We start from the raw sequence: 57,671 nt of genomic DNA on the forward strand, positions 1-57,671 counted from the left end.
TCGCTGGGTAGCTATGTGCGGAAGGGATAAGCGCTGAAAGCATCTAAGTGCGAAGCCCCCCTCAAGATGAGATTTCCTTTGCGAAAGCAGTAAGACACCTCAAAGACGATGAGGTAGATAGGCTGGGAGTGGAAGTCCTGTGAAGGATGGAGCGGACCAGTACTAATCAGTCGAGGACTTGACCAAAGCGAAGCGATCTGGCAGGTTTTTTGCGAGAAGGATTATGTTTAGTTTTGAGCGAATTAGCTCAAAAGAGTACGGTGGCGATAGCAAGAAGGATACACCTGTTCCCATGCCGAACACAGAAGTTAAGCTTCTTCACGCCGAAAGTAGTTGGTGGGCAACTGCCTGCGAGGAAAGGAAGCTGCCGTGCTCTTTTTTAATATTCCGGCTTAGCTCAGTTGGTAGAGCGCTTGACTGTTAATCAAGATGTCGTCAGTTCGAGTCTGACAGCCGGAGTAAGAATGAGAAGGAAGCGGAAGGCTTCCTTTTTTTGTGCGTTATTTTATGAAAACTGAATAATTGAACCAAAGCATATTTTAATAGGAAGCCAAATTTGTGAATTATGTTTAAATTCATGAAAATGGCTTTTTAAATTTTTAGACCAATTTTCTGTTTTCGCTTGCTGGGCGCCACTTTTGAGCTTCCAGTGACAAAATGTCATTTTATGAAATATTTTTCAAATAATACTTTTTAAAAGATTATATTTATCGTATAATAAAAGCGGATTCATTTTTTTGATCTAGAGGAGGAAATTACATGGTAGGAATTGTTTTAGCCAGCCATGGTGGCTTTGCCGATGGTATTGCACAATCTGCACAAATGCTTTTCGGCGAACAAGATAATTTTGCACATGTTATCTTAAAGCCTAATGAAGGTCCAGATGACATTCGTGGCAAGATGGAAAAAGCAATTGCTTCATTTGATAACCAAGATGAAGTTTTGTTCTTGGTCGACTTATGGGGTGGTACTCCATTTAACCAAGCAAATGGTCTTGCTGAAAAGCATGATAAATGGGCAATTGTTGCAGGTATGAATTTACCAATAGTTGTACAAGCATTAACTGAAAGAATGATGGATGCTAATGCTACAGCAAAGCATATCGCTACTGCGGTTGTTCAACCTGGTAGAGATGGTATTAAGACTAAGCCAGCTGATTTGATGCCTAAGACTGCTGCTGCAGCTCCAGCAGCTGCTAAGGATGATTCTGCTGCTAAAGGTGGCAGTAAGAGCATTCCTGAAGGTACTGTGATTGGTGATGGTCACATTAAATACGTTTTAGCAAGAATCGATTCACGTTTACTTCACGGTCAAGTAGCAACTGGTTGGATCCCAGCTATGAAGCCTGATCGAGTAATTGTTGTTTCAGACAGTGTAGCTAAGGATAATTTGCGTAAGAGTATGATTCGTGAAGCTGCACCAGCCGGTGTTAAGGCTCACACTGTTCCACTTAAGAAGATGGAAGAAATTGCTAAGGACCCAAGATTTGGAAATACTCATGCACTTCTTTTGTTCGAAAATCCAGAAGATGTTTTGAGAGCTATCAAGGGTGGCATTGATATTAAAGAAATCAATGTTGGTTCAATGTCTTATAAAGATGGTGATGTTAACGCAAATAACGTATTATCTATGAATCAAAAGGACGTTGATACTTTCCGTGAACTTGAAAAAATGGGCGTTAAGTTTGATGTTAGAAAGGTTCCTGCAGATGCACCAGGTAACATGGATGCTATCTTAAAGAAGGCTCAAACTTTACTTGACGAACAAAAGAAATAAGATTTAGGAGTAAAAAATGGAATTAAACGCTATACAAATGATTTTGGTTGTGTTTGTTGCCTTTCTTGCTGGTATGGAAGGTATCTTGGATGAATGGCAATTTCACCAACCATTAGTCGCATGTACTTTAATCGGTTTAGTAACCGGTCACTTGGACCTCGGCGTTATGCTAGGTGGTTCATTACAAATGATCGCAATGGGTTGGGCAAACATTGGTGCCGCAGTTGCACCAGATGCTGCTTTGGCTTCTGTTGCTTCAGCAATTATTTTGATCGAAGGTGGTCAAGGAACTAAGGGGATCGGTACTGCTACTGGTATTGCTATTCCTTTGGCTGTTGCTGGTTTGTTCTTAACTATGATCGTACGTACTGTTTCTACTGCTATCGTTCACATCATGGACGCTGAAGCTAAGAAAGGGAATTGGCGTATGATTAACATATGGCAATGGATCGCCGTATGTTTGCAAGGTTTGAGAATTGCTATCCCAGCTGCACTCCTTTTAGCTATTCCTGCTGGAACAGTTAGAGGTTGGCTTGCAATGATGCCACAATGGTTAAACGAAGGTATGACTATTGGTGGTGCGATGGTTGTAGCTGTAGGTTATGCTATGGTTATTAACATGATGGCAAGTAAAGAAGTATGGCCATTCTTCGCAATTGGTTTTGCTCTTGCTGCTATCAAGGATTTAACTTTGATCGCCCTTGGTGCTATCGGTCTTTCAATGGCTTTGATGTACTTAGCTCTTGAAGCTAAAGGTGGTAACGGCGGAGGTTCAAACTCTGGCGATGCCGGTACCGGCGATCCACTCGGCGATATCATTGATGATTATTAAAATGAACGCATAGAGGAGGATTTATACAAATGGCTGATAAGAAAATTAAATTAACCAAGCGTGACCGTTTTAACGTTATGTGGCATTCACAATTCCTTCAAGGTTCATGGAACTATGAAAGAATGCAAAACGGTGGTTTTGCTTACTCAATGATTCCAGCATTGAGAAAGTTATACCCTAAGAAGAATGATTTGTCTGCTGCTTTACAAAGACACTTGGTCTTCTTCAACACTCACCCATACTTGGCTTCACCTGTTCTTGGTGTTACCTTGGCTTTGGAAGAAGATAAAGCTAATGGTGCTGAAGTTACTGACGACGCTATTCAAGGTGTTAAGGTTGGTATGATGGGACCTTTAGCAGGTGTTGGTGACCCTGTATTCTGGTACACTGTTCGTCCAATTGTTGGTGCTTTAGGTGCATCAATGGCTATCTCAGGTAACGTAATGGGTCCTATCTTATTCTTCGTTATCTGGAATTTAATCAGACTTGCCTTCTTGTGGTACTCACAAGAATTTGGTTACAAGGCAGGTTCAGCTATCACTAATGATATGTCAGGTGGTATGCTTCAAAAAGTTACTCGTGGTGCTTCCATGATGGGTATGTTCGTTTTGGGTGCCTTGATTGAACGTTGGGTAAATATTACATTTACTCCAGTTGTTTCTAGAACTCCTATCCAAAAGGGTGGTTACATTGAATGGGATAAGCTTCCATCGGGTGCTAAGGGTATCCAATCCGCTCTTGAACAATGGAATATGGGTAACGGTAAGTCTTTAACTAGTACCAAAGTTACTACTTTGCAAGACAACTTGAACCAATTAATTCCTGGTTTAGCTGGTTTACTTTTGACTTTCTTCTGTATGTGGTTATTGAAGAAGAAGGTTTCACCAATTTGGATCATCATTGGTATCTTCGTTGTTGGTGTTCTCTTCCACGTATGGGGCATTCTTTAATAAATGGCTAAGTCAATTAATACAAGAGTCGATCTAACCATTGATGCTACTTGGTTTAGAGGTATTGCATCATATGGAAAAATTATGATTGGCGATCGAGCTTTTGAATTTTATAACGAACGAAACGTTGAAGATTATGTTCAGATTCCCTGGAATGAAGTAACTTATGTGGTTGCAGACATTCGTTTTGGTGGGCGCTATATTCCTCGTTTTGAGATCAGAACTAAGTCCAATGGTAAATTTATTTTTGCATCACGTGATCCTAAAAAGGTATTACGGGCAATGCGGAAGTATGTGCCAGCTGATCATATGCGAAGAGCACTGAGCTTATGGCAACAATTAAAACAACGTTTTAGTCGCAAAAAGAAATAAAGTTAAACAAAATAACCTAGATCGAAATTTGATCTAGGTTATTTTTTATCCATCAGTAACCGAAGCACGTAATCGGTTCAAGAAAAGTTCAGCTACAGGAGATAAATTAGTTTCGTGTTTCCAAATGACGGTAATTGGTTGCTTCATCATGGGAGTGATTGGCCTAAAAGTTAATTCTGATTCATCAGAAATATTAGCAATCTTATCTAAAGTTAACATAATTGCGGCTTTATTTTTAACTAACAGAGTACCATTAAAACTTAAATTATTAGTACCAATAATATTAATTTGATCTTTATAATTACCAAACCATGAATCAAAATAACGCATATTTTCAGCTTGTTGTGAATTTAGAATATCACGACCGACTAAATCTGCAGCAGTAATTATTTCTTTTTTAGCTAAAGGATCATCTTTAGTCATTAGTATACCCCATGTATCTTTTTCAGGGAGCTGAAGCGAAGCATAGTTACCTAATGGTAAATTACCAATAATAACAGCAAAGTCAACTGTACCGGTGTTTAAGCGTTTTTGTGCAAATTCATAATCACCGCTCAAAACATGTATTTTGACTGTTGGATAATCCTGAATAATGTTGCTGACAATATTCATAATACGTTGCATGGCAAAGCTTTCACCAGCCGCAATGGTTAAATCACCACTAATTACCGCACTGGACTGCAAATTGCTTTTAGTTTTAGCAGTTAAAGTTAAAATCTCTTTTGCTTGTTCGTAAAGATATTGTCCTGCAGGAGTTAATGTTAAATGTCGTGGTTGGCGATTAAATAGTTTAACACCTAGTTCATCCTCTAGATCGGCAATTTGTCGTGATAGGGCAGGCTGAGAAACCAGTAATTTTTCAGCTGCTCGGGTCATATTTAATTCTTGGGCAGTTGCCACAAAATAATTTAAAACTCTTAATTCCATTTTTTATTCATAAATAATTGTTATTATACTTCATACCTTATAAGCTTTGTACATTGTTAAGCTTACTTTTTAAACTGAAGTTAAGCAAGAAAAGAGGAAGAGAAATGGAAACAGAGAATCAAGATTTACGTCAAAAACTTATTCAACAGAATCAACGTCTATTACAAAATTTAAATACACAGAGACATTGCAGTTGTGAGATTAGACAATTGATCAGTGAAATAATTGGACAAAAAGTACCAACTAGTACTGAAATTCACTTGCCCTTTTACTCTGACTATGGACGTAACATTAAGTTAGGTGAGCGAGTATTTATTAATGCTAACGTAATGATGGTTGACTTAGGTGGGATTACAATTGAAAATGATGTATTAATTGGTCCAGGTGCGTATCTTATTTCAGTTAATCATCAGCTCTCTCCGCAGCACAGAAAAGAACTGGAATTAAAACCTGTTACTATCAAACAAAATGCTTGGATTGGCGCTAAGGCAATGATTCTATCTGGCGTTACAGTAGGCAAGAACGTAGTTGTAGCGGCTAATGCAGTAGTTGCTAAAGACGTGTCAGTAAATATGATGGTAGCAGGAGTACCTGCTAAAATAATTAAAAAAAATTGCAGAATAAAAGGCCGAGATTTTTCTCGACCTTTTTGCTTAAACAGCTTTTTCATTACTCCAAATCTTGGAAATAATGTATAGCACAATGAACGTTACAATTGCAGCGATCATCGGTATACGGTAACTTGGTAAAATTAACAATAAGATAATCATTAATACAAAGAATAGCAAGATTACGTAGTCAATATAAGGATAACCAGGCATTTGGAAATCGTCAAGTTCATTAAATGGCGTTTTTCTGCGATATGCCATATGGGTCAAAATCATCAAACTCCAGATAATCAAAAACATACTAGTGGAAGTTGATGAAATAAAGTTAAAGGCTTGATCCCCAATGACTAATGTGATTAGAGGTGCGCATCCCATTAATAATGCAGATAAAATTAATGCGTTTTGAGGAAGCTGCCGTTTTGATAAATGGCCAAAAGTTTGATTCCATTTACCTTTACCATCAAAAGTCACCGAGAATAGCAATCGACCAGCACTATATAAAAAGCTATTTGTTGATGAAACAGCTGCTGAAATAACTACAAAGTTAATAATGGAACTAGCATTTTTAATTCCAGTAGCGCCTAAAGCTTCAACAAATGGGCTAGCATTGGTAGCAACTTTGGACCATGGAATTACTAATAAAATGCCTAAAATAGCCATCACATAGAACAAAATGATTCGAACTGGCAATTGGTTAATTGCACGCTTTAAGGTTGTTTCTGGCTTTTGGGCTTCAGCTGCGGTCAAACCAATTAATTCAACGCCGATAAAACTGAAGATGACCATTTGGAATCCTTGCAGGAATCCTTTGCTACCACGGGCAAAAAAGCCGCCGTGATCATCTAAATTAGCAAAAGTTACTGGACCAAAAGTGGTTTTTCCACCAGTTAGCAATAGATACAGAATCAAAATAACAAAGGCAACAATTGTCACAATTTTGATAATAGCAAAACTGAATTCAAGATTTCCGAATACGCGAGCAGAAATCAAATTAATTACTAACAAAAGTGCAATCGTAATAATTCCAGGTATCCACGGCTTCAATGTTGGAAACCAATATTTGAAATAAATTCCTAACGCGGTCGTTTCAGCCATCCCTAAGGTAATCCAGCTTATCCAGTAAAGATAACCTGTGATAAAGCCAATGTTTTTGCCTAAATATTGTTCAATAAAATCAATATAAGTGTGCTTATTTAAGTCGGACATAATTAGTTCTCCCAATGCCCGCATTAGGAGGAAAAGAAAGATGCCGACAATAATATAAATTAGGATAACGCTAGGACCAGCTCGGTGAATACTGTCACCCACACCTAGAAAAAGACCTGTCCCAATTGTTCCGCCTAAAGCAATTAATTGAATATGTGCATTGCTTAGGGTTCGTTTATAACCAGAATTGGTCTTTGTTTTTTTCTCACTCATAAAAGTCCCCCAGTGTTCTCAATCTTTTCACATATACTTAATATTTTATCATTATCAGTTAACAAGACCAGACTCTAAAGCCAGATTTAAAAAAATATAAAAAACTAACCAAATAAAATAAGTTTGTTAATTCACAAACAAATAATTTAGAAACCGCTTTCATTATTATAGGAGTAAAACATACAGCAATATGGATCTTTGTTAATTCGGTGCTTTCACAAATTCAAGCATTTACAAATAAAGTTATTGTGCTATAGTTGACATTGTAAATTAGTTCACAAGAATTAGTAGATCTTAGAGGTAATAATATAATGGCTAAGACACAACAAAAAGAGACTCTCACAGAGGACGAAAAGAAAAAGCAAATCTACGACATGGTTGATAACTTAGTAAAGAAATCACATGTCGCTTTAGATCAAATGGCTAACTTCACACAAGAACAAGTTGATAAGATCTGTGAAGCAGTTGCTACTGCAGGTGAACAAAATGCTTACCCACTAGCTAAAATGGCTGTCGAAGAAACTAAACGTGGTGTAGTCGAAGATAAAACTACCAAGAACATGTATGCTTCAGAAAATATCTGGAACAGTTTGCGTCACGAAAAGACTGTTGGCGTAATTGAAGAAGACAAGGAATTAGGTTTGACCAAGATCGCTGAACCTAAGGGTGTTATTGCAGGTGTTACACCAGTAACTAACCCAACTTCAACTGTTATTTTCAAGGCAATGCTCGCTTTGAAGACGAGAAATACTATTATCTTCGGTTTCCACCCACAAGCTCAAAAGTGTTGTGTAGAAACTGGTAAAATCATTCGTGCAGCAGCTGTTGCCGCAGGTGCTCCGGCAGATGCCGTTCAATGGATTGAAGAACCAAGTCTTGATGCAACTACTGACTTGATGAATAACCCAGGTGTTCAGACCATCTTGGCAACTGGTGGTCCAGGTATGGTTAAGGCTGCGTACTCATCAGGTAAGCCAGCTATTGGCGTTGGTCCTGGTAACGGGCCTTCTTATATTGAAAAGACTGCTAATATTGATCGTGCAGTTTATGATATTGTTTTATCAAAGAACTTTGATAACGGCATGGTTTGTGCTTCTGAAAACTCAGTTGTCGTTGACACTGAAATTTATGACAAGGTTAAGGAAGAATTTAAGAAGTGGAACTGCTACTTCTTGAATAAAGAAGAAATTAAAAAGTTTGAAGAACACTTTATTGATCCTCGTCGTGGTACGGTTGCTGGCCCAGTAGCTGGTAAATCAGCTTATGAAATTGCTAAGCTTTGCGGGGTGGATGTGCCAAAGACAACTAAAGTAATTATCGCTGAATATAAAGGTGTAGGTAGAAACTTCCCACTTTCAGCAGAAAAACTTTCACCAGTCTTTACTTTGTACCGGGCTAAGAGTCACGATGATGCATTTAAGATTTGTACTGACTTGTTAAATTATGGCGGTCGTGGTCATACTGCTGGGTTGCATTCAAATGATAAAAAGATCATTGATGAGTTTGCAATGAAGATGGATGCTTGTCGTATCCTAGTTAACTCCCCAGCTGCCCTTGGTGGTATCGGTGATCTTTACAACAACATGTTGCCATCGCTTACCTTGGGTACTGGTTCATACGGTGCTAATACCTTCTCACATAATATCGGTGCTAAAGATTTGCTTAACATTAAAACGGTGGCAATGCGCCGGGACAATATGCAATGGGTAAAAGTTCCATCAAAGACCTATTTTGAACATAATGCTGCTAACTACTTACGTCATATGCCAAACGTTAACCGCTTCTTCATTGTTACTGATGAAGGTGTAGCTGACCAAGGCTTTGCTGATGAAATCACTGATATTATTTCTAAGCGTTTAGGACAAAAGGAATATGAAGTCTTCAAAGCTGTAACGCTTGATCCTAATACTGATGTGATCAAAGATGGTGTTCACAGAATGAACATCTTCAAGCCAGATGTAATTATTGCCATCGGTGGTGGTTCAGTAATGGATGCAGCCAAGGCAATGCGCTTATTCTATGAAAACCCAGAAATGAGTTTTGAAGAAGCTTACCAAAAGTTCCTCGACATTAGAAAAAGAGTAGTTCGTTTCCCAAAGATTAATGGTGTCCAACTTGTATGTATTCCAACTACTTCAGGTACCGGTTCAGAAGTTTCTCCAATTGCCATTATTTCTGATGCTAAAACTGGAATTAAACATACCTTATGCGACTATGCCTTGACACCAGATGTTTCAATTGTTGATGATCAATTTGTGCAAACGCTGCCCAAACGTTTAATTGCTTGGTCAGGGTTTGAGGCATTAGGTCATGCAATTGAAAGTTATGTTTCAACGATGGCAACTGACTTCACTCGTGGCTGGTCACTTGAAGCTATTAAAGCAATTTTCGCTAACTTGAAGAAGTCTTACGATGGCGATCTTGATGCTAGAAAGAGAATGCATGATGCAGCTACGATTGCTGGAATGGCTTATTCAAATGCCTTTCTTGGTTTGGAGCACTCAATTGCTCATACTGTGGGCTCAACTTTTGATATTCCAAGTGGGGTTAGCGATGCAATTGCTTTGCCACAAGTCATTCGCTTTAATGCTAAGCGTCCTGAAAAACTTGCAATGTGGCCACATTACTCAGTTTACCGTGCTGAAAGCGACTATGCTGATATTGCTAGAGCAATTGGTTTAACTGGCTCAAGTGATGCTGAATTAGTTGAAAAGTTGGTACAAAAGATTATTAACTTGGCTGAATCAGTTGGCATTAAGTTAGCTTTTAAGGACTATGGTGTCGATAAAGCTGAATTTGATAAGAAGGTGGACCGATTAGCTGTTGAAGCTTATGGTGACCAAAATACTGTTACTAACCCATCGGCTCCATTAATCAGTCAAATTGTTCAATTAATGAAAGACTGCTACGAAGGCAAGGGCATTAACCAAAAATAATTAAATTTACTTGAATAAAAATGGCTGTCAGATTAAATTTTGATAGCTATTTTTTATACTTAAAAATATTATACCAATTTTGGATGTTTGTGCTTGACCGATTTTTAAAAAAAGACTATTATACCTACTGTAACAATAAAAACAAACTAGTCCATTGATTAAAAGTGAACTAGACCGAAGGAGAAAATTATGTGCGGAATTGTTGGAGTTGTAGGTAAGCCTGCAAAAGATATTATTTTAAATGGATTAACTAACTTGGAATATCGTGGTTACGATTCAGCTGGTATTTACTTAAATGACTTAAATGGTAATGAATACTTAACTAAGGCTGTTGGCCGTATTTCTAACTTAAAGGAAAAGTTAACTCCAGATGAACAAGGCTTAGTTGGAATTGGTCATACTCGTTGGGCAACCCACGGTAAGCCAACTGTTGACAACGCTCACCCTCACTTTGACGAAACTAAGCGTTTCTACTTGGTTCACAATGGTGTGATTGAAAACTACACAGAATTAAAGGAAAAGTATTTACAAGGAGTTAAGTTCCACTCAGATACTGATACTGAAGTTGTAGTTCAACTCATTGGGAAGATTGCTCGTGATAAAAACTTGGACGCATTCTCAGCATTTAAGGAAGCTTTGAAGTTAGTTAAGGGTTCATATGCTTTCTTGCTTGTTGATAACACTGAACCAGATCACGTTTTCATCGCCAAGAATAAGTCACCGATGATGCTTGGTATCGGCGATGGTTTTAACATTATTGCTTCTGATGCTATTTCAGTACTTGACCAAACCAAGACCTTCGTTGACTTGCAAGATGGTGATGTTGGTGACATTACTAAGGATTCATACACAATTGAAACTATCGATGGCAAAAAGGTTGACCGTGAACCTCACGTTTTGAACATTGATCCTAATGCAGCTTCAAAGGGTACTTACGAATTCTACATGTTAAAGGAAATCGATGAACAACCAGGCGTTATGCGTCACATGTCACAAAACTACTTGGATGAAAATGGTGAACCAAAGGTAGATCAAGATATTGTTGATGCTATTTCTAAGGCTGACCGTCTTTACATTTTTGCTGCAGGTACTAGTTACCACGCAGGTCTTGTTGGTAAATCTATTTTTGAACACTACACTGGTATTCCTACTGAAGTTGGTTATGCTTCAGAAGCTGGTTACCATTTCCCAATGATGAGCAAGCACCCATTCTTCATTTTCTTGACTCAATCAGGTGAAACTGCTGACTCACGTGTTGTTTTAAAGGAAGCTAATAAACGTGGTATTCCAAGTTTGACAATGACTAACGTTGAAGGCTCAACTTTATCACGTGAAGCTAACTACACCATGTTGCTTGGCGCTGGTCCTGAAATCGCTGTTGCTTCAACTAAGGCTTATACTGCACAAGTTGCTTTGCAAGCTATTTTGGCTAAGGCACTTGGTGAAAAGCTTAATAATCAAGAAGCTGAGGACTGGAATTTAAAGCATGACTTAGCTATTGCTGCTGAAGGTATCCAACAAATTGTGGATGGTAAGGAAAAGTTAGAAGAACTTGCTAAGAAGTACTTAGTACCATCAAGAAATGCCTTCTACATTGGTCGTGGTATTGATCACGCTGTTGCTCTTGAAGGTGCTTTGAAGTTAAAGGAAGTTTCCTATATTCAAACTGAAGGTTTTGCTGCAGCTGAACTTAAGCATGGTACTATTTCATTAATTGAAGATGGTACTCCAGTTATTGCTTTGATCAATGACCCAGTTACTGCTGACCTTACTCGCGGTAATATTCAAGAAGTAGCATCACGTGGTGCTTCAGTGATTACTATTGTTGGTAAAGAATTTGCCAATAGCGATGACACAATTGTTTTGCCAGAAATTAACTACTACATGTCAGCACTTTTGACTGTAGTACCAACTCAACTTTTGGCATACTACGCTTCAAAGAATAAGGGCTTAGATGTTGATAAGCCACGTAACCTTGCTAAGAGTGTTACTGTTGAATAATTAATAATTTACTAATAAGAATAGCGATGGTGAATAAGCCACCGCTATTTTTGTGAAATTTTGTTTCTTACTTGAATGCATTAAATTTTGTGAGGTGATAGAAGTATGAAACTTACTGATAAAGAATTAGATCAACGTTAAAAACTTATTCGTATTTATGTTCAGATGATCCGTTTATTGAAGAAGGACCTGAATATTTCTTAGATCTGTATCATAATGAACAAAAATATCCAGAAGAATATTGAGAAGCGGGAATAAAGTAGACATATTCAAGAAGACGGATTTGAGATCTGTCTTCTTTTTTTGCGTTCAAGTATAATTAATGTACAAAGGGTACGTTATTGAGGAACGATGATATGTTTTTAACACAAAGACAGAAGCAAATTTTACAGCTCATGCTAGATAATCCTAACGGGATAAGTATTAAACAAATTGAAGAGAGCTTAAAAATTAGTCGCCGGACTGTTTATCGAGAATTTGGTGATTTAAAGAAAAATAATTTTGAAATTGAAAATCAAAAAGGAAAATATTTTATATCTGGTGATTCAAAACAACTCCAAGAAATTAAACAAGTTGTGCAGCAATCACATAGCCAAAATGTGATTTCAGTTGCCAAAAGAGAAAAAATAATTGCGGCTAAATTATTATTAAGCACAGAGTCCTGCAAAATTATTCAGTTTGCACTTGATCTAAATGTTAGTGAAGCGACGATTCAAAATGATTTAAATGCAGTTGAAAAGTCGCTAAAGCGATATCAGATTAGTCTTGTTCGCAAAAAAGGAGTTGGTTTATTAATTGAGGCTCCTGAAAAAATTCGGCGTCAAGTATTAGTAGACATCATGCTCAATCAGATTAATGAGTACAACTTTTTTAAATATTTACATAATGAAACAGCAAGCAGCGATTTATTTTTAACGCTGCTTAATAAAAATTTGCTAGTAGATGTTGATACTTGTCTAAAAAAGAGCATTTCTGGCAAGATTAAACTGGATAGTGATCAGAAGATAATCGATTTGATCTTAACTTTTGCCGTAACATTAAAAAGAACGTTGGCGGGATGCAAGTTAGACTTTGTCCAAGCCAATGCAGACTCACTCAGGTATCGAGGTTATGTTTATCGTTTCATGGCTTTATTTATGCAAAAGCATCAGGCTAAAGTAGAGCAAAATGATATTTCGTACTTGGCTAATAAGCTTTTAGCATGTGATTATCACAGTACTTATCTAACTTATAATGAACGTGAGCTGGAAATTTCAGTTAGAGTAAAAGACTTTGTGCAGCACGTTTCTGAAGAAGTACGTTGGGATTTTCAAAAGGATCCTAGTTTTATGACGAAGGTGACTAAGCATATTGTTGGTTTAGTTCGGCATAAAGTTGCACTGTTGCCAGATACACCAATTGAAATTTTAGCTGGTCTGAGTCAAAAGTTTCCCGAGTTATATGCTGCAATTCAAAAATATTGGCAGTTAGAATTCCCGGATAATCATTTGACCGCTTCTGAGTTACAGTTGATCTTACTTTATTTTGCTAATGAATATAGTAGTCGTAATCAGCAGCGTAGCTTATCAGCGTTAGTAATTTGTGAAAACGGGATTGGGACTTCAGCTATTTTAGGTGCCAAGTTAAAAAGAGAATTTTCTGAAATTAAAGAAGTAAAAACTAGTCGGGTTTCTGCTCTAAATCAAATCGATTTAGCAAATTACAATCTAATTTTTTCAACCTTAAAATTAAAAGGATTTTCCCGAGATTATATATTGGTTAGTCCTTTGTTACTAGAGGATGAACTGGTAAAAATTCGCACTTACCTTAAAAATTATGAACAAAAATATCCGCAACCAACTGCCCAAGGGCAACCCACTGAAGAAGTACATCCCCAGTCTGTGGAAAAGCTCTCTAAATTGTCAATTAGTGCCTTGTTTTGTTCAGAACTAGTTAATGGTATTAAAGTCCAGCAACTAGAATATAACTCACAATACTTAATTGCGGTGATTCAAGAATGTTTAGCTCATTCTGATTCAACTTTGATTCATCAACAGATGCCCGTTGCTAAAAATTTGCTTAAGCGAATTAGGATGGCACCGGTGGGAATTCCTAACAGTCACATTGCTTTGCTGCATACGCGAAGCCCCGAAATTACTCGTTGTTCATTTACAATGTTTGATTTGGATAATGAAATTTCATTGCAATCAATGGATCATAACATGATTCAGGTTAAAAGGGTGTTATTAATGTTAGCTCCAGATAACCTTACTGCATCGGAACAACAAGTAATGAGTACCATTTCCAGTATGATTATTATGTCGACTCGCAATTTGGATTTATTTACCAATGGCAGCCAAAAAGAAATTAAAGAAGCAATTGCCGCGCTTTTTTTGCAGGATCTCAAAGAGACAATGTTAAATACTAAATAGCGCTAAGGCTTATCAAATAAGCAATCTCAGACTCTGGCACAGTTTTGTGCCAGAGTTCTATTTTTGTTTCATTGCAAGCGCTTACTAACTGCATTAGGATAAAAATGTAAGTTGATGAGAGAGGAAGAAGAAAATGGCTCAAGCAAAAAGTAAATCTTCTGTTAAAGTGAAGGTTCAAAAATTTGGTACAGCTTTATCCGGAATGATCATGCCGAATATCGGTGCCATTATCGCTTGGGGACTTACCGCTGCGTTCTTTATGTATCCACATGGTTGGTTCCCTAGCAAAGAAATTAATAATTTAGTTCAACCAATGCTTCGCTACCTGTTGCCATTGTTGATAGGTTATACAGGTGGGCGCATGGTTTATGAAGAACGTGGTGCCGTTGCTGGTGCGATCGGTACATTAGGTGTAATTGTTGGTACTGATCAACCCATGTTCTTGGGTGCCATGATCATGGGTCCACTTAGTGCTTGGTTATTGAAGAAACTAGATCAAGTATTCCAGGACAAGATTAAATCTGGTTTTGAAATGATCTACAATAACTTTTCACTTGGGATTTTAGGAATGATTATGGCGATTTTCGCTTTCTTTATCATTGGACCAATTATGGAAGTCGGAAGTCAATGGGCTAGTGCAGGTGTAAATGCGATTATTAAGGTTCATTTATTACCATTAGCCAACATCATTATTGAACCAGCCAAAGTTTTGTTCTTAAACAACGCTATTGGTAACGGGATCTTAGTTCCATTAGGTATCCAACAGGCTGCTCAAGTTGGTAAGTCAGTTTTGTTCTTAATGGAATCAAACCCAGGTCCAGGTCTTGGAATTTTGCTTGCCTTTACTTTATTCGGCAAAGGTAAGTCAAAGAGTTCAGCTCCTGGTGCGGCTATCATCGAATTCTTCGGTGGGGTTCACGAAATTTACTTCCCATATGTATTGATGAAACCATCTTTGATTCTTGCTGCTATTGGTGGTGGTGTAACTGGTACCTTCTTATTCACTACTCTTGGTGGTGGATTAAAGGCAGCTGCTTCACCTGGTTCGATTTTAGCTATCTTGCTTGTTTCTGCAAAGGATGCTTACTTCGGTAATATTATTGGTGTTCTTGGCGCTGCAGTTGTCTCATTTGTTATTGCTGCAATTATTCTTAAAAATGACAAGAGTACTGGTGATGAGTTAGAAGCTAAACAAGCACAAATGCAAGCAATGAAGGTTCAATCTAAGGGTCAAGCAATGCCAGAAGCTGAAGATGCCCATGAATCAGTTAAGTCATATGAAAATGTGAAGAAAGTTATCTTTGCTTGTGATGCAGGTATGGGTTCATCTGCAATGGGTGCTTCATTATTACGTGACAAGTTTAAGAAAGCCGGGATTAAGGTTTCAGTAACTAATACCGCTGTTAGAAACTTAAAAGATGAAGATGGTTTGTTAGTTATTACGCAAGAAGAATTAGCTGACCGTGCCTTACAAAAGACACCACATGCAATGCACGTTGCAGTTGGCAACTTCTTAAGTAGTCCAAAATATGACACAATCGTAGCCAGCTTCAAGGCCTTGACTCAAGTAGAAGATAAGCCAAAGGCTGAAAAGCCAGCTAAGAAGGTAGGTTCACTTGAAGGAATCGACTTTAGCAAGGTTAAGGAAGTAGACTTCATTCGTCATGACCAACACTTGGGTACGGCTACAATGGCAACTAGTTTGTTCAGCGATGCAATGAAGAAGGCTGGCAAGACTACTCCAGTTAAGGCGGTTAGAATTAATGAGTTAACTGATGATCCAAGTCACTTAGTAATTGTAACGCCAGCTGCCAATAAAAACTTAGCTGTCAGATACAGCGATATTCAAACTTTAGTTGTAGATGATTTACTTAAAGACAAAAAGCTTGGCGAAGCTATTCAAAAGATGAATTAGAAAGGGATGAGCTAAATGGCATTACAATTAGATCCAAAAATGATCAAACTTAATCAAGACGTACCAACGCGGGATCAAGCAATTAGAATGGCCGGTCAACTACTAGTTGATGGCGGCTGCGTTGAACCAGAGTATATTGATTCAATGCTTGCCCGTAATGAAGATGTGTCGACTTATATGGGTAATTTCATCGCCATCCCTCACGGAACTGACGAAGGTAAGAAGCACATTAAGAAAACTGGAATTTCAGTAGTCCAAATTCCAATGGGCGTTGATTTTAGCGACCCTAAGGATGATACCGAACAATTGGTAACCGTTGTCTTTGGGATTGCTGGTTTAAATAATGAACACTTAAATATTTTGTCACAGATTGCTATTTTCTGCAGTGATGTTTCCAACGTTGCAAAACTTGCAGACGCACAGTCACCAGAAGAAATTATTGATTTATTAAAGAACGTAGGAGATTAAACAATGAGAGCAGTACATTTTGGTGCAGGTAATATTGGTCGTGGATTTATTGGTGAAACTTTAGCAGATAACGGTTTCGGCATTGACTTTGTCGATGTTAATGAAACGATTATTGATGAATTAAACAAGCGTGGTGAATACGACATTGAATTAGCCGCACCAGGCAAGAAGAGAATTCATGTTTCAAACGTTGATGGTATTAACAATGCCAAGAATCCAGAAAAGGTAATTGAAGCAATTAAAACTACCGATATGGTAACCACTGCCATTGGTCCTAAGATTTTGGCAATTATCGCTCCGTTAATTGCTCAAGGTTTAACTGAAAGAATTAAATCAGGAAACACTAAGCCACTTGACGTGATTGCTTGCGAAAACATGATCGGCGGTTCAGAGCACTTAAAAGAAGAGGTTTACAAGCATTTGGATGATGATGTTAAACCTGAAGTTGACAAGTACATTGGCTTCCCTAACGCAGCCGTAGATAGAATTGTTCCTATTCAACACAATGATGATCCATTGTTTGTTTCAGTTGAAGACTTTAAGGAATGGGTCATTGACGAAAGCCAAATGAAGAACAAGGACATCAAGTTAAAGGGTGTTGATTATGCACCAGACCTTGAGCCTTATATTGAAAGAAAACTTTTCTCAGTTAATACTGGTCACGCAACTGTTGCTTACACTGGCAAGAATTTGGGATACTCAACTATTGGTGATGCCATTAAGGATCCATTTGTTTTGAAGCAAGTTAAGCGGGTCTTGAGTGAAACTCGTTCACTTCTTTACCACAAGTGGAACAAGGAATTTACTGAAGAAAGCTTGGAAGAATACCATAACAAGATTTTAAGCAGATTCCAAAATCCATATATTTCAGATGATATTGCTCGTGTTGGTAGAACGCCAATCCGTAAGTTAGGCTACAATGAAAGATTTATCCGTCCAATTCGTGAATTGAAGGACAGAGGTTTAGACTACAGCGCTTTAATGGAAACTGTTGGTAGAATTTATCACTTTGATGAACCTAACGATAAGGAAAGCGTTAAGTTGATGCAAATGCTTAAGGATGAAGACTTGAAAGATGTCATTGTTGAAATCACTGGTTTAAAGGATGACCCAGAATTAGTTGAAGAAATCGTTAAGTCATATCATGATGCTGAAAATGATAAAAAAACTAGATAAGATAACTGAATAACCTATTGAAAATGTGTTTTTGAAAAAACTAACTCCTGGACCATAAAAAAGAACGATGATTTCCATTTGGATTTCATCGTTCTTTTTCTATACTTTTAGTTTCTTCCCAGCCACTGGCACTTAGTAGGTTTATTTTAATTAAGATCAACGACTAATGCAAATCCGATAAAGTCTTTATATTGATAATTACCCCAAGATAAGCCAGGTTTTTGTTCAAAAACAACCCCGACACCAACATTAGTATATTGACTACTGAGCAAGTTATTTCTATGTCCCCAATTAACTACCTGCGTCATTATAAAGAAAATCATTTAAAGCTTCTTTAGCAGCCTCTGAAACAGAGGTATTAAGACTCTCTCTTGCGATACATTCACCATAATTGAAATCTTGCCCATTTGGTCGCGTATGACCGTAAAGAATTAATTGTTCATTGGCTTTTGTCTCTGCAAAATTGTTAATTGTTGGGTCCAGTTCTAAAGGTCTCTTTTCATTTTCTTGTCTTGCTGCATTTAGTTGCGTTAAGAATGATTTTGCAATTTGCAGCTTTTTTATAAAAAAGAGTGTCTGGAAAAAAGTCTATTTTTAATTTTAGACTTTCACTCAAAAGAAAAATCCTATTAAATCAAGGTTGTAATACCAAGATTTAGTAGGATTTCTTAATTTCTGAGTTTTTGAGACTGTCAAGAAGTTTGTGTAAATAATCTCTGAACTGAGACCTAAAAATTAGACAGTTTAAAATACAGGATTAATAGAGGCTTGATTCCGATATTCTTTCGGAGTTAAACCTTTTAGTCTGCTCTTTATCCTTTCTTCGTTATAGTATTCGATGTATTCTTCAATGGCTTGAGTTAATTCTTGAAGGTTATGGTATTTGTATTCTTGGTCATAAAACATCTCTGTCTTAAGCAGACCAAAGAAGTTCTCCATTAAACCGTCATCCATGGAATTGCCTTTTCTGGACATGCTTTGAGTGATGCCTTGAAGTTTTAAAGCACGTTGGTATTTTGGACTCTGATATTGACAGCCTTGGTCAGTATGAAAGATACAGTTGTTAAGAGCTGTTTCTTTAGCGAAAGCTTTATCAAGCATTGTCATTACTAAATCCATATCTGGATGTTTTGAAATAGAGTAAGAAACTATATCACCGCCGCAGCCATCCAAAATAGGCGACAAATACAGCTTTTCATCATTAAGATGAAATTCAGTGATGTCAGTATACCATTTCATATTAGGCATTGGCGCAAAGAAATCGCGATGAATCAAATTAGGTGCTATTTTGCCAATAGTACCTTTATAGCTTGAATACTTGCGCTTATTGCGTCTGATACCCTTAAGACCTAGCTTATGCATCCAGTAGCGAACTGTTTTCTCAGTAACGTTCCAACCATCTTTGAGTAGCTGCAATGCTACTCGGCGATAGCCATAGCGCCCCTGATGATAATTGAAGATTTCCTTGATCTTGGCAATGAGTTTAGAACGCTTAGGCTTTTTAGGCTTTCTTTTAATGATCTTGTAGTAAGAGCTTCTGGCAATTATCGGTAGCCCTGGATGCTCAGCGATTGCTTCTAAGACGTAGTCCAAGCTGACTTTGAATTCATGCCTTAGATCAGTAATTGCCTTAGCTATTTGTTCTGATCTTTTTCTTGATCCAAGGCTTTCAGTTTTTTTACGTATTCGTTCACAATACGCAATCGCAAGTTTTCTTCTTTCAGCTTTTGGATCTCTTTCTCCAGTTCCTTGCGTGATTTCTGACTCTCTTTGACCACGGGCAGGACGTCCTTTCTGTTTGATAATGACATTATACCCGTTTTCTTTGTATTCTCTAAGCCATTTGTTAAGCATGGCAATGCTTTTGAAGCCTAATTCTAGCGATAATTGAACATATGACTTAGTACCAAAGATAGCTTGTTCAATTGCTTGCTCTTTAAATTTTTTAGAATAAACCTGCTTTCCAGTATTTAAAATATCCGTTCCATGCATATCAATCAATCTAAGCATGTAATCTAAATTAGCTAAGTTCATTTTATATGCTTTAGACAATTGACTTATTGAGATATTCTCATCTTTCCATTTACGATAAATTTCTATTTTTTGTTCTTTATTAAATTTAGACATAGTAAAAGACCTAAAAGTGTCTCACTTTTAGGTCTCACTTCAATTAGGATTTATTTGTCTTATTATTTTATATAAATAAAAATATATTATTAGGATGGAACTATGAATAATAAATATTACTTAGCATTAGCAGATGAAGTAGAGTTTAGTAATAAAGCTAAAGTCAATAAGGTAATTAGAAATCTGTTCATACTTGCGATTATTCTTTTAATAGCTTCATTTTGGTTGCCTTATTTAATTATGGGCAGTTCATTAATTAAGTGGTTGATTGTAATTGCTTTTATAGTTGTTTTTACATATGTAGCTGAGCGTTTTATTTTAACAACTAAGACTTTTAATCAAAAACTAAAATTGCAAGGGATATCAAAAGTAATGATGATCATTTACTGCGTCTTTTTAACTTTAATAGTTTTAATTGCGTTAAAAGAGAAAATATTATTATTTAAGTTACCTCTATATCAAATAATGGTAGCAGCTTTAGCTGCAATATTGCCCGCAATCTGTGAAGAATTTCTATTTAGAGGAGTTTTATTTAACGCTTTCTTGTTAGTTTTTAATAAAGAGAAGTATGACATTTTGTGGACATCTATTGTCTGTTCAATTCTGTTTGGTTTAGTTCTTAGTTATTTACGAGTGTGGTCAAATGGATTAATTTGGGGTATGATAGTACACTTTTTACAGGATTTTTCACCTAAGATATTGAATACAGATTATGGTACCTCTAAAATTAAGCTAGCAATATTGGGAGTAATACCAGTTGTAATCTTGATGTTGATTTGTATCTATACAATTAATCGTAGATTTTTGAAAATAAAATAAGCATTACATTTGGGATTGCAAATATATTACTTTTAGTCAGTTTTATTTGGCATCCTAAAACTAATTTTGGTAAATTTGTTTTAGCAGTCATGTATGTAGTGATTTTAATATTGTTTATTGTAGATGCTATTGAAGCTAATCATTAAGATTGTACATGTAGAAATCTAATTTTGATTACAGATCAAGACTGGATTTTTGTTGTATCACTATTTCAATTTCATAAAACAATGGATATCAAAAAATAATGGGTGAACTTATGAAAGATAAGTATTATTTGGCATTAGCTGATGAAGTTGAACTAGATAATAAGGATAATATGAAAAAAAGCAGTAATTGGATTAATCATACTGGAAGTAGTGCTTCAGCTATGTTATCAGCTTTACCCAGTCTTATTAAATTTATTGGGTAAAAATCAGCGCGTTATGGCAACGGTTATCTTAGTAGCGTACATTACAGTTTTTGCTGTGGTTGCTAAACATTTTAGTTTCACTACTAGGGTATTTAATTTTTAGTTATTTGCACATTTGGACCAATGGCTTGACTTGGTGTATAATCTTCCACTTTTTGCAAGATTTTTCTCCACAGTTGGCAAAAGCGGATTTGGGCAATCCTAATATTGCTGGAGTAATTATGATGAATGTTCCAGTAATAATTATTATGCTAATCTGTATTTATGCTTTCAATAGCAGATATTTGAAGTTAAATGAATAGTAAGTAAATATAATTATTGACAAAATAAAAAGCTGATAATTCACGTAAAAATGAATTATCAGCTTTTTGATTATACAGTCAAAATTTCAAATTTTATTCAACTACATGTCTTTCAAATGGATCATCAGAAATGCCTTCAGCCAAAATATCTCTTGACCATTGCTTAGCAGAGAACAATGAGTGGTCGCGGTAATTACCACAAGATTCAATCGTTGTCCCTGGCACGTCTTCCCATTCAATATTGTCGCGAATTTCTTCTAATGATTCCTTAAGCGCCTTGGCAACTTCAGTAGTTGATGGCGTGCCCCAAACTAGAAGGTGGAAGCCAGTCCGACAACCAAATGGTGAACAATCAATGTAGCCGTCGATGCGGTCGCGTAAAAGACCGGCTAAAAGGTGTTCAATTGTGTGCAAGCCGCCAGTAGGAATGGCGTTCTTATTAGGTTGAACCAAACGCAAATCGAAGTTGCTGATCTTGTCGCCTTTTTGGCCTTCTTCAACGGTGATTAACCGAACGTAAGGTGCTTTAACTTTAGTATGATCTAATTCAAAACTTTCAACTTTTCCCATGATTTTTTCTCCTTTGTTTAAATCTACTTATCTTTATTTTAACTAGTTAGGTGCCATTTAGCCCCAAACTTGCTTGGCGGTGTCGACAACTAACTTAATCTTTTTCCATTGGTCGTCTTCGGTCAACGTGTTGCCTTCTTCAGTTGAGGCAAAGCCACATTGTGTGCTTAAAGCGAGATTATTTAGTGGGTGGAATTCATCTGCTTCTTTAATTCTAGCGATTAATTTTTGTGGATCTTCTAATTCCGCTTTCTTACTGGTTACTAAACCCAAGACTACAAGTTTGTCGTTAGGAATTTGCGCAATTGGATCAAAATTTCCGGATCTTTCATTGTCAAATTCAAGGTAGAAAGCATCGACATTTTCCTTAGCAAAAACATAGTCCGCTACTGGACCATAACCTCCTTGGGCTGCCCAAGTTGAGTGATAGTTACCGCGACAAATATGAGTTGATATTCGCAAATCTGTTGGCAAATCTTTGATTGCATCATTGTTAAGCTTCAAGTATTTTCTTTTAAGGTCGTCTAATGAAAAGTCATCTTGTAAATGACTTTTCCAATAGCGCTTATCTACAATCATACCCCAAGTACAGTCATCGAGTTTAATGTCGCGACATCCTGCATCGTATAAGGCTAAAATTAAGTCTCGGTATGCTTTAGAAATATCGGTGAGTAAATCTTCTTCTGAGCTATAAATCTTTTTAAGCGCGGCAATATTTTTTTCTCCACGAACAAGTTCTGCGTAAAATTGTGCGGGAGCTGGAATACTTTGCCGTGGAATTACGTTAGCGCCAGTTTCATCGACAACTTTTTTCAGGTATTCAAATGATGAAAGATCTGGATGTTTACCAGTAAATTTGATTTTACCTTCAACTTGGGCAGAGTCGTTACGAGTTTCTTCATCATGGAAGAAATAGCCGTGGGCCTGCTTAGTGTGTTTAATACCCCCAAAGCCCCAGAAAGTATCGAGGTGCCAGTAACTTCTTCTAAATTCACCATCAGTTACGATTTTAAGACCATGATCAATCTCTTTTTGAACTAATTCTCTGATCTCTTTATTTTCAACATGAGTTAATTCTTCTTGCTTAATCTTTCCTTCTTCAAATTCTGCGCGAGCCTTTTTTAATTCTGCAGGTCTTAAAAAGCTACCAACGATATCGTAATGTAATTCTGTCATAATTTTTCTCCTTAGTTTTGCTTCGATGTTTTATTTAACGATGAAAAGTCCGATGATAATCAAGATCAACCAGACAAGGGTGCACATTCGATTAAATGCCTTTTTACTGATGATGATTTTTGTACTGGTAGTTTTGATTGGTCTGTCCATGTCTGGCTCCTTTCTGAAAATTAAATAAGCAAAATAAAAAGCGCCCTTAGCATAGAATTTCTATGCTAGGGACGCCTAAGCGTGTTACCACCCAAATTCAAGTTAGCTTCACAACTAACTCCTTACTAAGTGCTCCCAAAATTGGGAATACTCGGACGGGGTAACGATCGTCACTCGTAAATTGCTTACTTAATAGCTTGCTCTTTAAAATAGCTCCAAGACCATATTCATTACTCTCAACAACATCGGCTTGCACCAACTCCGACTCTCTGCAGAAGCTTTAAGTAATTACTCATCTCTTCTAAGCTTTTATTAATTTAATTGTCATTATAATACGACGCTGAAAAAAGGATGTCAAGGAAATTTGAAAAATTATTTTTGGCTTTAGAGGATTTGGCGCAACAGGTTGATGTTTCAAGACAGACGATTTCCGCAATTGAGAAAGAAAATTATAATCCATAGGTTAACTTGTGTATTAAGATTTGTCAGGCGCTAGATAAGACATTAGATGACCTTTTTTGGCCGGAGGAGTAAACAATATGGAAAACGTAAAAGAGTTTCAACAAGTTTAAAAATATATGTGTAATTGTGTTTCTTAAGTGTTATAAAGTGTGCTATAATCTCGCTACAAGGTGGTGAGATTTTTTTATGTCTAGAATTATGTATTTAAAAGAAGCTGCTGCCTATCTTGGCAAAGCGCCGTTCACTCTTCAAAGCTGGGATCGAGCTGGGAAATTAAAAGCTCATCGAACAGCTAACAACAGACGATTTTACTATCAATCAGAGCTTGATCAGTATTTAGGCCTTGATCATAACGAGCCCATTGATAAACGCAAAATTGTGGCTTATGCGCGGGTATCTTCCAATGGGCAAAAAGACGATTTAAAAGATCAAGTTGCTTTTTTAAGGCAATTCTTGAATGCTAGAGGCATTATCGCCGATGAATATATCTCAGATATTGGATCGGGCTTAAACTATAAACGTCCTAAATGGCTTAAGTTGATCAAAGACATCGATGCAAATCAGATTAAAGAGATCTACGTTACTTATGAAGATCGCTTTATCCGTTTTGGCTTTAAGTTCTTTCAAGAATTTTGTGCTTGGCATGACTGTAAGATAATCGTCTTAAACAATGAGGATACTTCGCCAGATAAGGAGCTAGTGGAAGACTTAATTAGCGTTATTCATGTTTTTTCATGCCGTCTTTATGGACTGAGAAGGTATAAAAACAAAATAAAGAACGATCCTAATTTAAAAGAATAAGCGATGCACCTATAAAAGGAGGTGGATAAAATGCCAGAATACTATATAAAAACCAAATCCTATGAGCTGTTTCCCAACAAACAGATGAAGGCTGTTTTCGATCGCAATTGCGATTATCGGAGATTCTGCTGGAATGAAGCCTTGGCTTTGTGGAATGACGAATACGATATTAGGCAGCTGATGCTTGATAAAGAGATCAAAGCTGAACTGCGAAAGCCCAAGAGTCAACGCAAATTTACTGCCGAACAAGAAGAAATGCTTGCCAGCTATCCTGCGCCTAATTGGAAAGCCATCAGGAATAAACTAGTGGCAGAAAAAGAAGACTGGCAATTTAGCTATTCAGCCCATCTATTGCAGCTAGCCGTACAGGATTTGGGCAAAGCCTGGCAAAATTTTTTCAATAAGGCTCAAAAAGATTGGGGCAAGCCTAAATTTAAATCTAAGCGGGCTCCCAAGCAAGGCTTCAAGAGCGACCAAGCTAGAATTGTTAATGGCAAGCTGGTTTTGGAAAAGCCTCAAGGGTTGAAAGCAAATTGGCAACCAATAAAATTGTCAGAAAAGCCTTTTGATTATCCTACAGGAACAATGTCTTTCTATCGAGTAAGGGATAGGTATTATGTGGCAATTCCATATAAGATCCCCAAAGATAGGTTCGAAATCAAAAAGAAAACAGGCAAAGCGACCGGGGTAGATATAAACGTAGGCCATTTCAATTATGAAGATGGTCAGCTTTTGATTATTTCTAAGTCTTTGACCAAAACATACAGCAAAATAAAGCATTATCAAAAGCAGCTGGCAAAGAAGCGAACAGTCAACGGTAGAATTAAAGGTGCGCAAAGCAAGAAATACTTGAAGACGAGAATCAAGCTTCAGGCATCCTATCAGCGTGCCCAAAACATTCAAACGGATTTAATGCATAAATTTACTACTGAACTGGTAAACAATTACGATCAAATAGCGATTGAAGATCTGGGAGTCAAAGGCATGCTTATGAGCCATGTGGCTTCAAAAGGCATGCATCGAAGCATGTTTGGCTTGTTTAGAAAGCTTTTAACATATAAATGCGAATGGTATGGTAAAGAACTGATTATTGCCAACAAGCTATATCCATCAACGCAAAGATGCGCAGCATGCGGCTTGGTCAAAAAAGGCGATGAAAAGATCACGCTGCAGGGCAATAAAAAGCATGGCACCAAGCATAACGAGTTTGTCTGTTATAATCCTAGCTGTCCTAATTACAATAAAAAGGTTGATCGCGACGAAAATGCCATGGCCAACCTAACGCTGCTAGTAAAGCATCCAGAGTTAAATCGAGCCTTATAAGATAATTGCGGGCGAGGCTACGTCCGAAAAGATGCCAAAAGAGCTAGTCAATGCGATTACTTCTAAATTGAAATATCGGAATACTAGCGTAGACGTTGGTAAGAGAAATGGAAGGCACAAATAGTCCAAAATGTATGAAAATAGAACATAGTCATACAGTTGCTTACATTTTTCATAGCAGTTGAAAGCACAATTAGTAAAAGTAAAGCAAAAAGTTGCAGATGATAGTGCAGCAGTAGCGTTAATCAATCACGCTCTAAGCAATTTGGAGCAAGGCGTTAACCTTGATAAAGTAATCTTTGATTTGAAACGTGATTTGAATAATTATTCATTGTCACATAATTTCAAGCTGCCTCAACCATTAACTGAATTACAGCTAAAGTTAAACGAAAATTCCAATAAATGGCGGGATGCAGGTCTAACAGGTTCAATTTAAATAAAAATAAGTATCATCAACAAAAAAATCGATATCAAATCTTACGAAATGATATCGATTTTTTATATTAGCGTGATAATTTACTTCTCAATCAAGCTTTCAAATTCATTCAACCGCTTTTCAAAAGTCTTGAATGCATCTTCCAAGTAATCAGGCTTAGTCATATCAACGCCGGCGCGTTTCATGATTTCGGTTGGATAATCACTTGAACCAGCCTTCAAGAAGCTAAGGTAGGCATCCCTGTCAGCTTGACTGCCGTGCACCACCTTATTTGCCAAAGCCGTTGCAGCGGCAAAACCAGTCGCATATTGGTAAACGTAGAAGTTGTAGTAGAAGTGCGGAATTCGTGACCATTCTAAGGCAATGTCGCCGCCTGGCTCAACACTATCGCCGTAGTAGTGCTGGTTAATTTGACCATAGACATCATCTAAAATATCGGCAGTCAATGGTTCACCTTTAGCGTCTGCTTCATGGATAAATTGTTCAAAGACTGCAAATTGCGTTTGTCTAAACAAAGTTCCCTTGAATGAGTCGAGGTAGTAGTTCAAGATGAACGCACGTGTCTTGGGATCAGTAATGTGGTCTAAGAAGTATTCCGTCAAAATATTTTCGTTAGTAGTTGAAGCAATTTCGGCCACGAAGATTGGGTAGTCGCCATAAACGTAAGGCTGGGTATTACGGGTGTACCAAGAGTGCACGGAGTGACCATTTTCGTGAACCAAGGTATAAAGTGAGTCAATATTATCTTCCCAGTTGAGCAGTTCATATGGGTCAGTATCATAAGCACCACCAGAATAAGCCCCAGTTACCTTATTTTTTGATTCAACCGGATCGATTACGCGGTTATTGAAGATGTAGTCAACATGCTTTAAGTAGTCTTCGCCCAATGGCTTCAATGCTTTTTTAGCAACTTCCTTCGCTTCTTCAAAGTCATAAGAAAGAGAAGGCTTCCCAGTTAGCGGCACATACATGTCCCACATTTGTAGATCTTTTAGGCTCAAGATCTTCTTACGCAAAGCAACATAACGGTGGAGCAGGTCAAGGTGAGAATCAACCTCCTTGATTAAAGTATCGTAAACCGCTTCAGGTACGCCATTTGCAGCTAAGGCAGCTTGGCGAGCAGAGTTATATTTGTGTGCTTTAGCGTTATAGTTGTGCTTTTTCACAACGCCGGACAAGGTTGAAGCTAGCGAATTTTGAAATTGACCGTATGTGGCATAGAGCGTATCAAAGGCACCTTTTCTGACGTCACGGTTTTGTGATTGAATTAATAATGAGTACAAACCGTCGGACAATTGTTCCATATTGCCATCGTCATCTTGGACGTAGCCGTATTCCATGTCGGAATTAGTCAAAACGTTAAAAGTATTTTCGGAAACGCCCAAAGCATCCCCAGCGTCAGCGATTAATTTTTCTTGTTCAGCTGGCAGGGTGTGAGGGCGCTTATTAGTAATCATTTCCAAGTAGTGAGCGTAATTCTTTAGTCTTGGTTCAGCTTGCTTAAATTCAGCTAGCTTGTCACTAGGGATGCTCAAGATTTCTGGGTTAATAAAACTAGTAGCGGCTTCGAATTGGTTAGCTAAGCTTTGTACTCGGCTGACGTAGCCTAGATAATGTGAATTAGCCGTATCAACATCACTGGACATGGTGGCATAAACATAAATATTTTCCACCTCGCGCTTAACGGCCAAAATCTTGATTAAACCTTCGTACAAATCCTTGCCAGATTTTACTAATGTGCTTTTTAATTCACCGAGTTGATCGACTTTTTCTTGGGCAGCTGCATAGGCCTGTTCCCAGTCTTCATCATTTTTAAAAATTCGGGTCAAATCCCACTTAAGTTCTTCTGGGACTTCATTTCTGTTTGGTATCGCCATAATTTTCCTCCATAATTATTTCAATTTGTATACATCTTAGCTTGTTATGCTATCTTTCGCAAAAAATAAGTTATTATTAATTATCGGTATTTTTATTTTATCTATAGACGAAAAGTGATACAAATAAACTAACTTGTATTAATTTCGAAGGGAAAAGATCAAAAGAATGGACCAAAATCCAAAACGAAGAGAAGATTATCGTGCTCGTCGTTCATCGCTTAATCTTCACCGTAATCGTGCATTTGCGGTAGATGCGTCAGCGTTAAAACCAGGGAATTTCTTGGCTCGACTAGTTGGCGTGGTAGCCTTGTTGGCTGTGTGCTTCGGCGTAGCCTGGACAGCGCATATGTATTTTACTGTTCACAGCGTGATTGATGGCAAAAACGGCGGCAATACTGCTACTTCAGCTAAAATTGCTAATCGACAGCCAATTTCAATTTTAGTATTGGGAGTTGACCAAGGAATTGAAGGCCGGCATGATCGGGGAAATTCGGATACCATGATTTTAGCAACGGCTAATCCGCAAAAGAACTCGGCAACGATGACCTCAATTCCACGTGATACTTTAGCAGATATTAAGGGCGATCCAGGCGACAAATACTTTATGTTCCGGGTGAACTCTGCTTATGAAATTGGCGGACACGAATCAAGTATGAAGACGGTCTCGTCCATGCTTAATGTGCCAATCAACTATTATCTTGAAGTTAATATGAAGGCATTGAAGAGCTTAGTTAATGCAGTTGGCGGTGTTGACGTGAATGTGCCGTTTGACTTTTCATATGACTGGTGTGATTTCCACAAGGGAAAACAGCACCTGAATGGCCGCCATGCCGTAGCTTATGTGCGGATGAGAAAAGAAGATCCGCGTGGTGACTATGGTCGTCAGATGCGCCAGCGTCAAGTAATTGAGGCAATTGCCCACAAGGCCATGTCAGTTAATACCATCAGTAATTACCGCCAGCTAGTTGATGTCTTTAATAAGTATGTGAAAACTAATTTGACCTTCAACGATATGTTAAGCTTGGCGTTGAATTATCGTGGCTGTATGAAAAATATGAAGAGCAGCTATATTCAAGGTCATGATGCCTGGATTGACGGTTCTTCGATTCAAGTTGCTTCAACTAAGGAATTGCAAAAGACTTCTGATCGTGTGCGCAAGAACTTGAACTTGCCAACGCAAACGTTGAACAATGAAGAAACGCGGCAAAATGAATTAAATGATCAAAATAACCACATTAAGTGGGACGATCCGCAAGCCTTTACGAATTATCAAATTTATGATCAAAATCAGGATAAGCCAGCCGGCGGTTCTAATTCTGGCTATGGTGAAGGAACAGGAACGGGCAGTTCGTCTAGTTCAAGTTCATCATCAAGCAGTGGTTGGCATTTTCACTGGTAAATAGAAAAAGTATCCGACAAGGATACTTTTTTTCTGCGGTAAAATAAGCTTAAGAGGTGAGAAGGATGATTGGAACAATTGTAAATACATTGGCTTTATTAGTAGGAACTAGTATTGGCTGTTTTTTGAAAAAAGGCATCAACAAACGATTTGAAGATGTGCTCTTTATTGCGATGGGGTTGGCAGCTCTAGGAATTGGCTGGGAAAATGTCACTAATAATATGCCCAAGAGTCATTATCCGGTTTTATTTATTGTCAGCTTAGCCCTTGGTGGTTTATGCGGCACGGCTTGGGATATTTCTGGTCATTTTGATCGCTTAGTAGAAAAGACAGGCAAATCAAACTTAGGCAAAGGTCTGGCCACCGAAATTTTGCTTTGTTGTATTGGTGCCTTGTCAATTGTGGGACCAGTAATTGCCGCAGTTAAGGGTGACTATACGATGTTGTTTACTAATGCAACGTTGGATTTTGTGACCTCGATGGTTTTTGGCGCAAGCTTTGGCTGGGGGATGCTCGTTGTTGCTCCAGTGCTATTTTGCTGGCAGGGTAGTATTTACTTGGTTGCTAAATTTCTGTCGGCTAGCTTTTTCACGGGTCCACTGGTAACCGAGATTTCCATTGTTGGTGGCTTTTTGATTGCCTGCTCTGGCTTGGCCTTATTAAAAATTCGTGATGTCAAAACGCTAAATTTTTTACCATCACTGCTAGTTCCAATTATCTTTTTCGTTATTAAAGATTTGACGAGTTGGTTTTAACAGCGAATTAATCTGAAAATTTGCCCGTCATGATCATTAATCAACTTTGGCTCAATTCCCATTAATTTAAACCCGCAACGCTTGGCAATATTGCTACTTTTGTCATTGCTAACGGCAACCAGCAGATCAATATATTGCAAATTCAATTCACTAAAGGCATACTGGCATAACGTCGTTACACTCTTAGTAACAATGCCGCGACTTTGATATTTGCTAGCCAGCCAATAGCCGATTTCGGCTTTTTTATTGGGCACTAACTTATGCAAGTCGATCATGCCGCTAGGTTCGCCATTGACCAAAATGGTGAGCACGAGCATTGTCTGTTGGGACATGCGGGTTTGGATTTGCTTAATAAATTTTGCTTCATCACTAGCAGAATGCAAATGATTAGCCCAGGCTAACCATTTGCCCAATTGTTTTCGATCGCGTTTAATCGCTTGATAAAGTGTCTCAGCTTGTTGAACTTGGGGCAAAACTAGTTCAATGTTTAAGTCCTGTTGTTGAAAATGAAGTGGGGAGAAATAGTACTTTTGCTTTTCTTTACTCATTTTTTCTTCTTTCTTCGTGCAATTTCATTTCTGCCAAGTATACTTAATTTATGTGAAAAATAATGAAAACGTCGTATCTTGCAAACTTTAACAATTTTTGCTAAGTTCGTAAAGTTACTAAGTCTCAATTAGGAAGGAAAAGATTATGCAAAAGAAAGAAAAAGAATCAATATTTCCGGTTATTTACGGCATAATTTCAGCTATAATTTCTTTTATCGCCGTATTTTTTATTTGTTTGCACAGCTTTAGAATGAATTTGCAGCTATCAATTATTCTAGCTGGTGTTTTTGCCATCTTTTTCTTCGGCTTGTCTTATTTCAGAGGACATGCTTCAGTCGAAATTAAGCGTATTGTTTATAAATATAAGCTGACTGATCAAGAATTGGCTAAAATTACCGGTATGAAGGCCAGTGATTTTCCGATTTATCACGACCACTTGCAATTAATTTTGCCTAAACGTTATTGGCCTCGTGTGCTTGATGCGCTCCAAAATTATGAAAAAGAACACGAATCAGCTGAATAATAATTAAAGGATGGAAAATGAGTTTATTAACTGTTAAAGATTTAAGTCAGAGTTTTATTGATAAAACTTTATATGAAGACGCTAACTTTGTGCTTAACAAGGAAGACCACATGGGCGTTACGGGTCAAAACGGTGTGGGCAAGTCAACTTTAATTAAAATTTTGACTGGTGAAATCTTACCTGATGATGGGCAAGTAACCTGGCAAAATAAGATTGATGTTGGTTATTTGGATCAGTATGCCAAATTAGCGCCGGGCGTTACGATCCGCGGTTTTTTGCGCACAGCATTTGATCAGTTGTTTCAAAAAGAAAAAGAACTGAATGACCTTTACACCAAATACGCTGAAAATGGTGATGATGCCTTGCTGGAAAAGGCAGGCAAGGTGCAGACCTACTTAGAAGAAAATAATTTTTATGATATTGATACTGAGATTGAACAAGTTGCTTCAGGTTTGGGTCTAGCTGATCTAGGCTATGACCACGATGTTTCTAAATTATCTGGTGGTCAACGTTCTAAGATTATTTTGGCTAAACTGCTTTTGCAAAGTCCTGATGTCTTGGTCTTGGATGAACCGACTAACTATCTTGATGTTTCGCATATTGATTGGTTAGTTGACTATCTGAATAATTTTGATGGTGCTTTTATTGTTGTTAGTCATGATTATGACTTTTTGGATCGAATTACTAATTGTATTATCGATATTGATTTTGGCACCATTACGCGTTATACCGGTACTTTGAAGCAAGCTTTGCGGCAAAAAGCAGCTAACCGAGAGACCTACTTGAAGGCATACGCTAATCAACAACGCAAGATTGCCAAGACTGAGGCCTATATTCGTAAGAATAAGGCTGGTACACGGGCCAAAAGTGCTAAATCACGGGAAAAGCAATTAGCGCGGATGGACGTTTTGACGCCGCCAAAGAATAACCGCAAAGCCCGGTTTGAATTCCCATATGTCGCAACAGCTTCGAATTTATTATTGCAAACGCAGGATTTAGTAATTGGCTACGGCCATGCTTTGGTCAAATCAGCCTTCAATTTCTCAGTTGGTGGCGACGAGAAAGTTGCCATTACTGGTTTTAACGGAATTGGTAAAACGACTTTGCTTAAGACTTTGCTTGGACAATTAAAGCCGATTTATGGCTCATATGAATTGTCAGTTACCGCTAAGTTGGCTTACTTCAAGCAGGATTTAACTTGGCCTAACAGCAATATGACGCCGCTGCAATATTTGCAAGAAGAGTTTGAACGCAAGAAGCCTAAGGAATTGCGCCAAGCTTTGGCCCGGATGGGTTTGACGGCGCAACAAGCAATGAGTCCGCTTAAGGAACTTTCTGGTGGGGAACAGGAAAAGGTAAAATTAGCCAAGATGCAATTTGAACCAGCTAACTTGCTTTTCCTTGATGAACCGACTAACCACTTGGATAACGATACCAAGGATGCTTTGCGCAAAGCGATCGTTAATTTCCCAGGTGGAGTAATTATTGTAAGCCACGAACGTGACTTCTTCCGTGGCGATTGGGTTGATAAAACTATTGATATTGAAACGATGAACTGAGGCTAAAATTATGGCTGAGAAGCGGGATGATCAATTTTATCAAGAAGTAATGGATATTTGTTTGACTGCCGGCCGCTTGATGATCGAAGGTGGTAGTGAAATGTATCGGGTTGAAGATACTATGTTGAGAATTGCGCGTAATGCTGGAATTGGAGACCCACGTGTTTTTGCGACGCCTACTTGTATTTTTATGAGCTTAGATGGCGGCAGGTTGAGCCAAATGAAGCAAATTCGCGATCGGAATATTAATTTGGAATTGGTTGACCGGGTTAACAATTTGTCCCGGCAGTTTGCGGTTAAAAAAATTACACTTTCGCAGTTGCGTCATAAGATTACTTTAGTTGCGCAAGCACCTGCTTTTCCAATGTGGCTACAGATAGTCGGCGCCGCTGTTTTGTCGGCAACATTGATGGTTTTATTTATGGACAATTATGATTGGGTTGATTTTCCTGGCGCAGCGCTAGTAGGGGCAGTTGGCTTTTGGGCATATTGCGAGTTTAAAAAATATACTAAAGTTCGCTTTTTATCCGAATTAATTGCGGCGATGGTCATGGGGACTTTAGCTGTGGTACTTAATCATTTTAATTCACAAATGATTACGGATAATATTTTGATTGGGGCTTTGATGACTTTGGTTCCCGGATTAGCGATTACCAATGCCTTGCGAGATCTGTTTATGGGCGATTTATTATCAGGAATTGTCCGAATGTGTGAAGCTGTGTTGACTGCTCTGGCTTTGGGCGGCGGCGTGGCAATTGTGCTTAAATTCATGGGGGCGTAAAAATGCCATTTTGGTTAGAAATTATTATTAATGTCGTCTTTTCTTATGTTGCTTCTGTGGGTTTTGCTCTGATAATTAATGTCCCCCACCGTGACCTTAATTTCTCAGGAATTAGCGGAGTAGTTGGTTGGATGGCTTATTGGTTTTGCTTTCGCTGGGGATTAGGGCGCATGGCCTCTAACTTGATCGGAGCTTTTTTAATCGGAATTTTAGGTTTATTTTTTGCGCGCATCAAAAAAAGCCCAGTTACCGTCTTCAACATTCCAGCCTTAGTGCCTTTAGTTCCAGGCGTACCTGCTTACCAAGCTGTTCGGGCTTTAGTTGCTGGTAATTACAGTCAAGGCGAAGAGTTGCTTTTGCGGGTCGCGATTGTTACGGGAGCCATTGCTTTAGGCTTCTTGCTTTCAACGATGTGTACTGAAGCTTTTTATAAATTTAAATATCGTCATTTCAAAAACGCTAGACTGTACATCAAACATAAAAAATAGTACAATAGATCATTGACGAGTCGATTAATGAACGCGAGATGCGTATATTTATGAGATAGAGGACATCCGCCTTAAGTGGCAAGCACGGGAAGTGCTGATGGTGGACGCACTGATGTGAACAGTTTAAACGTCCACATATGCAATTTGCATGTGCCTTGAGTTAAGGACAAGCTTTCCATAAAGCTTGTCCTTTTTTGATGCCTTATTTGAGATAAAGAGCCTGGCGGCCTTGCTGGTCGTAGCTTAGTTCCAGATGATGCCAGTTCACCGCTTGATTCTTAATGCCATAAGGATTATTTACGTAAATCAGCTTTTTGCGCTTATTGTAGCCAGTAATTACACAAGCATGAGATGATGGTGTGACATTAACCTTGCCGGTACTAGTTTCCCAAGTTTGCATATTATTAACTCGATTAAAATTGATTGTCGTAATAATCAAGACGGGATGCCCATCAGAGACTAATTTAAGAATAGCTAGAAAATTGCTACCGGAGGCGTCTTCGATATGGTTGGTGTATTTGCGAGCAACATCAAATAAAGGACCATGATAAACGCACCAGCCGGCATTGGCGATTGACATGTGACCGACGAAGCCCTGGTTAGGATTACCCCGATATTTACCATTATCAGTAAAGGAATCAACGTGAGCAATATTATCAGCGAGGTCATATTTACTGACATTGATGTCGTAATATTTTAAAAGCATCGCTAGACTAGTGACTTCGCAGCCGTTAGGCAGGTCTGGCAATTGATTTTCAAGTGGCACGTTAAGCCGCTGTTCTTCTTTCATGGTCATCCAATCAAGTTCAGTATCGATTTTATTTTTGTTAAAAAGGTAAATCAATCCTATAATGAGAATTAACGTGATGGGAATGAGTAAAAATAAGTATTTAAAATTAAATTTTTGCTTGTTCATGTCCTTAATTTTAGCAAATAAAGAATAAAAATACTGGGCTAAACCTTGAAAAAGGGTGACAAATAATTTTTTTGTAGTATTTTGGAATTATAATCAACAAAAAAGGAAAGTTTATTTTGGAAATTAATTTAAAAGCTCTCAACGAAAAAATTGAAAATCAAGATTATATTCAAGATCTTGAAACAGTCAAATATGCGGATATTAGTAAATCAAAAAGTAAAATTAAACCTTATGCTGAAAAGATGATCAAAGAAGTGGTCGCTGCTTTTAAGCATAATTCTTTGATTCAAACGCAATTAGCAGTAACTGGCCAGCGTCCAGTTACCTTTAGCTTAGAGACAAACATCATCAATTTGCCTTATAGTAATTACAAGCGAATCGCTAACTTTTTTGATGAAGGCCAAGAATACCCGTTAAATGTTTATTTTGAAACACGGTCAGAATATGTTAATGTTTCTGGTTTTCGCATTGATCAATTAGCTACTGAAGAAGAGACTGAGCAAGATACCGCTAAGGTAGTTGATCAATTAGTCGAAGCAATTATTGAAAAATTAACCACGGTGCGTGAATATAAGAAGCCAGAAAAGAAAGAAACAGAGAAAAAGACCACGGCTAAGAAGACTACTAAGAAAACTACAAACAAGAAAAAGACTACTAGTAAAAAGAAAACAAGCAAGAAGTAAGTAAAAAGGCAACCGATTGGTTGCCTTTTAGTATCTATTGGGAAACTAGTAATGTGTTCTATTCTTTAGCAAGTAATTTTAGATATATTACTAAGCCTCTAATTGCAAATAATAAACATACTAAGCCAGTAATGTAATACCAAGGATTGAAAATGGCTATAGCAACTCCAATTAAAATAATTTGAAGTGCTAAATTAATTCCTTTGCGCGTTTTTTGTTACTTAATTTCTTTAAACTTAGTTAACGAGTGGTCGTTAGTGTAGAAGAAGAAGTCTTCAAACACGGCACTCTTGATAACACCTTTTTCAATGGTTGAATTGATGGTGTCGGCAGTATCAGGATACTTAGCTTGGAAGCCCAAATTGAGGTAAGTCTTGTTAACACTGTAGTAAAGGTAGTGCTTCACATCATCAGCCCAGCCAGTACCTTCATACATTAATTCAATATGCTTTTCTTCATTAGCAACAAGTTTCTGGTACAAATCGTCAATCCATTGTTTCAATTCAACTTGCTCGGTCTTGCCTAACTTTTTATAACCAAGGCGGAACTTGTAGCCTGGATAAATTCCACCAAAGGAAGTACCTCTTAAGGCTAACTTAACGATTTCAGCGGTTCGAACCATCTTGCCTTGTCCAAACAGGTAAAGTGGAGCATAAAAACCAGAGTGGTAGAGAGCTGTCTCTAAAATTACATCGGCAGCCTTCTTTTGTAAAGCATCCCCGCCTTGATAGATTCGGTTCAAAGTATGGATCTTCTTTTGTAAATAAGGATTATCATCAGCCCAATCAAGAGTGTTCTTAACCTTTTCGGAGTCAGTCAATTCATGAATTACATAGCTGTAACCCTTGTTGGCAATTGACTCTAAATATTGCAAGGCATTCAATACTGCTGATTCTTCTGGGGTGATGGCATCTACCTTAATCTGTTCTAGTCCGTTTTTCATTTGGAGTCCAGATGAAAAAGTTAATGCTCCAAATGCTCGAAGCAACGCTTCTTGCACTGGCTCATCTAATTGTAAAAATTCTTTTTTGTCTTCTTTAACTGGAACATGACGCGGTTCCCAAATGATATCATTCAGGCGGGCCCAAGCAGACTTATCTACTCGGTCCTCCATGTCATTCCAGTTAATTGCTTTGTAATATTTTTCAGTCATATTTAATCTCTAAAATCACTCAAAAAGCTGATATTCCCACGTAATTCTTTAGGCTTTTGGACCGTCTTAGTACTCTCACCAGCAGAAAGATCTTGGACGATTTTGCGTACGTTTTTAACATCTTCGCTAGTACCACTAAATTCCAAAAGATACAAGATCGGTACCTTCAATGTTGCCGCGATCTTTTTGGCAGTTTGAGCAAAGAGGTCGTTAAAGTTTCGGTTGCCACAACCGATAATTCCTATAATATTTTTCTTGTTGTCTATATACGTTAAAAAATCAACGACTGAATCCATCATAAAGTCTTGGTATGCAGGAACGATTAAAATATAATGTTCTCCCATATCATACTTAGGGTTGGCATCGTCGATTTGATGGGCTGGCAGTTGCAGTTTCTCAATAAAACGTTCTGTTTGCCCAGTAATTGAATAAAAAGCTATTGCTACCATAATGTTCCCTAATAAATCTAATGTACTGGTTACATCTTCTCACTATTTGGGTAAGGATTCAATTATTATCCTATTCAAATTTTGCTTTTTTTACCATATAATTGAGAAAAAGGAGGACGACATATGTTCAGCTGGAATATCATTGGGATCCTAATTTGGGTTGCCATCATTCTTTATTTAGTTTTTATCGTCCAAAACATTCGTCAAAGACGGATTAAGATGATTATCAAGCAGCATAAACGCTTTAGTTGGCCTAATATGGTCCTTAATATTGTGGAAATTGTAGTGCTGTTAGTTGCAGCAGGGTGGATGTTCAATCAAACTTTTATGGACAATCCAGACCTAGAAGATGCTAATCGTATTACTTCAAGCGTGAAGTATGAACCGTTGATTATGCGCACGGGAGCAGGTAATTCAAGCTATGTGACGATTAATTCAGCCAAGAAAAAATATGGCTCACAAACTTATACCTTTTATCGTGCCGGCAGCAAGGTGACGGTTGGCAGTGATTATGCTTCGATTGCTTATGGGAATACTTCACTTGATGTGAATGCCGAGAAGATTCCTTATGTGAAGAAGGAATTGACGAAGATGGATAGGAAGTACCAACGGGCTTACGTCGCAATTTATACGGCTAGATACAAGCGGAATTGGCAAAATGGCATCGGGATGCATGCCGGTCATTTGGCAACGCGCTATTACCTAATCCGGATACCTGATGAAAGTTTTATCAAACAAGGAAAATAGTAAAAAAATAGTAGTAAAAAAGATTAGGCGAAAAAACCTAATCTTTTTTGCATTATTCAGTTTGTTCTTTTTTAGTTACATTCGCTAATAAAATTCCTTCAACAAAGGCCAAAATAAAGCTGGCGGTTAAGAAGTCCATTACGTTGCCTGACAAGAAGGCAGCAAAGATCATAAAGGCAATTGAAAGCAGCATCGAACTGATCAGATAAGTACGTTTTTCTTTGTGCAGCAGCCATTTAATTAAAGCATAGAGCATAATCACTACATAAGGCCCGATGAAGAGCAGCATCCCGATCCAGCCCAGAGAATAAATCTGACTGGTAAAGTCCCGCTCTAGGTTGAAGATATTCGTCTCACGAGTGTAAGAAATGCCCAAGAACTTGTCGAGGCGGTTATTGTTGGTCTTGACTACTTGATCAAGCATAGCCTGTTCTACGTGACGGTTTTGCATTCTGGCAGTGCCCGGTTCGTTCATGATCTTAAGCCAAAATTCTGGGTCGTATTTGTAAGGGTAACTTTTGTAGACGAACTTCTTATTAAGAGCGTAGTCTTGGTAATGCTCTTCAATGAAGTTGGTTAAAAATTCTTTGCGTTTTTGCCCCTTCGGATATTTTTTAAGGCCAGCAGACAATTCTTTTTTGGCTTGGGTTAAAGAATTATCAGATTGTTGGGCTAAATATTTTTCATAATTGTAACGCTGGATTGCGGGGCCAAAGGGGATGATGGCAAAGGTACCGATCTCAATTAATAGGGCAACGACGATTGCCTTGCCGTTCTTTTTGACATCTTTAACAATGAATAAATGAAAAATATAGAGCAAGATGCCAATGATGATCCCACCAATTAAGCCGATTAAGGCCACCTTGGTGCCTAATTCAATCATGGCTAAAGCCTGAACAACATTCAGGGTAACGATTTGCCAATTAAAATGACTGAATATAAAGTAGAGCATCAAGGGCACCAACATAAAGAGAACTGCTGAAACCATATTGGCAAAATTGAAGAAGCCCTTAGAAGCCATATGGGAATAGCCGATGTTAGGATTAACAAACCATTCGAAAATGTTGGCGCTGATCGGGCCAGTCTCATAACTTCTCAGTGAGATGACGAAAAGATTAGAAATGACAATCGTGAAGGAAAATAGTCCGCTGATCCCCTCAATCACATGGCGGAACTGCGTTTGGCTGAAGTCCAATTCTTTAGTAAAGAAGATCACGATTAGCGGCAAGATCATTCTAATAAGATAGAAGATTTCGCTAACGGTTGAATAGTTGTAATCATCTGGATTGACACTGTTGAAGCTTTTGACATGAATCAAGTGGATGATCGAATATAGGATTAATAAAGCTAAATAAACAATCAGCCACTTGTCTTGCCCCAATTTTTGCCAATTTTTTTTTTGACTGAAAAACATGCAGATTAGGACAAAAACAGCTAAGATTCTGATGATGGTTGGCAAGGTGAAGGGCAAAATGTCAGCCAGCTTGCCGTTGTAGAACCAATAAAGATCCAAAAATGGTTGAATTAAAATAAACCAAAATAAAACAGTACGTGTTTTTTCTTTCATAAAAACTCCTCTCGCAATTATGTCCTAATTTTAGGCAAAAAAAGAGCTCGCGTAAATATTACACGGGCTTTTTTCGATCAAATTTTACTTTTTGTCGGACTCTTTTTTATCAGTGTCCTTCTTAGCAATCTTTTCAATCTTAACTTCATTAGTTGAAGCAGTTTTGCTGTTCTTAGCAGCACGAGCAGCCTTTAAGTTCTTAAAGTTAACAACGATCTTGTTGTTTAAGTCGCTGATGGCAGTTTTATCAACGGGATCGTATGAAGTAATTGCTAAGAGAGCAGAATTTTCGTAGATTTTTTCAACTTTGCCTTGGAATGGCTTCTTAAGTTCTTCTTCTGACTTGGCACCAACGATTGCACCAACTTTTACGTCTGCTTTTTTCATTATTAGTATCTCCCTTCCGAGAAAAAGTCTTAGTCTTTTGTAACACAAGAATGCTATTATAAAAAAGCAACATTTTCAAGTGGGGAGAATCAGGTTTTGAAAAAAATAATTCTTATCGCAGGTCCTAGCGGCGCTGGCAAGACAACTATTTCAGAATATTTAACCGAAGAATATGGTATTCCACGCGTATTGACCCATACTACGCGGCCAATGCGACCAGGCGAGAAGCAGAATGTTTCTTATCATTTTGAAACCGATGAAACTTTTGCCCAGCTGCACTTTTTTGAGCATATTAAGTACGGCTCTTATCAATATGGCTCAAGTCGAGAAGCTTTGAATCTGGCCTGGCAAAAAAGTGATCTGGTTTCATTAATTGTTGATATCAAGGGCATTTATTCCTACATTGAACAGCTAGGTGACAAGGCTTATTTTCTTTATGTTACAACTTCTACTAAAGAGGAGTTGAAACAGCGCCTTTTAAAGCGGGGCGATGATCCAGCCAAGATTAAAGAAAGACTTAGCGGCAGTGAATTAAATGCTTTACCTGAAGATTTGAAACAATACGCTCATATCTTAGTTAACGACAATTTAACAGAAACTAAAAACGCGCTCGATGCCCTTGTAGCAAAGCTTCGCTAGCATTTTGCTTCTCCTTTTTTTACATAAAATATGTTTTTTTAACATGTTTCTTAACGTGATGGTAGTTTTTTTGAAACATTCGTGTAACATTCAATCGGTATTATATAAACCGTCAACTGATTGAGAAATCAAAAAACAAATTTAGTAATTTTTAGAGGAGACAATTAATTTTGAATTTTAGACGTACTTTAGTAAAATACACTGCAGCTTTATCAGTATTCTTTGCCGGTATTTCAATGATCAATGTTCCAGCTGTTCACGCTGATGATGTTTCAAGCACTACTATCAATACTAACAACTCAACTACAGATCTTGAAACTACCAAGCCTGATTCAAGTTCAGTTAAGAAGGAATCAGCTACTACTAAGAAGCGTGATGCAGTTGTTAAGCTTGTTAAGAAGCAAATCGGCAAGCCTTACATCTGGGGTGCTACAGGTCCTAGTGGTTTTGACTGCTCAGGTTTAACTAGCTACGTTTACAAGAATGCAATTAACAAAACTCTGCCAAGAACTACTTACTCACAAATTACCCTTGGTAAGAGCGTTTCAGTATCAACTAAGAAGCTTAAGAAGGGTGACTTGTTATTCTGGGGTAACTATCACGTAGGTATTTACGTAGGTAACGGTAAGTTTGTTCACGCTCCAGCTCCTGGTCAAAATGTTAAGCAACAAACTTTAGCTTCATTCTACCCATCATCAGCTAAGCGCGTAATCGACTAAACGTGTTAGTCTCCTAAAAATGAATATTTAAGATAACAGTTAAGGAAAATTCCTTAGCTGTTTTTTCTATTTTTTGATAAAAACGTAATATTTATTAAATCAGTATTACTTTTGTAACAGTAATGTAACATAAGAACATTATTATAGATTTTGTTAAATGCGTTAAAGAAATTTAAAGATTTTCCGATAAATTTATATTTTCGTTACCAAATTTAGTGAATCTAATGATGTTACTTAAAAAACATAATAGGAGAATTTGATGAATATTAAGAACAATTTCGTAAAAGTTACTGCAGCTGCTGCATTAACTCTGACCGGTGTAGCTGTAGTAAATACTGTAAAGCCAGATTCAACTAATGCTACTGTTCAAGCCGCTACTACTAAAGTAAAGATCAACTACGTTGCAGGCTACGGAATTAACATCTGGGATAACTACAATGGCGGTCATTTTACTGGTGTACGTGCCCAACATGGTGCTACATACAATGTTCTTGATACTAAGACTGACAAGAAAGGTCGTACTTGGTACCAAATCGGTGAAGGACAATGGATTTTAGCTCAATACACTGTTGATGCTAGTTCAAGCAAGGCTCAAGCTGTTAAGAAGACCAAGAAGGTTAAGAAGTCAACCCAAGCAACTGGGGATGCTTCAGCGGTTATTACTTTAGCTTCATCACAATTAGGTAAGCCTTATGTTTGGGGTGCCAATGGTGCTAACTCATTTGACTGCTCAGGTTTAGTACAATATGTTTACTCAAACGCTGCAGGTGTAAAGATGGGCAGAACCACTTATGACCAAGTTAAGCAAGGTTCAACCGTCTCAATGAGCAACCTCCAACCAGGTGACTTGCTTTTCTGGGGTAGTGCAAGTGCTCCATATCACGTAGGTATCTACGTTGGTAACAACCAATACATTCACGCTGCTACTCCTGGTCAAGGCGTAATTAAGCAAACTTTGAGTAGTTACTTCTATCCAAGCGTTGCTAAACGTGTTTTAAACTAAATAAAATAACGACTAATTAAGGCGGATTACATGGTAATTCGTCTTTTTTTGTAACATTGTAATGTTCTAATTTGATTCTTGTCGTGGAACATGCAATAATGAAGGCGTTAAGTATAAAAGTGGGTAATTAGTGAAAATATTCACAGCTTTCGCTACCAAGGGGATTAATTATGAAACATAAATTTTTTAAGGTAGGAGCAGCTGCAGCACTTACTGTTACAGGTGTTTCTGCAATCACGTCGATGAAAACCGTTCGTGCAGCTAATTTTACGGCAATTAAGCAAGTTAAGATTAGCTATTTGCCAGGTAAGAGTCTGAATATTTGGACCAACTATGAAAATGGTCGGTTCATGGGCTATCGTGCTAAAGATGGCACGGTCTGGAACGTAGCTGACACTGCGCTCGATAAGAAAGGCAACTTGTGGTACAAGGTTGGTACGCGTGAATGGATTGAAGCACGCTATACTGTTGATGTTACTCCTGGTAACAAGACGCAAGTTTCACAAGCGCCAACAGCTAAAAAGACTACTACCAAAAAAGCAACCAAGACAGTAACTACTGTCAATAAAAAAAATGCAGCCGTAGCCACCAAAACAGAGACGCAAAAGAAGGCTGAGAAGGCAGCCAAGGTTAAAAAGGCTAAACAAATTGTTAACACCGCCGTCAAGAAGACGCAAAATACAACTAAGACTTCTTCAACGCAAGCAAGCAGTAAAGCTGCTTCGATTGTAGCTTTAGCTAAGCAGCAATTGGGCAAGAATTACGTTTGGGGTGCAGAGGGACCAGATTCCTTCGACTGTTCCGGTTTAGTACAATATGTTTACCAAAAAGCTGCTGGTGTGAACTTACCAAGAACCACTTATGATCAAGTTAAGGTCGGTCAAACTGTTTCATTAGATAGTTTGCAACCAGGTGATTTGGTCTTCTGGGGTTCGACCACAGCACCATATCATGTGGCAATTTATATTGGTAATAACCAATATGTCAACGCAGCTACACCTGAACAAGGTACAATTTTACAAACCGTTTCTAGTTACTATCAACCAACGATCGCTAAGAGAGTGTTGTAGAAAATTAAATTAAGGAATGTTAGGCAAGCAGACTGATGCTTGCTTTTTTTGCAGTAATTTTCTCTGTACTGAAAATTTTTAGATTTTTCGTCATAATTTTCTCTAGACTGAAAATTATTGGGGTTATTAAGCTGAATAGCTTGGTAAATAGCGGTATAATTAAAGCCGATGTTAATTAGGTTGAGGTGAATTGAATGGCAAAGAGGCGCCAATATCTTTGGTGTTTGGTTGAGTTACCTAACGGCAAGCGTGAGTGGTATTGTATTTCCAAGGTGTTGCGCAAGGCCTTACTCTGGGAGAAAAATTATTTGCATAATCAATACTGGCGCAATACATTAATCGGTAGCTACCTCAATGTTGCCCGGACGCGTTATCGCCACGATCGCGCTATTATCACGGTGGGCCGAGTAGTCCGCGTAAAAATTTTGCATTATCCGACCCGCGATTGGCATTGGACGCGGAATCAATTCATTGATGCGGATCAATTGGAGAATTTTTCGACTGCGTATAATTATATGAAGCATAATTATGCTTGGTATAATAAATTGCTGATTCATTGCGCTTTGCGACGCTGGAAGTGGAAGCGGAGAAAAAGGCGATTATTAGAACTGAAGTAAAGATTATGGAGCAGCAAAAGAATTTGGGCTATAGTATGTTTTGAAGATATGCAAAGTAATACTTTCATTGAAATAACTAAAAAATCATATTACAATAGTAAAAGAAAAGGAGCTAGCGAGTGCCAGTCGCTAACTCCAATCGTAACTTAAGATGACTAGGTTTCGGCTAATCCTTGTGATTAGCTTTTTTTGTTATCGCGTACGCAATGACCAAACGAATGACAAAAATGCCTAAAGCATTCAACACAATCGCAATGGCGATAGCCCAAGTAATCAATGGGAGACCTACTCCTCCAGTCTATTCTATGTCGCATAGCTGTCACCTCCGTAACTTAAGAAATATTGAGGGGTGTGTAGCCATGCTAAGTTACTAAGTCTTAACGGTAGCTAACCGTTGTATCAAGACCTGTTTTTATTTTATCTAAGGAATAGTGAAAAAGCGATACTATTTTGAAAATAGAGAGTTAAAAAGGCTGAAACAGTTGCAATTATAACTGTTTCAGCCTTTTTTACTTGTGATGTTTTACAATTTGCTTCGCTTTTAAGCGGCTGTTTTGCCGGAAAAATCTGAAGCTGTAGCTGTCATGTTTACCAATTTGTACGCGGTACTTATGAGTGTTGACCAGCTTGGTTTTGCCAGGATAGTAGCTAATCGTGGTCGTGAAGCCATCGCCATAGAGGGATGTGCCAAAGTTGCGCACCTGCGTAGCGCGATACTTTTTCTTGGTAGTTAAATCCGTAATGTAGATCTTCGGCTGACCAGTGATTTGCATAGTAGTTGAATAAGACCACGGGGTGCTGTGGCCGACTAATTCATATGGGAAAACACCACTAGTTGGATAAATTACCCGGCTCTTTACCGGCTTGCGTAAAATATCGTCAGCAAATAGACCATGTTCAACTGAATAAAGCACATTATTTTCCGTACCATAAGCTGCACCGATCCCCATTCGCGTTGCCCGCGCTGAGAGGATTAACCCGCGGTGGCCAATGTTGCCGCGACCAGCGAGATTGTTGCCCTCGCGAACCAAATCGGTCACAATTTCCCCAGCAGAAGCACCGCCGTCTGATTCTAAAAAGTTAATGTTGCCTAGAGTTGAACCTTCGGCTGTGTCCCAGTCAGTGTCACTGATATAGCTTGGCTTCGTGTAGCCTTGTAAACCATGAGCCTGTAAATTTTGCGCCGCATTCACTGCAGCTAATGCATCAGCACCAAGTTGGGCATGGAGGTTATCAGTTGCATTATTAGCATCTTCAGGCAGACCAGCTAGTGAGCGGTAGTAGTTCACATAAGCTATCGAAGTAGTGATGTAGTCGGAATTAAGAATGCCCACTGAAAAAGGGATGCCAAAATTAGGCTTGATGGCAAAGATCGAATCAGGAGTGTACTTTTTATGGTTTAATGCATGATATTTTTTTTGAAAAGTGCGTACTTGTCTTGCTTCTTTGGCGTTATATTTGGCCGCTATGACAGGTGTACTATTAGTCGCTAATAAAGTGGCAGCTGCTAAAAAAAGCAAAAATTTCTTTTTATTCATAGAGCTCCTATCTAGCTAAGCCAAATATTGCTTGAACTTAGCTTGATCAGCTGGAGCAATATTGGCTTCGATATGGACGCCATCGTCTTGATAATCTTCGCGTAAAACTTGCGCGCGATCATGCAAGTAGGCGAGTTCCTTGCCTGCGCTTAGTGGCAGAATCAAATCGAACTTCTCATAGTTAGCAAAAACGCGCTTGGTGATCAAGTCGGCTAACAGTTTGATTGATTTTGGATCGATGGCAGAATAAAGGATGTCATCGCCTTCGATTTGTGGATAGTTGCGGTCGGTTTTGTCAGCTTTGTTGTAGGCAGTAATCATCGGAATCCCCTTAACACCAATCTCATCCAAAACGTTCTGCGTTGTCCGAATCATTTGGACCATGTTGGGGTCAGATGCGTCAACGACATTGATCAAGAGATCAGCGTCGCGCGTTTCTTGCAAGGTCGCCTTGAAGGATTCAACTAAGTTGTGCGGCAGTTTAGAAATGAAGCCGACCGTATCAGACAGGATAAAGCTGAAGTTGTCCTTCAAGTCGATTCGCCGCACGGAAGTATCTAGCGTAGCAAAAAGCATGTTCTTAACGAAAACTTGCTTGTCGGCCGCTTCTTTAGAAAATTCGCGCAATAGCCCGTTCATTGTGGTTGACTTGCCGGCGTTGGTGTAGCCAACTAAGGCAACTTTTGGCAGGCGGCTTTGGTTGCGCCGAGCTGATTTAATTTCTTCTTGGCTGGCAACGGCCTTGAGTTCTTTTTTAATAGCGGAAATTTGCTTGCCGATGGTCCGCCGGTTCAATTCCAGCTTACTTTCACCGGCACCACGGTTAGCGAAGCCACCACCACGCTGTTGGTCCAAGTTGTTCTCGGAAGGGTGTAAACGCGGCAGTTCATACTGGAGTCGCGCTAGTTGCACTTGCAATTTAGCCTGCTTAGTTCGAGCACGACTGGCAAAAATTTCGAGGATCAATTCCGTGCGGTCAATCACGCGCATCTTGGTCAACTTTTCTAAGTTGCGGATCTGTACAGGAGTTAATTCATCGTTAAGGACTAAAACTTTTGCCTTTAGGCCTTTTGCCATGGTTTTAATTTCATTAATTTTACCTACGCCAAAGTAAGTTCCGGCGACAATTGATTCTGCGTTTTGAAAACTTTGCCCAACTACTTCCATGTTGTTGGCTTCAGTTAGGTTGGCCAGCTCAGTCATGTAGTAGTCGAAGTTGGGGTCATTTAAGTTGACGCCCGCGATGTAAGCTTTGGTTTTTTTAGGTTGATTATCGATCATAAAAACACCTCGTTATTTGTTGTTAAGTTTATTGTATTACAGATCCTTATAATAAGGAAAGAAGTCGAATTTATATGATAAAAGGTATTAAAAATATGCTGACTAATATTCAACAGGTATTTAAAAAATTGTCGAAAAATAAAAGAATAGAAAAAATAATAATCATATGCCAGCAGAAGTTGGCGTATTTTTTTGGTTAAAACTATTAGAATTGAATTATTTTAGCCCCAATATCCCCAATTAAGTTAAATTACAGCGGTTATTTACGACTTGTAAGCCTTTTAGAGCTGGTCAAAAGATACTTCTTGAGTATATAATAAAAAGGATTTATAAGATTAGAGGACTAGAATGGAAAATAACAGAGAATCAAATAATCAACCGATACATCGTCATCACCATCATCGACACCATCACCGCCGGCGCAAATTCTGGCGCGTCTTTTGGATCATCGTTGCAGTGATCATTGTTATCGGTCTTTTTGTTTGCGGCATGATTTATAAAAATCTTCGTGATACAACGCAAAACATGTATACGCCTGTTGCTAAACAAACCAAGAGTAACCGTGGACGTAATCTTGATAATTTGTTAGCACAAAAGAAACCGATCAATATTCTTTTGCTGGGAACAGATACGGGTGCCATGGAGCGTCACTGGAAGGGTAGAACCGATACCATCATGATGATGGCAATTAACCCTGAAAAGGATAGTACTACGATTGTTTCTATTCCGCGTGACTCAAACGCAATTTTCCCGAACTTCCCACAATATGGCGTCACTAAGATTAACTCAGCTTATACCTTAGGCGGGGTTAGTGAGACCATTAAGACTTTAGACAAGTACTACAGTGTCCCAATTGACGGCTACATTATGATCAACATGGGTGGCCTTAAGAAGGCGATCGACCAAGTTGGCGGTATTGAGGTAACGTCACCATTGACATTTGATAATATGGGCTACCACTTCGTTAAAGGTCAGACTTATCATATGAATGGTAAAAAGGCCTTAGCCTTTGCCCAACTTCGTCACGGTGACCCACGGCAAGACTACGGTCGTCAAGATCGTGATCGCCGCATTATCATGGCCTTGTTAAAGAAGTCTGTTTCACCAACAACTTTGCTTAACACTGACTTCTTGAATTCAATTTCTGATGAAATGCAAACCGACTTGACTATGAACCAAATGTACAAGATCGGCATGGATTACCGCAAGGCTACTGCTAATGTAACCCAAGACCACGCTCAGGGTGAAAGTAAACAAACACAAAACCCTAAGTTTGGCACTATGGAAATCGAAGTAATTAGCCAGCAAGAAAGACAAAGAGTGTCTGATAAGCTGCGCGCAGCTTTGGGCTTGCCTGATGTTAAGGTAGCTGCTAACAAGGCTAGCTATGTAATGAATCGTTAATTATTAAAGGAAAAGGTAAATGGAACAAGAGCAAAAGCAAACTGAAAATACAATTGATCTTACTCAATTGCTGCAAATTTGCCGTCGCCACATCTGGGCATTGATTATCTGGAGTGTGGGTCTGGCTTTAGTCGGCTGGGGCGTTGCTAATTTTATTATTTCACCAAAGTATACTTCTAATGCACAGATCTTGGTTAACCAAAAGGCTAACAAAAATGACCCTAACGCTGCATATAATACGCAACAAGCCAACATGCAAATGGTTACTACCTATAAGGATATCGTAACTAGTCATGTAATCTTGCAAGATGCTTCTAATCGTTTGGCTAACCCAGTTAGAGTAGTGAGAAAAGCTCAACCTGCTAAGTACCGGACTAATGCAGATGGTCGTCGAGTATTAGTAAAAAAGGCTCAACCAGAAGTAGTTGAACGTAGTGGTAAGAGCTATGGAATTTCTGCTAGCGAATTAGCTAAGAGCATCTCAGTTAATACGCAACAACAATCTCAGGTCTTCTCAATTTCTGCAACTGCTGATACTCCTGAAAAGGCTAAGGCTGAAGCTAACGCTGTAGCACGTTCATTTAGAGATCAAATCCCTAATATCATGAACATTAACAACGTTACGATTGTTGCACCAGCAAATAACGGTACCCAATCTTCACCTAATGTAAAACTCTTTACTTTAGCTGGTTTTGTCATTGGTTTGGTCTTAAGCTTTGCCGTAATCTTAATTCGTGAGATGTCTGACACGACAGTCAAGGATGATGCATTCTTGACAGATACTTTGGGCTTGGTTGACTTAGGTCAAGTTTCCCACTTCCATGTGTCATCATCATTTACTATTAGAAGAAAGAATAAGAATTCTAATGGTTTTAAGCGTAGAAGCCGTCGAGTATAGAGAGGAGAAAAGCAATGGCCTTATTTAAGAAAAAGCGTGGTACCGACGATACGATTAAGCACGGTGCTCAATTAATCACAGTTGCTGATCCTCGTAGTGCAGTGGCTGAACAGTTCAGAACAATTAGAACTAATATTAACTTCATGGCAGTTGATGAAAACATTAATACTTTGGCCTTCACTTCAGCTAACATCAGTGAAGGTAAGTCAACTGTCACGGCTAACGTGGCGATTACTTATGCACAAGCAGGCCGCAAGACCTTATTGATTGACGCCGACTTGCGTCGTCCAACCTTGCACAGTACGTTCAACGTTAAGAATAATACTGGTTTGACAACTGTTCTTACTTCAGAAGCTGACGAAATCAACTTAAATGATGTGGTTGAAGAAAGTGGAATTGATAACTTGTCAATCTTGACTTCTGGTCCGATTCCACCTAACCCAGCTGAATTAATCGGTTCACGCCGAATGGAAACTTTCATTGAATTGGTTAAGTCTCATTACGACATGGTAATTATCGACTTGGCACCAGTACTTGAAGTATCTGATACACAAGAACTAGCTAGTCACTTAGACGGTGTGGTCTTAGTTGTTCGCCAAGGCGTAACGCAAAAGGCCGGGATTCGCCGAGCAGTGCAAATGCTTAAGTTTGCTAAGGCTCGCATCTTGGGCTACGTTATGAACGATATTAGAGCTGAAAATGGTGGCTATGGTTACGGCTACGGTTATGGCTATGGTTACGGTGCTGAAAAGAAAAAAGGTTTGTTCGGACGTAAAAAGAGTGATGGTCAATAATGGTCTTAGTTGATATTCACTGCCATATCTTACCGGGCATTGACGATGGTTCAAAAAGTTGGGAGACTTCGATTAAACTTGCTCAGGCTGCGGTAAAAGATGGCGTAACGCATGCAATTTGTACACCACATACGCTTAATGGGCGCTATACAAATCATAAAGATGACGTTATCTGGCTGACTGATCTCTACCAACAGAAGCTGGATGAAGCTAAGATCCCGTTGACAGTTTTCCCCGGACAAGAAGTTCGCTTGTCAGGAGACTTGATTGATGCACTTGATCAGGACGATATCTTGTTCTGCGATGAAGATGGAACTTATATGCTATTGGAATTTCCAAGTGATGACGTGCCAACTTATGCGCAGAATACGATCTTCAAGGTGATGCAGCGCGGGATTACGCCGATCATTGTGCACCCAGAGCGCAATAGCCGCATCTTGAAGGAACCAGAAGTTTTGCAAGGGATGCTGGAACAAGGTTGTCTAGTGCAGATTACGGCTAGTTCTTATACGGGCGTTTTTGGTGATAAGATTGAAGAGATGTCGCGTAAGTTGATTGCGGCGGGGCAGGGATGCACTTTTGCTTCGGATGCGCATAACTTACCTAGAAGACAGTATCAATTGAGCGAAGCTTATAAAAAAATGAGCCAGGAATTCGGTCAAGACCTAGCTCAGCAGTGGCAAGATAATGCTCGCAGCATTATCAATGGCGATCCAGTTCAGATGGATTGGCAGCCGTTGAAGCGCAAGAAGAAGTTCTGGTTGTTTTAAGCTAATTGCAAGTGTGCAAATTTGTATTAGAGCTAGTGCAAGCGTGATAATATAGAAAAAGTGAGTATTGTAGACTGAGTAATTAGGAGAGTAAGAGGCAATGATGCTAATGGAGAAACTACAGGTTAATCCGGCAAAGGTAAATGGCCGACCCGTATATCATACAGTTAAGCGAGTATTTGATATACTGGCTAGCGCACTTGGGTTAATCTTACTATCTCCGTTATTTTTATTTTTGATAATAAAAATACGCCATGAAGATGGTGGCCCCGCTTTTTATTCGCAAGAGCGAATTGGTAAAGATGGCAAGCCATTTAAAATGTACAAATTTCGTTCAATGATAGTTAATGCGGATCAAATGATTGATCAATTAGAAGATCAGAACGAAGTTGATGGGGCAATGTTTAAGATTAAGGATGACCCAAGAATCACTAAGATTGGGCATACGATTCGTAAATATAGTCTTGATGAATTACCCCAACTCTGGAATGTATTAATTGGTGATATGTCGTTAGTTGGTCCGCGTCCGCCTCTACCATCAGAAGTAGCAGAATATACTGATTATGATAAACAGAGATTGATGGTCATGCCGGGCTGTACTGGTCTGTGGCAAGTTACTAAGCGTAACGAAGCTGACTTTGATGAAATGGTTTGGCTTGATATTGTATATATCAACCATTCTGGAATATTGGAAGATCTGAAGTTGATTATTAAGACTATTGGGGTGGTTGTTCATCCTAATGGGGCATATTAATGGGAGAAGCGAATAGATGAATAAAAGAATCTGCGTTCTTCACGTTGCAGAAGCTGCAGGTGGTGTAGAGAGATATCTACAAACTTTATTTAAATATAGCGATAAGGAACATGTAGAGAATATTTTAGTTTGTTCGCAAAATTATGACTATAAGAAGTTTAAAGAATTGGCTGATAGAGTGATCGTGTTAAAAATGGCTCATCAAATTAATCCATCTTCTGATATTAAAGTGGGAAAAGCTTTGCGTAAGATTATTAAGAAAATTAAACCAGATATAGTCTATGCTCACTCTAGTAAAGCAGGTGCTTTAGCCAGAATTGCTGATTTAGGGTTAAAAAATAAAGTAATTTATAATCCTCACGGCTGGGCGTTTAACATGCAACAATCTACTAAGAAAAAAGAAATGTATAAATGGGTTGAGAAGATTTCAGCCCATTTTTGCGATAAGATAGTCTGTATTTCTGATGCTGAAAAAGAATCAGCTTTAAGAGAAAAAATTTGTAAACCATCTAAATTACAAGTGATTTATAACGGTATTGATTTAGAAGAAATAAAAAATACTGTTCCTAAGACCAGAAAAGAACTTAATATACCAGAAGATGCATTTGTAGTGGGAATGGTAGGAAGATTATCTAAGCAGAAAGCACCAGACGTCTTTGTTAAAGCAGCTAAGTTAATTAAGCAAAAAATCCCAAATGCTTACTTTTTAATGGTAGGTGATGGTGAATTACGCGATCAAATTGAAGCAATGATTCATAAGTTTAATCTTGATTCATCATTTTTGATTACTGGTTGGGTGGATAATCCAATCTCTTATATGAAAATAATGAATGTAGGCTGCTTACTTTCTCGATGGGAAGGATTCGGATTAGTGCTTCCGGAATATATGGCCTGTGGAATTCCTATTGTTGCTACAAATGTTGACGCTATACCTAATATTATTAAAGATGGTGTAAATGGGCTGCTAGTAAAGAAAGATGACTTTTGTGCTACTTGTGATGCGATTCATAAAATATATGCTGACAAGAATGTGAAAAGAAATATTAATAGTAATAATAAAGACGTTAATAAATTTAATGTTTCAAAAACTGTAATAGAAAGTTTAGAGCTTTATATAAATGAGGAGAAAAATAAGTGACTAAAGTATCAGTTATAATGTCAGTTTATAATGTAGATAATTATGATGTATTACTTGCTAGTGTTAAATCCATATTAAATCAAAGCTTTAAAGATTTTGAATTTATAATTTGTAATGATGGATCCTCAAATGCTCAAACGGAAGAATATCTAAAAATAATTAAGAATTTTGATTCTAGAATTAAGATTATAGGATATAAAAAGAATATGGGGTTAGCATATTCTAGAAATCAATGTATTAAGTTTTGCAAAGGAAAGTATATTGCATTTCAAGATGATGATGATGTTTCTGCCCCTGATAGATTAAATGAAGAAGTAAATTTTTTAGATACTAAACGTGAATATTCTTTTGTTGGAACCAATGCTAATGTTTTTGACAAAAATGGAATATGGGGAGAGTATATAAATCCACAAAAGCCTGCAAAGAAAGATTTTTTGTGGAATAGTCCATTTCTTAATCCATCTATGATGTTTAGGGCTCAAGTTCTTAAAGAAAATAAGGGATTTCGAGTGGCAAAAAAAGTTAAGAGAGTGGAAGATTATGATTTGTTCTTTAGATTATATGCTAAAGGGTATAAAGGATATAATATTCAAAAAAAATTGTTCAATTACCGAATTGAAATTGAAAAGGAGAAAAATAAAAAATATCGACCAATGCATGATCGAATTAATGAAGCAAGAATAAGAATGGAAGGATATAAGGGGCTAGGGATGCCTATTATAGGTATTCCATTTATAATCAAGCCAATTTTAATCGGCTTGATACCTCATAAGATTTTTTATTTTATACGAAAACGGCAATACTAATATGTGTAATCTAGTTATTAGCAGAAATTATTCAAATAGTTTTTTGTATGCAAAAGTGTTAAGCAGACTACCTGGTTGTACTAAGTTTAGTAGATATTTTAATGATAGAAGGCATGAACGAATAGAAAAAGATTTAATGCCTTTGTTTAAATACTCTCTAAACACAATCAAGTATCCTACTGATAAAAATAAAAGTTCCTCTATTATTTGGATATTTTGGTGGCAAGGAGAAAATAAAATGCCACCCTTAGTTAAAAAATGTTATAGGAGTATTATCAGTAATAAAGGAAAAAGGAAGGTTATTCTGATAACTCAAAAGAATATAAAAGAATATGCAACAATTCCAGATTATATTTATAAAAAGATAGATGAAAAAAAGATTTCTTTAACTCATTTATCTGATATACTGAGGTTTAATTTATTGAACAATTTTGGTGGATTGTGGATTGATGCCACAATATTTGTCACTGATTCTTTGGATATATTTAGTACTGATAAGTTGTTTACATTAGGTGGTTATCCCGATGTAAAACATTTTAATGTCTCCTATGGGAGATGGACAGGTTTCTTTATTGGGGGTCCAAAAAATAGTGTTTTGTTTGATTTCATAGATACCTTTTTTAGAACGTATTGGAAATATAATGATGATTTAATAGATTATTTTTTAATAGATTATTGTTTAAATTATGCCTGGAATAAAAATTTAAGCAATTTTAAGTTAATAAAGAATAACACTAATCCACATTTATTTGACTTACAAAGTAAGTTAAATAAGAAATACAATAATGAATTAGTACAAAAATTGATATACAATACAAGAGTTTTTAAGCTTTCGTATAAAAAAGACGTAAATATAAATGATGTCAATAATGTTTATTCTCACTTGTGATAAAAGGATGAAGAATGAAAAAAAAAATAAAATTATCTATTGCATTAACAACTTATAATGGAAGTAAATATATTATTCAGTTATTAGATTCTTTAAAAAAACAAACGCTTGCACCGGATGAGGTTATAATAGTCGATGATAATTCTACAGATAGCACGGTTGAAATAATTAAAGATTATATTAAAAAATATAATTTGATAAATTGGAAAGTTTATGAAAATTCTAAAAATTTAGGATGGCAAAAGAATTTTACAAAAGCTCTTTCTAAAACTACGGGTGATTATATCTTTTTAGCTGATCAAGATGATATTTGGTATAAAAATAAAATAAAAAAGTTTATGGAATGCTTTTTGAGAACAAATGCTTGGATGGTAGTTTCAGATTTTAATGTAATAGGAAATGGACGTTCTAGAAAAACAACTAGTATGCCAAAAATTAATTATGAAATAGAGAAAGATGCCAAAAAAATAAAATTTGATGAAAACTATGCCCTAATATTAAGACCAGGATGCGTAATGGCGATCAATTCCGTATTAAAAAGAATTTATTTAGATCTTTGGTTTGAAAAAACACCACATGATGCTCTTTTATGGTTAATTGCAAGCATTACAAATAATATTTATTATATTGATTCTCCATCTATAGATTTTAGACGCACGGATGGCAATGCTTCAGGTTCAATTGCCCATGATATTTCTTTTAAAAGAAATGCAATAATCAGAGAAAAAAAAGTTAATAAGTGGTACTTAAATTCTAATCTAGTTAATAAAAAATTTATAAAGATTATAAGGAGAAATACAAGATGGAATAACTTAAGATATGAATTACTAATTAATCATAAATTAAGTAGTTGGGTTAGATTGTTTAAATATAAAGATTGCTATAAGACAAATAAGCAATATTTAGGGGATTTATATTATTATTTAGTATCAAAAAGAAATAAATAAACAACTTAATAAAGGTGTAAAAACATGAAGCAAGGATCTACCGTATTTCAAATAGACAATATAAGAAATATTTGTTTATTATTATGTGGCTTTTTTTGTACGATGCCAGTATTTAGTATAGGTGGGTTAAATTTTTATAATTATCCACTTCTTTTGTATGTTATAATAAACTTCTTTTGTGGAAAACTATACTTTGATAGTAAAAAAATAAGTATGTGTATTTTTTTACTTAGTTTATTTTTGTCTACCTTACTTAGTTTTTCAATTGTACCAAGTAATTGGTCTAGTTATTCGTTAAAATTTTCTTTTAAAATATCTATATTAATGTTGTTATTGTTACTCGTCTCAAGTAGAGATGATTTAATAGTAGGTAGGAAATATTTTCTAAAAGGATTATATTATGCTGCTTTTGCTCAGTTATTTTGGATATGTATGCAGCAACTATTTTATAGTTTTAAAGGGATAGATTTAAATTTAGTAGTTTTCGGAATAGCTAGTCCCATTCAAAATGGAGGATTGGCTTTAACAGGACTTTCCTGGGAAAGAGCTAATGCCATTATTGCACTGATAATAGGGATGATTTTAACAGATAATAAATTTGTAAAAGCAATATTTATAGTAGGTTCACTGTTAACAGCCTCACGTACAGGGGTTGGTATAATAGTTGTAATTATTATATACGACATTTTAATTTTGCATGGTCAGTTTAAATATAAAGTAAATATTTCGATAAAAAATTTATTTATATATATATGTATTGCTGTGTTAACTGTATTTTTATTACAGAGTAGCGTAACTAGACAATATTTTGATTATACTATTGTAAGATTTCAAAGACTAATTACTGGAGGAAATGACTATTCCGTAAATTCTGTACAAGTTGATGGGCATATTTTATATTATCAATGGTTATTACCAGCTTTAAAACAATTGCCTTTTGTTCAGGTATTATTGGGTTGCGGTACAGGTATTTCAGGATGGGTTTATTCGGTATTGTATAATCGATTTACAACTGGCGGTCCTTGGGGAATTGAAACTGATTTTGTAGGTTTAATTTTAGGGAATGGATTAATTGGTGCAATATTGTATTATTACAACTCATTAAAAATATTTTTTTCGCAAAAAAATCAAAAACTGAAGAAAATTATGTTAGCCATATTTGTTGGTACATTTATGTATAGTTTTTTAGGAAGCTCAATAAGTGTACTTTTAATGATATTTTGCCTTCCTTCAGATGATAAAATTGAAAATATTTAATTTATAGTTATTGATGATTTTAAATTAAGTTAACGGGTAAAAAAGAACTAGTATGAAAACAATATTATATTTAATGCAAATTGATTGGAATTGGATAAAACAACGACCTCAGTATATTGCAGAAGGTCTTTCAAAAAAATATCGAATTATTGTCATGTATAAACATACATATAATAATGTAGGGTATCAACATAGAAAATCTAAATTAGTAGAATTAAAGGAAATATACACTATACCTAATAGATTTAGTAATTTTAAAATAAGCAAAAAAATAAATGAAGCTATATTTAAATATAATGTAAAAAAGGAAATTGAAAATAATGATATATCAATTATTTATGTTACTTCACCTAAGTTCTATAAAATTATACCTTTAAACTTTAAAGGGAAGATTATATATGATTGCATGGATGATCACGTATTATTAGGAAATTCAGATAAAAAGGAAATTTTAAATAAAGAAAAAAAATTACTTGATATTTCAGATAAGGTTATAGTAACTAGTACTCACTTAGAAAATACTTTAATAAAAAGATATGGAAATGAAAATAAAAATAAATTTGTTTTAATAAGGAATGGATTTAAAGGCCCGATATTAAAGATAAATCAAATAACTCATTTAAAATCACAAAATTCTATTAAAATAAAAATAGGATATTTTGGAACAGTGAGTGAATGGTTTGATTTTGATTTATTGAAAAAAAGTTTAAAGGATTTTTCTAATATAGAATATAGAATTTGGGGACCAATAGATCAAAATATAAGGATACCTGAGAATTTAAAAGAAAAGATAAAGCTTTGTGGTACAGTTGAACATAACGAATTGTATAAAACTGTTTCAGATTGTGATATTTTGATAATGCCGTTTAAGCTAAATGAAATGATTAAGTCAGTTGATCCAGTAAAATTATATGAATATATAAATTTTGATAAAAATATAATTACAGTT

At 37.2% G+C, this 57,671-nt stretch carries 56 protein-coding genes, 1 tRNA gene, 2 rRNA genes, 1 pseudogene and 1 other annotated feature (1 of these 61 running past the window's edge); of the genes and pseudogenes, 44 read left to right on the forward strand and 16 right to left on the reverse strand.

The window, feature by feature from the left end; translation table 11 throughout:
* The 7 genes from Q0Y84_RS02725 to Q0Y84_RS02755 form a co-directional block, all read left to right on the forward strand.
* A 23S ribosomal RNA gene (locus Q0Y84_RS02725) occupies positions 1-186 on the forward strand; the annotation flags it as partial.
* 70 nt (positions 187-256) lie between these two features.
* Positions 257-373 (forward strand): 5S ribosomal RNA (gene rrf, locus Q0Y84_RS02730).
* A gap of 13 nt (positions 374-386) precedes the next feature.
* Positions 387-459, forward strand: a tRNA-Asn gene (locus Q0Y84_RS02735).
* A 300-nt stretch (positions 460-759) separates the two neighbouring features.
* A complete protein-coding gene (locus Q0Y84_RS02740) occupies positions 760-1,776 on the forward strand; it encodes a PTS sugar transporter subunit IIB (RefSeq protein WP_297950622.1) in 1,017 nt (338 codons plus the stop codon).
* Positions 1,777-1,792: 16 nt separating this feature from the next.
* Complete coding sequence (locus Q0Y84_RS02745; RefSeq protein WP_297950623.1) at positions 1,793-2,608, forward strand: PTS mannose/fructose/sorbose transporter subunit IIC; 816 nt, start codon at positions 1,793-1,795, stop codon at positions 2,606-2,608.
* Between the two features lie 29 nt (positions 2,609-2,637).
* On the forward strand, positions 2,638-3,558 hold the full coding sequence (locus Q0Y84_RS02750) for a PTS system mannose/fructose/sorbose family transporter subunit IID (RefSeq protein ID WP_297950624.1): 921 nt from the start codon (positions 2,638-2,640) through the stop codon (positions 3,556-3,558).
* A gap of 3 nt (positions 3,559-3,561) precedes the next feature.
* Complete coding sequence (locus Q0Y84_RS02755) at positions 3,562-3,930, forward strand: DUF956 family protein (RefSeq protein WP_297950626.1); 369 nt, start codon at positions 3,562-3,564, stop codon at positions 3,928-3,930.
* Between the two features lie 45 nt (positions 3,931-3,975).
* Here the strand turns inward: Q0Y84_RS02755 and Q0Y84_RS02760 are convergent, their stop codons facing one another.
* On the reverse strand, positions 3,976-4,857 hold the full coding sequence (locus Q0Y84_RS02760; RefSeq protein ID WP_297950628.1) for a LysR family transcriptional regulator: 882 nt from the start codon (positions 4,855-4,857) through the stop codon (positions 3,976-3,978).
* 104 nt (positions 4,858-4,961) lie between these two features.
* On the opposite strand from Q0Y84_RS02760, the gene Q0Y84_RS02765 reads away from it, so the two are divergent.
* Complete coding sequence (locus tag Q0Y84_RS02765; protein WP_297950630.1) at positions 4,962-5,555, forward strand: DapH/DapD/GlmU-related protein; 594 nt, start codon at positions 4,962-4,964, stop codon at positions 5,553-5,555.
* Here the strand turns inward: Q0Y84_RS02765 and Q0Y84_RS02770 are convergent.
* On the reverse strand, positions 5,511-6,884 hold the full coding sequence (locus tag Q0Y84_RS02770; RefSeq protein ID WP_297950632.1) for an amino acid permease: 1,374 nt from the start codon (positions 6,882-6,884) through the stop codon (positions 5,511-5,513). The genes Q0Y84_RS02765 and Q0Y84_RS02770 overlap by 45 nt on opposite strands.
* A 311-nt stretch (positions 6,885-7,195) precedes the next feature.
* On the opposite strand from Q0Y84_RS02770, the gene adhE reads away from it, so the two are divergent.
* The 6 genes from adhE to Q0Y84_RS02800 all read left to right on the forward strand — a co-directional run bounded on the left by adhE (position 7,196) and on the right by Q0Y84_RS02800 (position 17,791).
* Complete coding sequence (gene adhE / locus Q0Y84_RS02775; protein ID WP_297950634.1) at positions 7,196-9,820, forward strand: bifunctional acetaldehyde-CoA/alcohol dehydrogenase; 2,625 nt, start codon at positions 7,196-7,198, stop codon at positions 9,818-9,820.
* A 189-nt stretch (positions 9,821-10,009) separates the two neighbouring features.
* Entirely contained in the window at positions 10,010-11,821 is a 1,812-nt protein-coding gene (glmS, locus tag Q0Y84_RS02780) for a glutamine--fructose-6-phosphate transaminase (isomerizing) (protein WP_297950636.1), read from the forward strand.
* 356 nt (positions 11,822-12,177) lie between these two features.
* A complete protein-coding gene (locus Q0Y84_RS02785) occupies positions 12,178-14,232 on the forward strand; it encodes an HTH domain-containing protein (protein WP_297950638.1) in 2,055 nt (684 codons plus the stop codon).
* A gap of 133 nt (positions 14,233-14,365) precedes the next feature.
* Positions 14,366-16,147 (forward strand): PTS mannitol transporter subunit IICBA, encoded by a 1,782-nt coding sequence (locus tag Q0Y84_RS02790; RefSeq protein WP_297950640.1) that lies wholly within the window; start codon positions 14,366-14,368, stop codon positions 16,145-16,147.
* Positions 16,148-16,162: 15 nt separating this feature from the next.
* A complete protein-coding gene (locus Q0Y84_RS02795) occupies positions 16,163-16,615 on the forward strand; it encodes a PTS sugar transporter subunit IIA (protein WP_297950642.1) in 453 nt (150 codons plus the stop codon).
* A gap of 3 nt (positions 16,616-16,618) precedes the next feature.
* Positions 16,619-17,791 (forward strand): mannitol-1-phosphate 5-dehydrogenase, encoded by a 1,173-nt coding sequence (locus tag Q0Y84_RS02800; RefSeq protein ID WP_297950643.1) that lies wholly within the window; start codon positions 16,619-16,621, stop codon positions 17,789-17,791.
* 146 nt (positions 17,792-17,937) lie between these two features.
* Here the strand turns inward: Q0Y84_RS02800 and Q0Y84_RS02805 are convergent, their stop codons facing one another.
* The 3 genes from Q0Y84_RS02805 to Q0Y84_RS02810 all read right to left on the reverse strand — a co-directional run bounded on the left by Q0Y84_RS02805 (position 17,938) and on the right by Q0Y84_RS02810 (position 19,918).
* On the reverse strand, positions 17,938-18,114 hold the full coding sequence (locus Q0Y84_RS02805; RefSeq protein ID WP_297950646.1) for a hypothetical protein: 177 nt from the start codon (positions 18,112-18,114) through the stop codon (positions 17,938-17,940).
* The gene (locus Q0Y84_RS12310; protein ID WP_366791349.1) at positions 18,083-18,355 is read right to left on the reverse strand and encodes a CAP domain-containing protein; all 273 of its coding nucleotides are present in this window, start codon (positions 18,353-18,355) and stop codon (positions 18,083-18,085) included. The genes Q0Y84_RS02805 and Q0Y84_RS12310 overlap by 32 nt, the downstream gene beginning before the upstream one ends.
* Positions 18,356-18,535: 180 nt before the next feature.
* Positions 18,536-19,918, reverse strand: a complete 1,383-nt coding sequence (locus Q0Y84_RS02810; protein ID WP_035434713.1) for an IS3 family transposase — start codon at positions 19,916-19,918, stop codon at positions 18,536-18,538.
* A 102-nt stretch (positions 19,919-20,020) separates the two neighbouring features.
* On the opposite strand from Q0Y84_RS02810, the gene Q0Y84_RS02815 reads away from it, so the two are divergent.
* Both Q0Y84_RS02815 and Q0Y84_RS02820 read left to right on the forward strand, forming a co-directional pair.
* Positions 20,021-20,737: a CPBP family intramembrane glutamic endopeptidase gene (locus tag Q0Y84_RS02815; RefSeq protein WP_297950650.1), complete on the forward strand. Its 717-nt coding sequence runs from the start codon at positions 20,021-20,023 to the stop codon at positions 20,735-20,737.
* 256 nt (positions 20,738-20,993) lie between these two features.
* Positions 20,994-21,146 (forward strand): hypothetical protein, encoded by a 153-nt coding sequence (locus Q0Y84_RS02820; protein ID WP_297950651.1) that lies wholly within the window; start codon positions 20,994-20,996, stop codon positions 21,144-21,146.
* A 395-nt stretch (positions 21,147-21,541) separates the two neighbouring features.
* Here Q0Y84_RS02820 and Q0Y84_RS02825 read toward each other — a convergent pair whose 3' ends face one another.
* Positions 21,542-22,018, reverse strand: coding sequence for an S-ribosylhomocysteine lyase (locus Q0Y84_RS02825; protein WP_068813222.1), 477 nt, complete (start codon positions 22,016-22,018; stop codon positions 21,542-21,544).
* Positions 22,019-22,075: 57 nt separating this feature from the next.
* Positions 22,076-23,194 (reverse strand): 5-methyltetrahydropteroyltriglutamate--homocysteine S-methyltransferase, encoded by a 1,119-nt coding sequence (locus Q0Y84_RS02830; RefSeq protein ID WP_297950652.1) that lies wholly within the window; start codon positions 23,192-23,194, stop codon positions 22,076-22,078.
* Positions 23,195-23,408: 214 nt separating this feature from the next.
* Positions 23,409-23,657, reverse strand: a binding site (T-box leader).
* Between the two features lie 38 nt (positions 23,658-23,695).
* Here Q0Y84_RS02830 and Q0Y84_RS02835 point away from each other — a divergent pair.
* The 4 genes and pseudogenes from Q0Y84_RS02835 (at position 23,696) to Q0Y84_RS02850 (ending at position 26,366) form a co-directional block, all read left to right on the forward strand.
* Positions 23,696-23,878 (forward strand): annotated as a pseudogene (locus Q0Y84_RS02835) (helix-turn-helix transcriptional regulator).
* Positions 23,879-23,992: 114 nt separating this feature from the next.
* Positions 23,993-24,607 carry an IS607 family transposase gene (locus Q0Y84_RS02840; RefSeq protein WP_013085784.1) on the forward strand — a complete coding sequence of 205 codons (615 nt, stop codon included), beginning with the start codon at positions 23,993-23,995 and terminating at the stop codon, positions 24,605-24,607.
* A 30-nt stretch (positions 24,608-24,637) separates the two neighbouring features.
* Positions 24,638-25,930, forward strand: coding sequence for a transposase (locus Q0Y84_RS02845; RefSeq protein WP_297950653.1), 1,293 nt, complete (start codon positions 24,638-24,640; stop codon positions 25,928-25,930).
* Positions 25,931-26,111: 181 nt separating this feature from the next.
* Positions 26,112-26,366: a bacteriocin immunity protein gene (locus Q0Y84_RS02850; protein ID WP_297950654.1), complete on the forward strand. Its 255-nt coding sequence runs from the start codon at positions 26,112-26,114 to the stop codon at positions 26,364-26,366.
* A gap of 80 nt (positions 26,367-26,446) precedes the next feature.
* Here the strand turns inward: Q0Y84_RS02850 and pepF are convergent, their stop codons facing one another.
* The gene (pepF, locus tag Q0Y84_RS02855) at positions 26,447-28,243 is read right to left on the reverse strand and encodes an oligoendopeptidase F (RefSeq protein ID WP_297950655.1); all 1,797 of its coding nucleotides are present in this window, start codon (positions 28,241-28,243) and stop codon (positions 26,447-26,449) included.
* A gap of 166 nt (positions 28,244-28,409) precedes the next feature.
* On the opposite strand from pepF, the gene Q0Y84_RS02860 reads away from it, so the two are divergent.
* Positions 28,410-29,642, forward strand: a complete 1,233-nt coding sequence (locus Q0Y84_RS02860) for an LCP family protein (RefSeq protein ID WP_297950656.1) — start codon at positions 28,410-28,412, stop codon at positions 29,640-29,642.
* 65 nt (positions 29,643-29,707) lie between these two features.
* Entirely contained in the window at positions 29,708-30,397 is a 690-nt protein-coding gene (locus Q0Y84_RS02865; RefSeq protein ID WP_297950657.1) for a DUF554 domain-containing protein, read from the forward strand.
* Here the strand turns inward: Q0Y84_RS02865 and Q0Y84_RS02870 are convergent.
* The gene (locus Q0Y84_RS02870; RefSeq protein WP_297950658.1) at positions 30,394-30,945 is read right to left on the reverse strand and encodes a GNAT family protein; all 552 of its coding nucleotides are present in this window, start codon (positions 30,943-30,945) and stop codon (positions 30,394-30,396) included. The two genes, Q0Y84_RS02865 and Q0Y84_RS02870, sit on opposite strands and share 4 nt — an antisense overlap.
* 145 nt (positions 30,946-31,090) lie before the next feature.
* Between Q0Y84_RS02870 and Q0Y84_RS02875 the strand changes: the two genes are divergently transcribed.
* The 4 genes from Q0Y84_RS02875 to Q0Y84_RS02890 are packed head-to-tail and all read left to right on the forward strand — an operon-like array spanning position 31,091 to position 34,296.
* Positions 31,091-31,468 carry a hypothetical protein gene (locus tag Q0Y84_RS02875; protein WP_297950659.1) on the forward strand — a complete coding sequence of 126 codons (378 nt, stop codon included), beginning with the start codon at positions 31,091-31,093 and terminating at the stop codon, positions 31,466-31,468.
* Positions 31,469-31,485: 17 nt separating this feature from the next.
* Positions 31,486-33,027 carry an ABC-F family ATP-binding cassette domain-containing protein gene (locus Q0Y84_RS02880; RefSeq protein WP_297950660.1) on the forward strand — a complete coding sequence of 514 codons (1,542 nt, stop codon included), beginning with the start codon at positions 31,486-31,488 and terminating at the stop codon, positions 33,025-33,027.
* Positions 33,028-33,037: 10 nt separating this feature from the next.
* Entirely contained in the window at positions 33,038-33,808 is a 771-nt protein-coding gene (locus Q0Y84_RS02885) for a threonine/serine exporter family protein (RefSeq protein ID WP_297950661.1), read from the forward strand.
* A gap of 2 nt (positions 33,809-33,810) precedes the next feature.
* On the forward strand, positions 33,811-34,296 hold the full coding sequence (locus Q0Y84_RS02890) for a threonine/serine exporter family protein (RefSeq protein WP_297950662.1): 486 nt from the start codon (positions 33,811-33,813) through the stop codon (positions 34,294-34,296).
* A 202-nt stretch (positions 34,297-34,498) separates the two neighbouring features.
* Here the strand turns inward: Q0Y84_RS02890 and Q0Y84_RS02895 are convergent, their stop codons facing one another.
* A complete protein-coding gene (locus Q0Y84_RS02895; protein ID WP_297950663.1) occupies positions 34,499-35,212 on the reverse strand; it encodes a C39 family peptidase in 714 nt (237 codons plus the stop codon).
* Positions 35,213-35,328: 116 nt separating this feature from the next.
* On the opposite strand from Q0Y84_RS02895, the gene Q0Y84_RS02900 reads away from it, so the two are divergent.
* Positions 35,329-35,895: a hypothetical protein gene (locus Q0Y84_RS02900; protein WP_297950664.1), complete on the forward strand. Its 567-nt coding sequence runs from the start codon at positions 35,329-35,331 to the stop codon at positions 35,893-35,895.
* Positions 35,896-36,112: 217 nt separating this feature from the next.
* Here the strand turns inward: Q0Y84_RS02900 and Q0Y84_RS02905 are convergent, their stop codons facing one another.
* Together Q0Y84_RS02905 and nrdI are read right to left on the reverse strand one after the other, a co-directional pair.
* Entirely contained in the window at positions 36,113-37,048 is a 936-nt protein-coding gene (locus tag Q0Y84_RS02905) for a ribonucleotide-diphosphate reductase subunit beta (RefSeq protein ID WP_297950665.1), read from the reverse strand.
* Positions 37,049-37,050: 2 nt separating this feature from the next.
* Positions 37,051-37,497 carry a class Ib ribonucleoside-diphosphate reductase assembly flavoprotein NrdI gene (nrdI, locus tag Q0Y84_RS02910; RefSeq protein WP_297950666.1) on the reverse strand — a complete coding sequence of 149 codons (447 nt, stop codon included), beginning with the start codon at positions 37,495-37,497 and terminating at the stop codon, positions 37,051-37,053.
* Between the two features lie 123 nt (positions 37,498-37,620).
* Between nrdI and Q0Y84_RS02915 the strand changes: the two genes are divergently transcribed.
* Positions 37,621-38,244, forward strand: coding sequence for an LVIS_2131 family protein (locus Q0Y84_RS02915; RefSeq protein WP_297950667.1), 624 nt, complete (start codon positions 37,621-37,623; stop codon positions 38,242-38,244).
* Positions 38,245-38,296: 52 nt separating this feature from the next.
* Here Q0Y84_RS02915 and Q0Y84_RS02920 read toward each other — a convergent pair whose 3' ends face one another.
* Together Q0Y84_RS02920 and Q0Y84_RS02925 are read right to left on the reverse strand one after the other, a co-directional pair.
* Positions 38,297-39,811: an O-antigen ligase family protein gene (locus Q0Y84_RS02920; RefSeq protein WP_297950668.1), complete on the reverse strand. Its 1,515-nt coding sequence runs from the start codon at positions 39,809-39,811 to the stop codon at positions 38,297-38,299.
* Between the two features lie 84 nt (positions 39,812-39,895).
* A complete protein-coding gene (locus Q0Y84_RS02925; RefSeq protein WP_297950669.1) occupies positions 39,896-40,198 on the reverse strand; it encodes a DUF2187 domain-containing protein in 303 nt (100 codons plus the stop codon).
* Between the two features lie 96 nt (positions 40,199-40,294).
* On the opposite strand from Q0Y84_RS02925, the gene Q0Y84_RS02930 reads away from it, so the two are divergent.
* The 5 genes from Q0Y84_RS02930 (at position 40,295) to Q0Y84_RS02950 (ending at position 44,246) form a co-directional block, all read left to right on the forward strand.
* On the forward strand, positions 40,295-40,837 hold the full coding sequence (locus Q0Y84_RS02930; RefSeq protein WP_297950670.1) for an AAA family ATPase: 543 nt from the start codon (positions 40,295-40,297) through the stop codon (positions 40,835-40,837).
* Between the two features lie 170 nt (positions 40,838-41,007).
* On the forward strand, positions 41,008-41,556 hold the full coding sequence (locus Q0Y84_RS02935) for a C40 family peptidase (protein WP_297950671.1): 549 nt from the start codon (positions 41,008-41,010) through the stop codon (positions 41,554-41,556).
* 259 nt (positions 41,557-41,815) lie between these two features.
* Positions 41,816-42,559 carry a C40 family peptidase gene (locus Q0Y84_RS02940; protein ID WP_297950672.1) on the forward strand — a complete coding sequence of 248 codons (744 nt, stop codon included), beginning with the start codon at positions 41,816-41,818 and terminating at the stop codon, positions 42,557-42,559.
* 170 nt (positions 42,560-42,729) lie between these two features.
* Complete coding sequence (locus Q0Y84_RS02945; protein ID WP_297950673.1) at positions 42,730-43,629, forward strand: C40 family peptidase; 900 nt, start codon at positions 42,730-42,732, stop codon at positions 43,627-43,629.
* 194 nt (positions 43,630-43,823) lie between these two features.
* On the forward strand, positions 43,824-44,246 hold the full coding sequence (locus Q0Y84_RS02950; RefSeq protein WP_297950674.1) for a hypothetical protein: 423 nt from the start codon (positions 43,824-43,826) through the stop codon (positions 44,244-44,246).
* 509 nt (positions 44,247-44,755) lie between these two features.
* On the opposite strand, the gene Q0Y84_RS02955 is transcribed toward Q0Y84_RS02950, so the two are convergent.
* Positions 44,756-45,784: a CAP domain-containing protein gene (locus Q0Y84_RS02955; protein ID WP_297950675.1), complete on the reverse strand. Its 1,029-nt coding sequence runs from the start codon at positions 45,782-45,784 to the stop codon at positions 44,756-44,758.
* A 15-nt stretch (positions 45,785-45,799) separates the two neighbouring features.
* Positions 45,800-47,065 carry a GTPase HflX gene (gene hflX / locus Q0Y84_RS02960; RefSeq protein WP_297950676.1) on the reverse strand — a complete coding sequence of 422 codons (1,266 nt, stop codon included), beginning with the start codon at positions 47,063-47,065 and terminating at the stop codon, positions 45,800-45,802.
* 348 nt (positions 47,066-47,413) lie between these two features.
* On the opposite strand from hflX, the gene Q0Y84_RS02965 reads away from it, so the two are divergent.
* From Q0Y84_RS02965 to Q0Y84_RS03015, 11 genes are all read left to right on the forward strand, one after another.
* Positions 47,414-48,469 (forward strand): LCP family protein, encoded by a 1,056-nt coding sequence (locus tag Q0Y84_RS02965; RefSeq protein ID WP_297950677.1) that lies wholly within the window; start codon positions 47,414-47,416, stop codon positions 48,467-48,469.
* Positions 48,470-48,488: 19 nt separating this feature from the next.
* Positions 48,489-49,367: a Wzz/FepE/Etk N-terminal domain-containing protein gene (locus Q0Y84_RS02970; RefSeq protein ID WP_297950678.1), complete on the forward strand. Its 879-nt coding sequence runs from the start codon at positions 48,489-48,491 to the stop codon at positions 49,365-49,367.
* Positions 49,368-49,381: 14 nt separating this feature from the next.
* On the forward strand, positions 49,382-50,161 hold the full coding sequence (locus tag Q0Y84_RS02975) for a CpsD/CapB family tyrosine-protein kinase (RefSeq protein ID WP_297950679.1): 780 nt from the start codon (positions 49,382-49,384) through the stop codon (positions 50,159-50,161).
* Positions 50,161-50,931: a CpsB/CapC family capsule biosynthesis tyrosine phosphatase gene (locus Q0Y84_RS02980; protein WP_297950680.1), complete on the forward strand. Its 771-nt coding sequence runs from the start codon at positions 50,161-50,163 to the stop codon at positions 50,929-50,931. The genes Q0Y84_RS02975 and Q0Y84_RS02980 overlap by 1 nt, the downstream gene beginning before the upstream one ends.
* A 103-nt stretch (positions 50,932-51,034) precedes the next feature.
* On the forward strand, positions 51,035-51,685 hold the full coding sequence (locus tag Q0Y84_RS02985; RefSeq protein WP_297950700.1) for a sugar transferase: 651 nt from the start codon (positions 51,035-51,037) through the stop codon (positions 51,683-51,685).
* Positions 51,686-51,701: 16 nt separating this feature from the next.
* Positions 51,702-52,823, forward strand: coding sequence for a glycosyltransferase family 4 protein (locus Q0Y84_RS02990; RefSeq protein ID WP_297950681.1), 1,122 nt, complete (start codon positions 51,702-51,704; stop codon positions 52,821-52,823).
* On the forward strand, positions 52,820-53,629 hold the full coding sequence (locus Q0Y84_RS02995; protein ID WP_297950682.1) for a glycosyltransferase: 810 nt from the start codon (positions 52,820-52,822) through the stop codon (positions 53,627-53,629). Before Q0Y84_RS02990 ends, Q0Y84_RS02995 begins: the two co-directional genes overlap by 4 nt.
* A gap of 1 nt (position 53,630) precedes the next feature.
* A complete protein-coding gene (locus Q0Y84_RS03000) occupies positions 53,631-54,518 on the forward strand; it encodes a capsular polysaccharide synthesis protein (RefSeq protein WP_297950683.1) in 888 nt (295 codons plus the stop codon).
* A gap of 14 nt (positions 54,519-54,532) precedes the next feature.
* A complete protein-coding gene (locus Q0Y84_RS03005; RefSeq protein ID WP_297950684.1) occupies positions 54,533-55,465 on the forward strand; it encodes a glycosyltransferase in 933 nt (310 codons plus the stop codon).
* Between the two features lie 24 nt (positions 55,466-55,489).
* The gene (locus Q0Y84_RS03010) at positions 55,490-56,722 is read left to right on the forward strand and encodes a hypothetical protein (RefSeq protein WP_297950685.1); all 1,233 of its coding nucleotides are present in this window, start codon (positions 55,490-55,492) and stop codon (positions 56,720-56,722) included.
* Positions 56,723-56,774: 52 nt separating this feature from the next.
* On the forward strand, positions 56,775-57,671 hold the 5' portion of the coding sequence (locus Q0Y84_RS03015; protein ID WP_297950686.1) for a glycosyltransferase. It continues 195 nt past the right edge of the window; 897 of the gene's 1,092 nt are visible here — the first part of the coding sequence; it begins with the start codon at positions 56,775-56,777; its stop codon lies off the right edge, out of view.

Source organism: uncultured Lactobacillus sp., assembly GCF_947367125.1.
In the GTDB taxonomy this organism is placed as follows: domain Bacteria; phylum Bacillota; class Bacilli; order Lactobacillales; family Lactobacillaceae; genus Lactobacillus.

Excerpts from the sequence above, each read along its gene's own strand:
- Q0Y84_RS02740 (WP_297950622.1), top strand. The coding sequence starts at position 760 with ATGGTAGGAATTGTTTTAGCCAGCCATGGTGGCTTTGCCGATGGTATT.
- Q0Y84_RS02745 (WP_297950623.1), top strand. The coding sequence starts at position 1,793 with ATGGAATTAAACGCTATACAAATGATTTTGGTTGTGTTTGTTGCCTTT.
- Q0Y84_RS02750 (WP_297950624.1), top strand. The coding sequence starts at position 2,638 with ATGGCTGATAAGAAAATTAAATTAACCAAGCGTGACCGTTTTAACGTT.
- Q0Y84_RS02755 (WP_297950626.1), top strand. The coding sequence starts at position 3,562 with ATGGCTAAGTCAATTAATACAAGAGTCGATCTAACCATTGATGCTACT.
- Q0Y84_RS02760 (WP_297950628.1), bottom strand. The coding sequence starts at position 4,857 with ATGGAATTAAGAGTTTTAAATTATTTTGTGGCAACTGCCCAAGAATTA.
- Q0Y84_RS02765 (WP_297950630.1), top strand. The coding sequence starts at position 4,962 with ATGGAAACAGAGAATCAAGATTTACGTCAAAAACTTATTCAACAGAAT.
- Q0Y84_RS02770 (WP_297950632.1), bottom strand. The coding sequence starts at position 6,884 with ATGAGTGAGAAAAAAACAAAGACCAATTCTGGTTATAAACGAACCCTA.
- adhE (WP_297950634.1), top strand. The coding sequence starts at position 7,196 with ATGGCTAAGACACAACAAAAAGAGACTCTCACAGAGGACGAAAAGAAA.
- glmS (WP_297950636.1), top strand. The coding sequence starts at position 10,010 with ATGTGCGGAATTGTTGGAGTTGTAGGTAAGCCTGCAAAAGATATTATT.
- Q0Y84_RS02785 (WP_297950638.1), top strand. The coding sequence starts at position 12,178 with ATGTTTTTAACACAAAGACAGAAGCAAATTTTACAGCTCATGCTAGAT.
- Q0Y84_RS02790 (WP_297950640.1), top strand. The coding sequence starts at position 14,366 with ATGGCTCAAGCAAAAAGTAAATCTTCTGTTAAAGTGAAGGTTCAAAAA.
- Q0Y84_RS02795 (WP_297950642.1), top strand. The coding sequence starts at position 16,163 with ATGGCATTACAATTAGATCCAAAAATGATCAAACTTAATCAAGACGTA.
- Q0Y84_RS02800 (WP_297950643.1), top strand. The coding sequence starts at position 16,619 with ATGAGAGCAGTACATTTTGGTGCAGGTAATATTGGTCGTGGATTTATT.
- Q0Y84_RS02805 (WP_297950646.1), bottom strand. The coding sequence starts at position 18,114 with ATGATTTTCTTTATAATGACGCAGGTAGTTAATTGGGGACATAGAAAT.
- Q0Y84_RS02810 (WP_035434713.1), bottom strand. The coding sequence starts at position 19,918 with ATGTCTAAATTTAATAAAGAACAAAAAATAGAAATTTATCGTAAATGG.
- Q0Y84_RS02815 (WP_297950650.1), top strand. The coding sequence starts at position 20,021 with ATGAATAATAAATATTACTTAGCATTAGCAGATGAAGTAGAGTTTAGT.
- Q0Y84_RS02820 (WP_297950651.1), top strand. The coding sequence starts at position 20,994 with ATGAAAGATAAGTATTATTTGGCATTAGCTGATGAAGTTGAACTAGAT.
- Q0Y84_RS02825 (WP_068813222.1), bottom strand. The coding sequence starts at position 22,018 with ATGGGAAAAGTTGAAAGTTTTGAATTAGATCATACTAAAGTTAAAGCA.
- Q0Y84_RS02830 (WP_297950652.1), bottom strand. The coding sequence starts at position 23,194 with ATGACAGAATTACATTACGATATCGTTGGTAGCTTTTTAAGACCTGCA.
- Q0Y84_RS02840 (WP_013085784.1), top strand. The coding sequence starts at position 23,993 with ATGTCTAGAATTATGTATTTAAAAGAAGCTGCTGCCTATCTTGGCAAA.
- Q0Y84_RS02845 (WP_297950653.1), top strand. The coding sequence starts at position 24,638 with ATGCCAGAATACTATATAAAAACCAAATCCTATGAGCTGTTTCCCAAC.
- pepF (WP_297950655.1), bottom strand. The coding sequence starts at position 28,243 with ATGGCGATACCAAACAGAAATGAAGTCCCAGAAGAACTTAAGTGGGAT.
- Q0Y84_RS02860 (WP_297950656.1), top strand. The coding sequence starts at position 28,410 with ATGGACCAAAATCCAAAACGAAGAGAAGATTATCGTGCTCGTCGTTCA.
- Q0Y84_RS02865 (WP_297950657.1), top strand. The coding sequence starts at position 29,708 with ATGATTGGAACAATTGTAAATACATTGGCTTTATTAGTAGGAACTAGT.
- Q0Y84_RS02870 (WP_297950658.1), bottom strand. The coding sequence starts at position 30,945 with ATGAGTAAAGAAAAGCAAAAGTACTATTTCTCCCCACTTCATTTTCAA.
- Q0Y84_RS02875 (WP_297950659.1), top strand. The coding sequence starts at position 31,091 with ATGCAAAAGAAAGAAAAAGAATCAATATTTCCGGTTATTTACGGCATA.
- Q0Y84_RS02880 (WP_297950660.1), top strand. The coding sequence starts at position 31,486 with ATGAGTTTATTAACTGTTAAAGATTTAAGTCAGAGTTTTATTGATAAA.
- Q0Y84_RS02885 (WP_297950661.1), top strand. The coding sequence starts at position 33,038 with ATGGCTGAGAAGCGGGATGATCAATTTTATCAAGAAGTAATGGATATT.
- Q0Y84_RS02890 (WP_297950662.1), top strand. The coding sequence starts at position 33,811 with ATGCCATTTTGGTTAGAAATTATTATTAATGTCGTCTTTTCTTATGTT.
- Q0Y84_RS02895 (WP_297950663.1), bottom strand. The coding sequence starts at position 35,212 with ATGAACAAGCAAAAATTTAATTTTAAATACTTATTTTTACTCATTCCC.
- Q0Y84_RS02905 (WP_297950665.1), bottom strand. The coding sequence starts at position 37,048 with ATGACTGAAAAATATTACAAAGCAATTAACTGGAATGACATGGAGGAC.
- nrdI (WP_297950666.1), bottom strand. The coding sequence starts at position 37,497 with ATGGTAGCAATAGCTTTTTATTCAATTACTGGGCAAACAGAACGTTTT.
- Q0Y84_RS02915 (WP_297950667.1), top strand. The coding sequence starts at position 37,621 with ATGTTCAGCTGGAATATCATTGGGATCCTAATTTGGGTTGCCATCATT.
- Q0Y84_RS02920 (WP_297950668.1), bottom strand. The coding sequence starts at position 39,811 with ATGAAAGAAAAAACACGTACTGTTTTATTTTGGTTTATTTTAATTCAA.
- Q0Y84_RS02925 (WP_297950669.1), bottom strand. The coding sequence starts at position 40,198 with ATGAAAAAAGCAGACGTAAAAGTTGGTGCAATCGTTGGTGCCAAGTCA.
- Q0Y84_RS02940 (WP_297950672.1), top strand. The coding sequence starts at position 41,816 with ATGAATATTAAGAACAATTTCGTAAAAGTTACTGCAGCTGCTGCATTA.
- Q0Y84_RS02945 (WP_297950673.1), top strand. The coding sequence starts at position 42,730 with ATGAAACATAAATTTTTTAAGGTAGGAGCAGCTGCAGCACTTACTGTT.
- Q0Y84_RS02950 (WP_297950674.1), top strand. The coding sequence starts at position 43,824 with ATGGCAAAGAGGCGCCAATATCTTTGGTGTTTGGTTGAGTTACCTAAC.
- Q0Y84_RS02955 (WP_297950675.1), bottom strand. The coding sequence starts at position 45,784 with ATGAATAAAAAGAAATTTTTGCTTTTTTTAGCAGCTGCCACTTTATTA.
- hflX (WP_297950676.1), bottom strand. The coding sequence starts at position 47,065 with ATGATCGATAATCAACCTAAAAAAACCAAAGCTTACATCGCGGGCGTC.
- Q0Y84_RS02965 (WP_297950677.1), top strand. The coding sequence starts at position 47,414 with ATGGAAAATAACAGAGAATCAAATAATCAACCGATACATCGTCATCAC.
- Q0Y84_RS02970 (WP_297950678.1), top strand. The coding sequence starts at position 48,489 with ATGGAACAAGAGCAAAAGCAAACTGAAAATACAATTGATCTTACTCAA.
- Q0Y84_RS02975 (WP_297950679.1), top strand. The coding sequence starts at position 49,382 with ATGGCCTTATTTAAGAAAAAGCGTGGTACCGACGATACGATTAAGCAC.
- Q0Y84_RS02980 (WP_297950680.1), top strand. The coding sequence starts at position 50,161 with ATGGTCTTAGTTGATATTCACTGCCATATCTTACCGGGCATTGACGAT.
- Q0Y84_RS02985 (WP_297950700.1), top strand. The coding sequence starts at position 51,035 with ATGCTAATGGAGAAACTACAGGTTAATCCGGCAAAGGTAAATGGCCGA.
- Q0Y84_RS02990 (WP_297950681.1), top strand. The coding sequence starts at position 51,702 with ATGAATAAAAGAATCTGCGTTCTTCACGTTGCAGAAGCTGCAGGTGGT.
- Q0Y84_RS03000 (WP_297950683.1), top strand. The coding sequence starts at position 53,631 with ATGTGTAATCTAGTTATTAGCAGAAATTATTCAAATAGTTTTTTGTAT.
- Q0Y84_RS03005 (WP_297950684.1), top strand. The coding sequence starts at position 54,533 with ATGAAAAAAAAAATAAAATTATCTATTGCATTAACAACTTATAATGGA.
- Q0Y84_RS03010 (WP_297950685.1), top strand. The coding sequence starts at position 55,490 with ATGAAGCAAGGATCTACCGTATTTCAAATAGACAATATAAGAAATATT.